Origin of the sequence: Aestuariivirga sp., assembly GCF_044238155.1 — a bacterium.
Lineage (GTDB): Bacteria > Pseudomonadota > Alphaproteobacteria > Rhizobiales > Aestuariivirgaceae > Aestuariivirga.
This window is the reverse complement of sequence record NZ_JBIIDX010000003.1, coordinates 1-48,534: the sequence shown is the minus strand read 5'-3', so window position 1 is coordinate 48,534 and position 48,534 is coordinate 1. Positions and strand designations below refer to the sequence as shown.

Genomic DNA, 48,534 nt, shown 5'->3' with positions numbered 1-48,534 from the left:
TTTTAAAATTGAGTCAATTTCAAAAACCTGCCATGTTGCGACAATGTCCGGCCTCCGAGAAAAGCAGAAAGCCCTGCGTCATGACCGCATATTGGAGTCGGCGGCGCGCCTGTTTCGCGAGCATGGGTATGAGGATGTGAAGATGGAAGCGATCGCCGCGGAAGCGGAGGTGGCAATCGGCACTATCTACAATTACTACCAGAACAAGGGCGATCTGCTGGTAGCCATCGTCTCACTGGAGGTCGAGGAGGTTCTGAAGGCTGGCGAGGCGGTCATCGCTGATCCGCCCAGCGGGCTGGAGGCGGCGGTGGATGCCTTGATCGGCGGTTATGTGGCCCACTCGTTGCACTACCTGTCGAAGGAAATGTGGCGCCAGGCCATGGCCATTTCCACCACGCAGCCGAACAGCCCCTTCGGCGAGACCTACGCTGCCCTGGATGTGGCTCTGGCCCGACAGACCTGCAGCCTGCTGGCCAAGCTTCAGGATCTCGGCCTGCTGAGACCGGAAGCCGACGCTGCCAGCATCGGAGAGGTCATCTTCAACAATACCAACATGAACTTCGTGATCTTCGTCAAATCCGAGCAGATGAGCATGGACCAGCTCCGGGGCCTCCTTCACCGGCAGCATTCGGCCATCCTGCTTGGTTGGATACCCTCTACCCGGCCTTAGGCCCGCTCTGGCCCCCGGCAACGCCGGAAGCTGGCGTATTTCCACAATCAGCCTCTTTCTGCTATCAGAAGGTAACGATCGGAGGAGAAAGTACCGATGAACAAACCTGTGAACATGACAGGCGCAACTGCCTGGGAACCGTCACCCAACAATCTCGAGCCGTTCTGGATGGGCTTCACGCCCAACCGCGCCTTCAAGAAGCGGCCGCGGATGATCGCCCGTGCCAGGGACATGCATTACTACGACATGACTGGTCGGCCCATTCTGGATGGTTCGGCGGGTCTCTGGTGCTCCAATGCCGGCCATTGCCGGGAGCCGATCGTCAGTGCAATCCAGAAGGCTGCGGCTGAACTCGATTTCGCTCCCACCTTCCAGTTTGGCCATCCCAAGGTGTTCGAACTGGCGTCTCGGCTCGCCACCATGGCGCCGGGCGACCTGAACTACGCATTCTTCTGCAATTCTGGCTCGGAAGCCGCGGACACGGCGCTGAAGATTGCGCTGGCCTATCACCGCGCCAATGGCCAAGCCAGCCGTACCAGGCTCATCGGCCGCGAGCGCGGCTACCATGGCGTCAATTTTGGCGGTATTTCGGTGGGTGGCATGGTCGCCAACCGCAAGTGGTTCGGGGCGATGCTGGCTGGCGTAGACCACCTGCCGCACACCTACAACCGCAAGGAACAGGCCTTCACCAAAGGTGAACCGGAGTGGGGCGCGCATCTCGCCGAAGAGTTGGAACGTCTCGTCGCGTTGCACGACGCCTCAACGATCGCCGCCGTGATCGTTGAGCCGATGGCAGGGTCCACCGGCGTTCTGCCACCGCCCAAGGGCTATCTCAAAAAGCTGCGCGAGATTTGCGACAAGCATGGAATACTGTTGATATTTGATGAGGTTATCACAGGGTTTGGCCGCCTTGGCCATGCCTTTGCTGCCGAGCGTTTCGGCGTGGTGCCCGACATCCTCACCTTTGCGAAGGGCGTAACGTCCGGTACCGTTCCGATGGGCGGCTGCATGGTGCGCCAGGGCATCTACGACAAGTTCATGAACGGGCCCGATCATGTCATCGAGCTCTTCCATGGCTACACTTACACCGGCCACCCCATGGCGGCAGCGGCAGGCGTTGCCACCATGGACGTCTACCGTGACGAGCAGCTGTTCGAAAACGCCAGGAAGCTCGAAAACACCTGGGCGGATGCGGCTTTCACACTCAAGGGCCACCCGCTGGTGGAGGATATCCGGACGCTCGGTCTGGTTGCCGCGATTGACCTGAAGCCGCTGGAGGGTTCGCCGGGGCTCCGGGCCTATAAGGCGATGGAAAACGGGTTCCACGATGTGGGCATGATGGTCCGCATCACAGGCGACACGATTGCCCTGTCACCCCCACTGATGATCAATGCCAACCAGATCGACGAGATCTTCTCTGACAAGATGCCCAAGATCCTGGCCTCGGTAGCCTGATCCGGGCCCGGAAATTGACCTTGCAGGGGCCGGGGGCGACGTTCCCCGGCCTTTTCTGTTCGCAGCCATCAATCTGCGCTTCCAGCCCCGGCCAAATCGTGCGATTCCCGAATCGGGCGCTGGCATGCAATAAATTGCACCGAATAGCGCCCGGCTGGCGCAGGTGACGGGGGCAGAACGCGCATGTCTCGACACATGGTCCCGGTGACTCTGGGGCTCTCAGTTTTTCCGCTTTCGGCGATTGGCATCGCAGCCTTTGTGCTGACCGCGCCCTCGACGGGCGCCTGGCTGATGTCCGGCGCCATTTTTCTTCTGGCATGTGGAATGGTCCTGGCTGGTGGGTCTTTCATTGTCGTCCTGGGTCAGCAGCAGGATTCTCTGGCAGCCCAGCAGTCGGCCCTTCGGGACGTAACCGCCAGCAGCCTGGAGGCCATGAAGCGTCTGTCTGTCCTCGAACAGCGCGATGCTTTTGATCCCCCGGCGAGCCCAAGGGGAGAAGATACTGCTGCTGGAGGTGGAACGCCGCGCCGTCAGCCCGGGGAACCGCCCCGTTCGCCGCGCCCAGTCGTATCATCCTATGCGCAGAAGCAATTCACGGCCGAGAAGGCCGTGGCGCCGAAGAGGTCCGTTTCCAGTCCCATTGTCGAAGCCCCCGCAGGACGCGATGAACTGACCCTCTGGCTGGAGCCGATCGTCGATCTCAAGGATGGCGTGACGCAACACTATCGCGCCCTCATCGGCCTCACCGACAGCCGCGGAAAGACCGTGACGCATGACGAGGTCACGCAAAAGGCGGACCATAGCGGCCTTCGCCCCTCGATTGATGCCCGCCTGGTCAGAATGGCCATGCCGGTGTTGAGCCGATTGCGCAACCGAAATCCCGGTTTGCGCATAATTCTTCCGCTTGGCCGGCAGACCCTCAGCGCGCGCGAGGAGGCAGGAAGGCTGTTGTCTCTGCTGCGACATGAGCCCGATCTGGCGAACGGACTTGTGTTCGAGTTCGCGCAGCAGGACCTTGGGCGGCTTGATGCTACGGGTATAGACAATCTTGCGCGGCTGGCACGTGCTGGTGCGGCGCTGGCCTTGCGTGAAGTCTATGTGGGTGGGCTTGACCTGGCAGCCTTGCGGCAGCTTGGCGTGTGTTATCTGTCATTCCCGCCCTATGCCGCAGACGCGGGCTCGGGCCCAAGCGCTTCCTGGACGAAACTTGTCACGACGGCGAGATCGTTACAGATCAATCTTGTGATTGATGGTATTGAAAACCGCCAGCAGGCCGTTGCCGCAGGCAAATATGCCCAGTTCGGGAAGGGCCCATACTTCGCGCCCCCTCGCAAGGTGCGCGCTGATGCTGGTCAAGGGCCGATCTCCCAGCGCAACGCCAGTGCTGCCTGAGCCTGCCCACGGCATGAGGCAATTTTCTGCATCCTACCCGGTCTGGTTTTGTGACATCTGGGGTGTGTTGCACAACGGCTTGACGCCATTTGCCAAGACGGTCGAGGCTTTGATGCGGCACCGCGCGGAGGGCGGATCGGTCATTCTCGTCACCAACTCGCCGCGAAGCCATTTGGGTGTTGCCCGGCAGCTTGCTGAGATCGGCGTCAATCCTGAGGCATATGATTGCATCGTTACCTCAGGTGATGTCACTCAGGTGCTGATGCGGGTTCATGGGGGCGGCGGAGTGTTTCATCTTGGCCCTGAGCGTGATCTGTCAATCTATGCTGGTACGGGTGTAGAGCGCGTGCCAATGGAACAGGCCGAAGCCGTTCTGTGTACCGGCCTGTTTGACGACGTCAACGACGATCTCGACAGCTACGCCCCACTGCTGGATGACATGCAAAAACGCGAGCTTGCGATGATCTGCGCCAATCCTGACAAGATTGTGAGGAAGGGCGACCGGATCCTCTTTTGTGCTGGCAAACTCGCAGAACTCTACGCTGCGCGTGGCGGTGAGGTGCTGATGGCAGGCAAGCCATTTTCACCGATCTATGATCTGGCGTTCTCAGAGGCCAAGCGCCTCATGGGTCGTGAACTGGCGCCGCGGGACGTGCTGGCGATTGGCGATGGGCCGGAGACCGATATTCGAGGTGCAGCCGATTATGGCCTCGATTCAGTTCTTGTTGCAGAAGGTGTGACAGATGCAGCTCTGGGACTGGATTTGGCGGAAGCCCAGGTTCTGAAGAAAGTGCCCAACGCGCGCATTGTGGCAACCGTCCGCGATCTGTCGTGGACGTGAGAAGGAACTGATATGCAGATAATTACGGGCCTTTCGCCCGTCCATCCGGACTGCAAGGGTGCTGTTGCCGCCATTGGCAATTTCGACGGGGTGCACCGTGGTCACCAGACGCTTCTGGCCCAAGCCAAGGAACAAGCGTTGCGGCTCGGGCGGCCTTGGGGTGTCATCACCTTCGAGCCTCATCCGCGCAGTTTTTTCCAGCCAACGCAACCAGTCTTCCGGCTGACGCCGGAGCCACTGAAGGCGCGGCTTCTTGCTGCTCTGGGTGCCTCGTTCCTGGTGGTGCTGCCGTTCGGAGAGGCGCTCGCCGAGCTTTCGGCAGAGGATTTCGTGTCCAGTCACCTGGTCGAACGGCTCGGCGTGGCTCATCTCGTCATGGGTTACGATTTTCATTTTGGCAAAGGCCGCAAGGGAAGTCCTGACACCATGGCTAGGCTCGGAGGGCAGATGGGCTTCGGCGTGAGCATTGTGGATCAGGTAACGGATGAGGGCAGTCCGCATGCGCCTTTTTCCTCGAGTTCGATCCGTGAGGCTTTGCGCCACGGCCGTGTTGCAGCTGCAGCCCGTGAGCTCGGCTATCACTGGACGGTGCTGGGCACGGTGGTGAAGGGGGATCAGCGGGGCCGCACCATCGGCTTTCCCACGCTCAATATCGTGTTGGACAAGGGGGCTGATCCATTCCGCGGCATTTATGCCGTGCGCGTTCGGGATGCCGCAATGAAGTCTGCGGCCGTCTGGACGGGCGCCGGATACTTCGGAGATCGTCCGACCTTTGACACCGGGCGTACCTTTCTCGAAGTCTATCTGATCGGCTTTGAAGGCAATCTGTATGGCCGGGCTTTGCTTGTGGAATTCATCGATCTCATCCGGCCCGACAAGCGATTTTCATCAATCGATGAACTTGTCAGCCAGATGAATGCTGATTGTGAGGAGGCGCTCGGGCGTCTCCGCCGGCTTGCCGAAGATGATCCGGTCGCTGCCTTTCCCCTGGGTAGGCTGCAAGCTGAGGGGCAAATCTAACTTTTCGCCCGAGCGCAGCTCGGTCCGGAACATTGGTCGTTTTGAAACCGAAGCCCACTTACCGCCATGATAGACTAGTTCTGGACCGCCCTGGCCAGTCGGCGTTGATGTCCATCCACCCAGATGATCGCCAGTCCGGCGAGCGCCACCAGCGCCATGCCGGCGATTGCCAGAGAATTTGGAATCTCGCCGAACACGAAGAGACCGGCCAGAACGGCCCAGATCGTCAGGGAATACATGAATGGGGCCACGGTACGTGCCTCTCCGAGCTGATAGGCCATATAGAGCAGCAGGTGTCCGGCCATGCTCAACGCACCCGCCAGCACCATGAGCATCAGAGCCCATCGCTCCGGCATCACTGCATCCTCAAATGCCAGGGTTCCCACAGCGCCGGTGGCAGTGAGGCAGAGGAGCACCGTCAGGGTCGCGATGAGTGGCGAGACATCACGGGGAACATTCGGGGTAAGCAGGTCGCGGAGAGCTGCGGCAATTGCCGTGAGAAAGCCGAGGCTCGCCATTAGCGAAACAGCGCCACTTCCTGGCTGCGCAACCATGAGTGCTCCTGTGATGCCAAGGAAGATAAGAACAATACGCACGGCCCCGAGCCTCTCGCCGCGAAACACCCAAGCCCCCAGAAGAACCAGCAGAGGGCATGTTTGGGCAATCGCCGTCAGGTCAGCAATGGCCACATAGGCAAGCGCCAATGTGAAGCTGACATTTGCGACGGACTCCAAAAGGCCGCGTGCCACTAGCCACTTGTTGAAGGTGCGTGGCAGCTGCCCTGCCTGACCCATGGCCAGGATGAGTCCAAGGCAGATCACCACCGCCACCAGGCCCCTAATCAGCATCAACTGAAACAAGGGAGCATTTGCCAGAGCCAGCTTTACGCAACTGTCGGACGTCACCAGTGTGCCCATTGCCATGACCATCGCAAGAACGGCACGAAGGTTGTTCGATGCTAACATATTGATTGGCTCGCCCGGTCAGTGTGGTCTTCGCATAGCACTGCGGTTCAGCCGCGCAAGCCGGAACACAGCGGGGCAGGCATGCGCCAGAGTTACCGCCCGGTGCGGGACGGATCGAGAATACGATGGAGGTGAACGATGAAGTAACGCATTTCAGCGTTGTCGATCGTTTCTCGCGCCTTGGTCAGCCACGCTTGGTAGGCAGTGGCATAATTGGGATAGAAACCCACTACCTCGAGCTTGGCAAGATCGCGAAAGGTGACCGAGTCGACATCATCAAGTTCACCGCCAAAAACAAGGTGAAGAAGCTGATCGTCTGGAGTGTTGGCGGTCATGGTCCTGATGTCCTCAGGGCAGTGATCAGCGCAGCATGGCGCCTTGCGCCGGCGGCAACGAGACCTTGCTGCCATGGCTCAGCCTGATTGTACACGTAACGTCGGCCGTCGGTGCTGGAGACGGTGCCTCCTGCCTCGATCACCAGCAGTTCTCCAGCTGCCAGGTCCCAGTCATTGCGCGGTCCCAATGATACGGCGCCGTCGAGGCGGCCTGCAGCCACCGCGGCGAGGCGCAGCTGGAGTGGCAGCGCGCCACTGCTGTCACCCGAAACCCCCGCAGGAGAAAGCTGGGCTAGCGCCTTCCGGCTTCCAGCGATCCGCGCCCCCTCGAGTGTTGGTGGGTCGGCCATGGCCAGCGGGGCGCCATTCAGTGTTGAGCCTTCACCCGCTCTTGCCAGGAAAACATCGCCGGTGATTGGCTGGAACACGGATGCCAGCACCGGGCGGCCGGCAACAACAAGGGCCGCGGCCACACACCATTCGGTACGGCCTTCGCTGAAAGCTCGCGTGCCATCAATGGGATCAACGATCCATAGCCGATGACACCCGAGCCGATCCGGGCCGTCCGGCGTCTCTTCGGAAAGCACGCCATCACCGGGCCGGGCGGACCTCAGCCGCGACTGAATGAGTTGATCGATCGCCAGATCGCCTTCTGTCACTGGCGTACCGTCTGGTTTCGTCCAGCGCTGCAGGTCGGGCTTCCGCGCGAGGGCGAGGCCCAGTTCGCCTGCTGCCCTCACGGTTTCCAGAAGAAGGGCTGCATCATGATCGAGGTTATCAGACCCCCGCAATCGTCAACCCCTCGACCAGGCAGTTGGGAGCATTCACCGAGGATCGGAACTCAAGGTTGTTTGCTGGTTGAAGTGTCCTGAACATTGCCTTCAGGTTGCCCGCAATCGTGATTTCACTCACCGGATAGGCCAGTGCTCCGTTCTCGATCCAAAAGCCGGACGCGCCGCGGCTGTAGTCACCCGTGACACTGTTGATTGAGGATCCGAGCAACTCGGTAACATAGAGGCCTTGTGTCACGCCACCAATTTGGTCCTCTGGCGCCAGGTCCCCGGGTGGAAGATAGACGTTTGACGAAGAGGGCCCGCTGCGGGAGCCTTGGCCGGTCGGTGCCAGGCCAAGTTGACGAGCCGCGCGCAGATCAAGAACCCAACCCGTCAAGATCCCGGCGTTGATGAGATTCCGGCGATGGCAGGCCAGTCCCTCGCCATCGAAGGGTCGAGAGCCCAGCCCACGCCGGATGAAGGGATCTTCGACGATGTTGATCCCGGGCGCAAACAGGAGTTGGCCAAGATCATCTTTCAGGAAGCTGGTGCCACGGGCAATCGCTGCGCCGTTGATGGCGCCGAGCAGATGGCCGACAAGGCTGGATGCCACGCGACGATCGTAGATGACGGGAACGGACTGGGACCTGACCTTGCGTGGATTGAGTCGCTTTACGGCACGCTCGCCGGCACGCTGTCCGATCACCTCTGGGGAAAGCAGGTCAGCGAAATGGATGCTTGAGGAATAGTCGTAGTCCCGCTGCATGCTGGTGCCATCGCCGGCGATGACAGATGCGGAAAGTCCGACCCCGGTCCGGCGATAACCGCGCGCAAAGCCGTTAGAGATTGCAATGCCCCATGAGACCTCCGAGCGTGAAGCACCTGCGCCTCCTGACTTGGTTACGCCGCTTACGCCAAGTCCGGCGGCTTCCGCCCGATAGGCCAGGGTCTCCAGTGTTGAAGTCTCGGGTAGATCAGGCGCAGCCAGGTCGAGATCTGGAACCTCCGTGGCAAGCTGGTCTGGATCGGCAATTCCGGCATAGGGGTCCGGCGGGGCGAGGCGCGCCATCTCGAGGGCCGTCGCGGCAAGACGCCGGATCGCCTCACCTGTCAGGACGCTACCTGAGATACTGGCGGAAGACTTGCCCGCATAGACCTTGAGGCTGATGTCCTTTGTCTCGGACTGCTCAACCTTTTCGATCTTCCCGTTGAGCACGGAAACATCGGTCGAGCGGCCATCGGCCGCGACGGCGTGCGCGGCATCGGCCCCCAGCTTCAAGGCTTCGGCCATGGCCGTGCTTGCGATGGAAAGGAGGTCTTCGGTCATGAGACAAGCGAATCCAGAAACAGGCCCAGGGTGATGATCAGGCCAAATATGCGGTTGGAACGGAAAAGTTCAAGGCAGCGGGTTGAATTCGCCGCGTCAAAGCGTGCCAGCTGCCAGCCGGCATGAAGGGCGGCTCCAGCCACTCCAAGATGCGCAAGCAGACTGCCGCCCGCGTACCAGATGGAAGCATCGATCAGCACAAGCGCTGCGGCAAAGAACAGTGCAATCCAGTATGTGCTGGCGTCACCGAACCTGATCGCCGTGGACTTGAGCCCGATCAACTCGTCGTCATCCTTGTCCTGGTGAGCATAGATCGTGTCATAGGCCAGGGTCCAGGCGACGCCGCCTGCGTAGAGCAAGAGCGGAGCAATGGATAGCCCGCCATGCACCGCCGTCCAGCCGACCAGCGCACCCCAGTTGAAGGCCAGGCCCAGCACAGCCTGAGGCCAATAGGTAATGCGCTTCATGAACGGGTAGACAGCCACGATCAGCAGTGAAGCCGTTCCCGTGATAACCGTGAACCAGTTGAACTGGAGCAAGATGGCGAGCCCCGCGATACACAGAATCAGCAGGAATGCAAAGGCAGCCGTCAGGCTGACCTGCCCCGCGGGAATGGGCCTCATCTGCGTCCGGGCCACTCGGCCGTCAAAATGCCTGTCGGCAATGTCGTTGAATGTACAGCCCGCCCCCCGCATGATGACGGCTCCGGCAAGGAACAGGGCTGCAAACCACGGGCTTGGAGGCCCGCCGCCATCTGCAATCTGCCCAAGGCACAGGCCCCACCAACATGGTATAAGCAGCAGCCACCAGCCAACGGGCCGCTCCAATCGCATGAGCCGCGCATAAGGGCGCACAGCAAGAGGCAGGTGCCGGTCAGCCCAGTGGTTCGGTTCCGCGTCCGCAACATGCCGGTCGGCGGGGGTTGAGGGGCTTCTGGCGTCGATCATGAGCGCGGTGTACATCAGGAGCGCCATGAAGACCACCCCTCGCCTTCATATTGAGGATCAGCTTGCCGCCGGGCTGGCGATCACGCTTTCGCGTGAGCAGGCTCATTATCTCACGTCCGTTCTGCGCCTCGCGGCAGGCGATCCGGTCAGGGCTTTCAATGGCCGTGACGGCGAATGGCTCTGTTACCTTGCTGACGTGACGCGCAAGGGCGCATCTCTGCAATGCGAGCGGCAGTCCGCAGCAGCGGTGCCGCCACCCGATATTGACTACTGCTTCGCTCCCCTCAAACATGCCCGGCTGGACTATGTCGTGCAGAAGGCAACCGAACTGGGGGTGCGACGCCTGCGGCCAGTAATCACGCAACGGACAATTGTGGAGCGGGTCAATCTCGACCGTATGCGCGCCAATGTCAGCGAAGCAGCCGAGCAATGCAATCTCGTTTTTGTGCCTGAGGTTGCAGAGCCCGAAAAGCTTGCCGAACTCGTTGCCCGGCGGGATGCCAACCGCGCCCTTGTCTACTGTGATGAGACGATGACCCCAGCCAGCCCTCTTTCGGCGCTTGCGGATTTGAAGCTTCCTGTCGCCGTTCTCGTTGGTCCGGAGGGTGGTTTCACCGACGCGGAGCGTGACTTGCTGAGGTCAACGCCCGGTGCGAGGCCCCTATCGCTCGGTCCGCGCGTCATGCGGGCAGATACGGCCGCTGTCGCTGCGCTGACGCTGCTGCAGGCGGCTCTGGGTGACTGGCACTGAGCGTTGCTGTTCCATCTGGCCAGTTTATGGTCTAGATCATTTCACCCGAGTTTGACAGGAAACAGACCGTGAGCGGACCCACCCCCGACACGCCCAAGGCCCGACTGCCCATCGAAACCAGAGCACAACTCATTGAGGAGTTGGCCTCAGGCTGCAAGCCGAAGGCGGCATGGCGGATTGGCACAGAGCATGAGAAATTTCCTTTTCTGACGGACACGCTGGAGCCTGTCCCCTATCATGGGTCGCGCTCCATCAAGGCGCTGCTTGAGGGCCTGAGGGACCGTTTTGGGTGGACTGGCGTCTACGAGGGTGACAACATCATTGCACTCTCCGACCCCAATGGCCTGGGCAATGTTTCGCTGGAACCTGGTGGCCAGTTTGAGCTGTCGGGGGCACCGCTTGCCAGCGTTCATGAGACCTGTGAGGAAGTTCATGAACATCTCTCGCAGGTACGCGAGGTCGGCGACAGGCTGGGCATCGGCTTTCTTGGCTTAGGCGCCTCGCCACTCTGGAGCCGTGCCGAAACGCCGGTCATGCCCAAGGGACGTTACGGCATCATGGCACCCTACATGGACAGGGTGGGAAGATATGGCCGTGACATGATGTTCCGCACCTGCACGGTGCAGGTGAACCTGGATTTTTCGTCTGAATTGGACATGGTCCAGAAGCTGCGCGTCTCGCTTGCCTTGCAGCCTGTTGCGACTGCGCTGTTCGCAAATTCGCCCTTCCTGGATGGAAAGCCGAATGGCTACCTGTCGTTTCGTTCGGAAGTCTGGCGCGATACAGACAATGCACGTGCCGGCATGCTGCCTTTCGTCTTCGAGCATGGCATGAGCTTTGAACGCTATGTCGACTATGCGCTGGACGTACCCATGTATTTCATCATGAGGGATGGAAAATACATCAATACAGCCGGAGAAAGCTTCCGTTCATTTCTGCAGGGCCGCCTGCCGCAACTCCCTGGTGAAAAGCCTGTCATCAAGGACTGGGCCGATCATCTGACTACCATTTTTCCGGAGGTGCGCCTCAAGAAATACCTTGAAATGCGCGGCGCTGACTCAGGTCCCTGGCGTCGATTGTGCGCGCTGCCTGCACTCTGGGTTGGGCTTCTCTATCATCAACCGTCCCTTGATGCTGCCTGGGATCTCGTGAAAAGCTGGACCGCGGAAGAACGCCAGGCCCTGCGTGACGACGTCCCGCGGCAGGCACTGAATGCAAGGATTGGCTCGCGGACCGTGCGGGAGATCTCTGCCGAGGTGCTGCGCCTGTCGCGTGCCGGGCTTGATGCCCGCGGACTCTCCGGATGCAAGGGGCGAATGGAATCAGCTTTCCTCGACACGCTTGATGAAACAGTCGCGACCGGCAAGACAGCCGGAGAAAACCTTCTCGCGCTCTATCATGGCAGCTGGCAAGGCGATGTACGCCGCGTGTTCAGGGACTTTGCCTATTGAGGCCGCTCTGCAGCGCTTTGTTTGACGATTCGATAAGCTACAATAACTGCCGCAACACCAAAAAGGACTGAGCCTATCGCTGTTCCAGCGAGAATGCCCTCAGGGCCGCCCAGCCATGCGCCGGCCAGGGCAAATGGGATCGTTCCGAATGTAGCCTTTCCCCAGTTGAAGGCTGTGGAGAGCTTGGGACGGCCAAGATTGTTGAAGGCCGCATTCGCAACAAATTGCGCGCCTGCAAAAGCCCAGCTCACGCCGATGAAGGTACAGAAGAACACGACGATGTCGACGCTGCGCCCTGATGCATTGAACCCCTCGGCTATCTCGTGGCGGAACAGCAGCAGCAGGGAGGATGCGCCAAGTGTATAGATAGCGGAGAACAATAATCCGTCCGTCAGCGTTTGGCGCACGCGGTCATGCTTTCTTGCGCCATAGTTCTGACCGATAACCGGTCCGACCGAGCCTGCCAGTGCGAAGATCACGCCATAGGCCACGGGTATCAGCCTGCCGACGATTGCAAAGCCAGCCACCGCTTCATCGCCGAACGCAGAGATTTCATGAGTCATGTAGGCGTTGGCGAAGGGTGTGGCGACCTGAGTGAGTATAGCTGGATAGGCTATGCCCCAGAGTGCCGGAAAATCCCGGCGCAGGCCCGAAAGCCGCAGCGGATTGAGGAAGCGATGGACTCTTGCAACGCTATAAAGTCCGATTGAAAAAGAGACGAGATAGCCCAGCACTGTCGCGATTGCCGCGCCTTGAATGCCAAGCCCCAAGCCAAAAATGAAGAGAGGATCCGCACAGGCTGTGACGATTGCCGTGGACAGGGTAATGTACATGGCGCGTCGAGCATCACCGAGTCCGCGCAAGATGAAGGAACAGCACAGCGCGCCGCCAATCAGGACATAGCCCGGCGTCATGGTCCAGATGAAGACTTGTGCGAGGCGTTTGGCTTCTCCCGTTGCTCCCAGCAGCGAGAGCAGCCCGCCCGAACCAAGAGCGATGGCCAGAGTGATGAGTCCAGAAACGATGAGCGAGAAGAGCAGGGCGCTTGTGGCATACTCACGGGCTCTTGCGACATCGCCTGCACCGAGGTTGCGGGCCACCAGCGCCGCAGCGGCAATGCCGGTACCAATTGCCACTGAGAGGTTCACAAACACGACGGTGCCAGCATAACCGATGGCCGCGGTCACGGCTGTTTGCTTGAGCAACGATAGAAAGAAAAGATCGATCAGGTCGACCAGAAACAATGCCATGAGCCCCACCGCGCCGGTGAGGGTCATCACGGCCACGTGACGCATCGTGGAGCCGGTGATGAACGGCGCTGCCCGTACAGCTGGGGTGTTGGTTGTCATGGAGAAAAGCCCAGCGCCTGAAGTTCAGGCAGTAAACGCTCATAGCTCCGAAAATGATGTGCGAGCATCCCTGCAATCCTGGCGCCCTCGACATTCGAACGCTTGTCGTCGATGAACAGGCACGCCTGCGGTTCAACTCCCATTCGCGTCATCAGGCTGGTGTAGACTTTCGGATCGGGTTTCTTGCTGCCAAACTCGAACGAGTGATAGTGCTCGCTGAAAATCGCGTTGATCTCCGGTGCGATTTCAGCGAGAGCCGCCTTCGTCATCGGGCCATTGTTGCTGAAAATCGCAATTCGTGCCTGTCGGCCGATACGTTCTGCCAGAGCCAGCATGTGGGGCCAGGGCTGCATGGCCTCTCGACGCGCTGCCACCCATTCGGCGCGGGTAAGCGGGTGGTCCAGGCGGCGCCCGAACTCCTGCAGATATGAGCCGGGGTCGCTGTATCCACCGGTATCCGCCTCGTCTTCAAAGCCTGAATCCCAGATTGCAGCGCGAATGTCGCGTGGCACAAGGCCGGTGATGCGCGACAGTACCCTCAGCCGTTGCCCGAGATCGTAGCGGCAAAGCACGTCGTCCATGTCGAAAATGACAGAGAGTGGCTTCATGGTCTCCTAGGAGGCTGTGCCGCCGACGGTCAGCCTGTCGATTCGGAGAGAGGGCTGTCCAACGCCAACCGGTACTCCTTGACCGTCCTTGCCGCAGGTGCCGATTCCTGGGTCGAGACCCATGTCGTTCCCGACCATCGAAATTCGCGTCAGGGCGTCGGCGCCGGCGCCAATCAGCGTTGCACCTTTTACGGGCATCGTGATTCTGCCGTCTTCGATCAGGTAGGCTTCTGTACAGGAGAACACGAATTTTCCAGAGGTGATGTCGACCTGGCCCCCGCCAAAGGATTTGGCGAACAGGCCACGCCTGATCGAACGCTGAATCTCCTCGGGGTGCTTGTCGCCCGACAGCATGTAGGTGTTGGTCATGCGCGGCATGGGTGCGTGCGCATAGGACTGACGGCGGCCGTTTCCAGTCGGAGAGGTTCCCATCAACCGGGCGTTCATGCGATCCTGCATCAGACCGACGAGCACGCCATCCTCGATCAGCGTGGTATACCGAGATGGTGTCCCTTCATCGTCGATGGTGATCGAGCCGCGCCGATCTGGCAGTGTACCGTCATCGACGATGGTAACCCCCGGTGCAGCCACACGGCTGCCCATCATCCCTGTGAACACACTTGTCTTCTTGCGGTGGAAATCGCCCTCAAGACCGTGGCCGACCGCCTCATGCAGGAGAATTCCCGGCCACCCGGGTCCAAGCAACACATCCATTTCACCTGCCGGAGCCGGCCTTGCCTCAAGAGCGACGAGACTCTGGCGCAGCGCCTCGCGGGCCGCCTCCGTCCACATTTCGTCGGTAAAGTAGGTTGAGGGCTCGCCCCGGCCTCCCAAGCCATGGCTTCCCTGGCCCTGTTCTCTGCCATCGGCGGAAACGATTGAGATGTTGAACCGCACCAGAGGACGCACGTCACTGTAAGTTTCGCCGTCTGCTCTCAGAATTTCGATCGACTGCCAGTCCGCTGCCATGGACACGGAGACCTGACGAACCCGTGGATCGAGTCCACGGGCGAATGCATCGATCTTCCGAAGCAGCGAGATCTTGTCCGAGAAGCCAATTGAATTGGAAGGGTTGATCTCGGAATAGAGCCGTCGGTTGGTACGTTCCGGCGAAACGGCGTGGACGGGCTGGTCACCCTTGGCGACAGTGCGGCAGACCTCGGCCGCACGCCTCAATGCGGCAAGTGACAGGTCGCTGGCGTGGGCATAGGCAGCTGTTTCACCGCGCACGGCGCGCAGGCCGAATCCTTGGGTCTCGTCAAAGCTGGCCGATTTCAGCTTGCCATCGTCCCAGACCAGCGACTCGGTCTGGCGTTTCTCGACATACAACTCACCATCATCGGCCGCCTTGAGCGTGTCAGCGACGATGGCCTCTGCCTGGTTACGGGAGAACTCTGCCGACTCGAGGGGCGACGTAGGGGTTGAAGGGGGCACGGCACACGACCTTTCGGCTCTGATACGGATCAGAGCTAAGATAGGTCACCCCACGGGCATCCGCCAGCGCCATCGAATAATAAGGACGTCCCGCCCTGCCTTTATCCGAGTGGAGGCAGTGGCGGGCGCGACGCGCGGTCAGTTCTGCTCAAGGGCAGACAGTGAGGCGGAGAAGCCGTCAAGCGAGAGCTTCATGGGCAGTCCGATGCCGGGTGCCTCATAGATGATGAAATTGGCCTCGTTGCCCTTCTTCATCTTGGTCAGGGTTTCCGGTGAGGCTTCCGCAAACGCCATGCAGACCTGAGGCATGCACCGGGTAAACGGCACGCGACCGACGGCATTGCCATCAATCTCAAGTGCCACGCCAGTTGGTAGGAAGACGCCGATGGGCGCAATGACCCGCATGTTGATGGTGGTCTTGTCGCCAGCCGTGGCCTTCACCAAGACCAGAGTGAGGGTGGCCTTCGGGTTCTTCTCATTTTGAGTTGACTGGACCATGCCGCACTGGCGCGTGGGCTGCTGGCCCTCGGGACCAACAATTGTCTCGCACTGTACTTTCCACTTTCCATTTTCGGCGATGACATCAACCTTCGGGGCCGGCGGCTGGCCGGGCTGAGCGGCCGGTGCCGCTGGCTGGCCCTGCTGCTTCTTGGCGCGCGGTCCAAACTGGTTTTGAGTTGGCTCCGGCTGGGTTGCCTCCTGTGCGGCAGCCATTCCGCTTAGGCCGACGGCAAGAACCCAAATTGCCAAGGCGACGCTTTGGATCGGTTTCATGTTGATTCGCACTGATTTCGACCTTTTGGTTCCCGATTCGGCCGGTTTAGCGCCGGCCTTTCCGTTAGACAACCCAGTTGGCGCATTCGGCCAACGGGATATCTGCTGTTTGTTGGTCAAATCAGGCTGAAATCCGACTGGTCCGTGCCGGCCTCAGAGCACGACGTTTTGCCGCGCCTGCCCACGTTGCGGTGGACCGCCGAATGTGGTTCACACAACATTTGGGAAGGTCTCTATCGTGAGGAGAGGCGTTTGCCACTTTGTGTTTCAGCGCAAGGGTTTGAAGGAGAAAGTGATGATGACATTCCGGACCATGCTGACAGCGTGCCTTGGTCTTGCAGCGGGCTTCGGGGCCGTTCCTGCGGCCCATGCCATCGAGGGCTACGCTAAGCCGTGGCAGATGGGGCTCCAGCCCGCCGCCTCGCCGTCCATGGAAGTCATCCATTGGTTCCACAACGGGCTTCTGCTGCCGATCATCACGGCCATCGCCCTGTTTGTCCTCGCGTTAATCGTTGTGGTTGTGGTGAAGTTCAATGCGAAGGCAAACCCGGTTCCTTCCCGCACTACCCACAACACATTCGTCGAAATCCTCTGGACTGTCGTTCCTATCATCATTCTGGTGGTGATCGCCATTCCGTCCTTCCGCCTCTTGTACCTCCAGCGCGATATTCCGGTCGCCGATATGACAATCAAGGCGATCGGCAACCCTGGATGGAACTGGACCTATGAATATCCAGATCTTGGGTTGAGCGATGACGGCTCGGCCAAGGTCTCCTTCACTGCATCACTCGACGATCGGGCAAGGGATATCGAGACGGCGCGGCAAGCCGATGTTCCCTATCTCCTCAAGACCGACAACCCGGTTGTTGTGCCAGTGGGCAAGGTGGTCAAGCTGATCGTCACCTCTGATCCTGACGGTATCATTCACGCCTGGACCATTCCTCAATTCGGCATGAAGATCGACGCCATTCCGGGCCGGCTGAATGAAGATTGGTTCAAGGCAGACAGGGAAGGCGTATTCTACGGCCAGTGTTCTGAGCTGTGCGGCAAGGACCACGCCTTCATGCCGATCGAAGTGCATGTCGTATCGCAGGACAAGTTCGACGCCTGGGCCAAGACCGCTCAGACGGCTGGTCTGGAAGAGGCCTACAGAGTTCTGGCCAACGCTGAAGCCGCAGACGGCCAGCTGGCGCAGCAGTAATTGGGAACGGGGCATACAGCAATGGCACACGCAACAACGGCGCATGATGATCACGGCCATCCCACAGGCTGGAGGCGCTACGTCTACTCCACCAACCACAAGGACATCGGCACGATGTACCTGTGGTTTGCGATCTTCTCGGGCGTGATCGGCGGTATTCTGTCCATCGTCATGCGCATGGAGTTGCAGGAGCCGGGCATCCAGTACTTTGCCGGCCTTGCATCCATGGTTTATGGCACTCCCGCTGACGCCGCTGTCGACGCGGGCAAGCACATGTACAACGTGTTTGTTACCGGCCACGGTCTGCTGATGATCTTTTTCATGGTCATGCCTGCAATGATCGGCGGCTTTGGCAACTGGTTCGTGCCACTCATGATCGGAGCGCCTGACATGGCCTTCCCGCGCATGAACAACATTTCCTTCTGGTTGCTGCCTCCGGCGCTTGCCCTGCTGTTGATCTCGATGTTTGTGGAAGGTCCAGCCGGGGCCTACGGCGTGGGTGGTGGCTGGACGATTTATCCGCCCCTGTCGACAACCGGTCAGCCTGGTCCGGCGATGGATTTCGCCATTCTTTCCCTTCACATCGCCGGTGCGTCTTCCATACTTGGCGCGATCAACTTCATCACGACCATCTTCAACATGCGTGCGCCGGGCATGACGCTCCACAAGATGCCCCTGTTCGTGTGGTCGGTTCTCGTCACGGTATTCTTGCTTCTGTTGTCGCTCCCCGTTCTTGCGGGCGCCATCACCATGCTTCTGACGGACCGTAACTTCGGAACTGCATTCTTCGTCCCGTCAGCGGGCGGCGACCCGGTGCTGTTCCAGCATCTTTTCTGGTTCTTCGGCCATCCGGAAGTCTACATCCTGATCCTTCCCGGTTTCGGCATCATCTCGCAGATCGTGGCGACTTTCTCCAAGAAGCCAGTCTTCGGTTATCTCGGAATGGCCTACGCTATGGTGGCGATCGGCGTGGTCGGCTTCATCGTCTGGGCTCACCATATGTACACGGTGGGGCTTGACGCTGACACGCAGGCCTATTTCGTTGCGGCGACCATGATCATCGCAGTTCCTACGGGTGTGAAGATCTTTTCCTGGATTGCGACGATGTGGGGCGGCTCGATTGATTTCCGGGCTCCCATGATCTGGGCCCTCGGCTTCATCTTTCTGTTCACCGTCGGTGGCGTCACCGGCGTCGTGCTTGCCAATGCAGGCGTTGATCGTTCCCTTCACGATACCTACTATGTCGTGGCACACTTCCACTATGTCTTGTCGCTTGGTGCGGTGTTCGCGATTTTCGCTGGCTGGTATTACTGGTTCCCGAAGATGTTCGGCTATACCTACTCCGAGGGGATCGCCAAATTGCATTTCTGGGTCACGTTCCTGGGTGTGAACATGGTGTTCTTCCCACAGCACTTCCTGGGCCTGGCCGGCATGCCGCGGCGCTACATCGATTATCCGGAGGTGTTTGCCGGCTGGAACTACATCTCCTCGATTGGATCCTACGTGTCTCTCGTTGGCATGATCATCTTCCTCTACGGAGTGGTCCATGCCTTCTCCCGCAAGCAGCAAGCCGCCGACAATCCTTGGGGTGCAGGAGCGACGACGTTGGAGTGGACCCTGTCGTCTCCGCCTCCGTTCCACCAGTTCAGCACTTTGCCGGTGATCCGCTGATCGGCTGGCCATGAGCGACGTCAACGCCCATATCGTGAATACCCAGGCCGCCCAGCAGGGTGGCATGGGTACGGTAGGGGATTTTTTTGCGCTGCTGAAGCCGCGCGTTATGTCGCTGGTGATCTTCACTGCGCTCGTCGGACTCATCGCTGCACCAGGCTCGATTCATCCTTGGCTGGCTTTCGTGGCCTTGCTGGCGATCGCGGTTGGCGCAGGCGCGGCCGGTGCGCTGAACATGTGGTATGATGCCGACATCGATGCGGTGATGCGCCGGACGTCGAAACGTCCTGTCCCGGCCGGCTCCGTCACGCCAGGTGAGGCGCTCGGGTTCGGCATGACCCTCGCAGTGGGGTCCGTGCTTGCTCTGGGGCTGCTCGTGAATGTGGTTGCGGCAGCGTTGCTGGCCTTCACCATTTTCTTCTACATCGCGATCTACACGATGTGGCTGAAACGGCTGACCCCGCAGAACATTGTGATTGGTGGTGCGGCTGGCGCGTTTCCACCCATGGTCGGCTGGGCTTCTGTCACCGGATCGGTGGATTTGGGAGCGATTGCGCTGTTCCTCGTCATATTTGTCTGGACGCCACCTCATTTCTGGGCCCTGGCCTTGTGGAAGAAGATCAACGCTGACTATGCAGAAGCTGGCGTGCCGATGTTGCCGGTCGTGGCTGGTGCAGACGAAACGCGACGCCAGATCCTGATTTATTCCCTGGTTCTGGTTCCGGTGACATTCCTTCCCGCGCTTACTGGAACGGTCGGGTTGCTCTATGTCATTGTCAATGCAGTACTTGGCGTCCTGTTTGTCTGGTATGCCTGGCGGGTCTACCGTTTGCGCGAGGGTCAGGCAGCAGAGGCAGCATGCAAGGCTCTCTTTGGCTACTCCACATCATGGCTGTTCATCGTATTTGCGCTGATCCTCGCTGAGCACGTGCTTGGTCTTTCGGCTTTCGCACCGGTAGTTGGATGAACGACATCATGACCCAAGCCCCGTTTGGACCGGAAGACATGGCGCGGCGACGCAGGCGTGCCATTGCAATGGCCTTGATCCTTGCCGGAATGGTTGCGTTGTTTTTTGTGACCACTCTGGTGCGCCTCGGCAGCGCAGTTGCAGAGCGCACGCTATGAGTGGGGCATCAACCACTCGAGGCAATCTGCGCGTTGCCATGTTGGCAGCCAGCGTTGTTGTTGGCATGGTCGGCCTCACCTATGCCTCCGTGCCGCTTTATCGTCTGTTTTGCCAGGTGACCGGATTCGGGGGCACGACGCAGCGGTCCGAGGCTGCGCCGGGGGTAGCCCTCGACCAAACCGTGCGTGTGCGTTTCGACGCCAATACGTCGAGTGGGCTTGATTGGTCGTTCCACCCCGTCGAGGAGGCGATGACCGTCAAACTTGGCGAGCAGATGCTGGGCTTCTACCGGGCGACCAACCGCTCTGACCGTCCGCTCAGTGGCACAGCAGTTTTCAATGTGACGCCCGTTCAGGCTGGAGCCTATTTCAACAAGATCCAGTGCTTCTGTTTTACGGAGCAACTGCTCGAGCCTGGCCAAACAATTGATATGCCAGTGTCGTTCTTCGTTGATCCAGCCATGCTGGATGACGCGGATGCGGCAGGCATTAGTGAAATCACCTTGTCCTACACCTTCTATCCGGTGGACAAGCCCAAGGCTGTTTCCGAGGCGCCAAAGGTGGCTCCCGACAGCATCACGAACTGAGGAGTAGGGGAAATGGCTGACGCCCACGCTAAGAACCATGACTACCATCTTGTAGATCCCAGCCCGTGGCCCTTCGTTGGATCAGTGGCAGCCTTTGTGCTGGCGGTGGGTGCGGTCATGTGGATGCATGGCAGCAATCCCGCGGTCATGATCATCGGGCTGGTTGGCGTGCTCTACACGATGTTCATGTGGTGGCGCGACGTCATTCGCGAGGGTCAGAAGGGCGATCACACAGAGGTCGTGGCGCTCCATCTGCGCTACGGCATGCTGATGTTCATTGCTTCGGAGGTGATGTTCTTCGTTGCATGGTTCTGGGCCTTCTTCGATGCCAGTTTGTTCACCGGAGAAGCCATACAGGCCTCGCGCGTGGCAGCAACCGGCGGCGTATGGCCACCAAAGGACGTGATCGTTTTCGATCCCTGGCACCTGCCGCTCATCAATACCCTGATCCTACTAACCTCTGGAACCACGGTAACTTGGGCTCACCATGCCCTTCTGAACAATGATCGCCAGGGCCTGAAGAACGGTCTGCTTGCCACCGTTCTGCTCGGGTTGCTGTTCACAGCCGTGCAGGCCTACGAGTATGCTCACGCTGCATTTGCCTTCAGCCGCGACCATGGTGGCAACATCTATGGCTCAACCTTTTTCATGGCAACTGGCTTCCATGGTTTCCACGTGATCATCGGCACGATCTTCCTGATCGTGTGCCTGATACGCGCCACAAAGGGACAGTTCACGCCGCAGAAGCACTTCGGTTTCGAGGCGGCGGCGTGGTACTGGCACTTCGTTGACGTTGTGTGGCTGTTCCTGTTTGCTGCGATCTATATCTGGGGCTCCCACGGCGCGGTCATCCCCCAGCACTGACCGGCACATGAGTGCCAGTCCAGGGGCCGCACCGGTCGACCGGCGCGGCCCTTTCTATCTGCGAGGGTGCCATGAGTGACGTGTATTACCCGGATATCTCGCCCCTCAGGACGGGCATCGCCGGGAAATGTCCGCGCTGCGGACGAGGCGATCTCTTTCAGGGCTATCTGGCTATGGCAAATTGCTGCCGCAGTTGCGGCTTGTCCTATGATTTCGCCGATGGTGGTGATGGGGCATCATGGTTCGTCATGCTGTTTGTCTGCGTTGCCGGCGTCGGCTCAATCCTTGGTGTCGAGGCAGCCTATTCCCCTTCCTATTGGGTGCATGGCCTGATTGCGGTTCCCACCCTTGTCTTTCTGCCCTTGCTACTGCTCCGCCCGGTCAAGGGCGTGCTCATCAATCAGCAATGGAAGACCGACGCGCGTGAAGGCCAGCGCCAATCATGACATCGCCCGGACCACCGCCACGCATCTGGCCCGTGATCATTGCCACCTTCGTGGGCACAGCAATTTTGCTCGGGCTGGGTGCATGGCAGGTGAAGCGTCTTGCCTGGAAGGAGGCGCTGATTGCACAACTGTCGGAAAGGGCGGCAAATCCGCCGGTGGACCTGACCAGCGCAGCAGCCCTCGTGGCACGGGGTCAAGACGCCGAGTTTCTGAGGATCAGGTTTTCCGGTCGCTATCTCCACCCCTCTGCGATGAAGATGATTGCGACCTATGAGGGTGGACAAGGCTGGACCATCATAACGCCGGTTGTAAGCGACGATGGCTGGGCGGTGCTGGTCGACAGAGGCCGGGTTCCGGCTGGCAGCCTGCCGGACATTACAACACCGGGCGGGGTGGTTGAGATCACTGGCGTTTTGAGAATTCATGATGGCGTTAAGGGCTATTTCGACCCGGATAACGACCCCGCGGGCAATCTCTGGCATTGGTGGGACGTTCAGGCAATGCTCAAAGCCGGGCAGTTTCCGCCTGGCCTGAAGCCATTTCCCGCAGTGGTGCAGGATTTGCCGCAACAGACCGCAGCCGACTATCCCCGACCCGACCAGCCGAAAGCCAAGCTCGCCAACAACCACTTGGGATACGCCATAACGTGGTTTGGCCTTGCGGCAACGCTTGTGTTCGTCTCCGGCTTTTATGTTCGTGACCTGAGGCGCAGGCGGAAACCGCAGCTTGATGGCGCTGACCACGGGGGCTAAAGGAGCCCCATAGGCGGAGAGGGCACGGCCGTGCGCTATGTTTCGACCCGGGGCGAGGCTCCGGAACTGGGCTTTGAGGAGGTTCTGCTCACCGGGCTTGCCCGCGATGGCGGCCTGTATGTGCCTCGCCAATGGCCTGAACTCGGCTCTCGTGACATCGTGAATTTGCGTGGCCGGAGCTATGAAGAGGTTGCCTTTCGGGTCATGCATCCGTTCATCGGTGATGCCATTCCCGAGCCGGATCTGCGGGAAATGATCACCGGCGCCTATGCCAGTTTCGGACATCCTGCCGTGGCGCCGCTGAAGCAGCTCGACGACAATCAGTGGCTGCTCGAACTCTTCCACGGGCCCACGCTGGCCTTCAAGGACGTGGCGATGCAACTGCTCGCCCGCCTGATGGACTGGGCGCTGGCGAAGCGATCCGCGCGTGCTACCATTGTAGGTGCGACCAGCGGTGATACGGGGGGCGCAGCCATTGAGGCATTCCGCAACTCCCGTCACGCCTGCGTATTCATGATGCATCCGCATGGCCGGGTGAGCGAGGTACAACGCCGCCAGATGACAACCGTCGATTCCGGCGCGATCCACAACATTGCCATTGAAGGCAATTTTGATGACTGCCAGGCGATCGTCAAAGCTCTCTTCAACGACCTTGCATTTCGCGACAGGGTTCGGCTTGCCGGGGTTAATTCCATCAACTGGGCGCGCATCATGGCGCAGACCGTCTATTACGTGACGTCCGCTCTGTCTTTGGGTGCGCCTGGCAGGTCGGCGAGCTTTTCAGTGCCCACCGGAAACTTTGGTGACATATTCGCAGGACTGGTTGCAAAGCGCCTTGGTCTTCCCATCGGGAGGCTGATCATCGCAACCAACGTCAATGACATTCTAGACCGGACGCTGAAAACCGGCCGCTATGAGATGCGCGGGGTCACGGCCTCGAGCAGCCCTTCAATGGACATTCAGGTTTCCAGCAATTTCGAACGCCTGTTGTTTGAAGTGTATGGCCGCGACCCCTATGCCGTTCGACACCTCATGGCCAGCCTGGCCCAGTCTGGATCATTCACCATTGGCGCCAGGGAGCTTGACCAGATTCGACACGAGTTTGCGTCTGGTGCGGCAGGCGAGCGCGAGACTGCCCAGACAATAAGGAACACGCTGGCTGAAACAGGCGAATTGCTCGATCCGCATACTGCCGTTGGATATTCCGTCGCCCGCCAGTTCGAGGCGCCTGAGACTGCCATGGTGACCCTTGCAACCGCGCACCCTGCCAAATTTCCAGACTCGGTCAAGGCGGCTTGCGGCTTACATCCCGCATTGCCTGCTCGGTTGAGTGGTCTCATGACGGCTCCAGAACGCTTCACGGTTCTGCCAAATGACGTGGTCAGCGTGCGCGACTTCATCCTTGCGCACAATCAAACCTGAGGGCGGGAGTTTCCATGAGCGTCGAGATCACTCGCCTGCCGAACGGCATTCATGTGGTAACCCACGCTATGTCACATCTGGAAACAACGGCGCTGGGGATCTGGGTGAAGGCCGGTGCGCGGGATGAGGAAGCCGGTGAAAACGGCATTGCCCACTTTCTCGAGCATATGGCCTTCAAGGGGACATCAAGGCGTTCTGCTCGTGCCATAGCCGAGGAAATCGAATCCGCCGGAGGTGAGATCAACGCGGCAACGGGCATGGAGACGACGACCTACTATGCGCGCGTGCTGAAAAATGACTGGGCAATGGCGCTCGATATTCTTGCTGACATTTTCACGGCGCCTATTCTTGATCCAGAAGAACTCGAACGTGAGCGTGATGTGATCTTGCAGGAAATTTCTGCCGCGCATGATCAGCCGGACGATCTGGTCTTCGACCTGGCGCAGTCTGCGAGTTTCGGAGACCATCCGCTTGGTCGCTCGATCCTCGGAACTCATGATCTGATTGGCGGAATTGCGCGAGAGCAGATTCTTGACTGGCGCAACCGGCATTACTGGGGGTCTCGTATCGTGGTGGCGGCTGCTGGCCATGTCGAGCATGATGCGTTCGTGGCGGAGGCGCAGCGCCTCCTGGGCGGGATCGCAGAAGGCAGTTCGCCACAGCGTGCAACGCCGGTCTTCCTGCCAACGGCCTGCACTTCAGAGAAACCGCTTGACCAGGCTCACATCGTTCTGAACTTCGAGGCGCCTGGCTACCGCCACCCTGACATCTATGTTCTGCAGGTGCTTTCGAACATTCTTGGGGGCGGCATGTCGTCCCGTCTGTTCCAGGAAGTCCGGGAAAAGCGCGGCTTGTGTTACAGCGTCTTCTCGTTTGGTTCTGCCTTCGAGGATACAGGGCAGCTCGGTGTCTATGCGGCTACCTCGCCCGAACATGCGAATGAACTGATCAGCCTGACCACCGAGGTCATGATGGCCGTTGGCGAGCATGTTTCTGAGGCTGAGGTGAACCGTGCCAAGGCCCAGCTCAAGGCCAGCCTTGTGATGAATCTGGAGAGTGCATCTTCGCGTGCGGACCAGATTGCCCGGCAGTTCCTTGCCTTTGGTGAAGTGCCGGACATCGCGTCCCTTATGGCGCGGATCGAGGCCGTCACGCCAGTCCAGGTCCGTGGACTTGCAGGTCATTTGTTCCGGCATCACAAGCCGGCCTTCAGTGCGGTAGGCCATATCGGCGGCATGGCCGGCTATGAAGCCATCGCCCGGCCGTTCAGGTGAGCATGTCATGGCCTTCTTGCGTTCACCCTTTGCGTCCGACCCCCCTCCCAGCCTGCGTGATGATCGTGTCCTAATTCGAACACCGGATATGGGGGATTACGAGCAGTGGGCGGCGCTGCGTGCAGAGAGCCGTGACTTCCTGGCGCCGTGGGAGCCGGTTTGGCCTGTCAATGACCTGACGCGCACGGCCTATCGCAGCCGTATCCGTCAGTACTGGCGGGACATCGATGATGATGCTGCCTACCCCTATTTCATTTTTGATCGACACAGCGAGGTGCTTGTTGGTGCCTTGACGCTTGCCAATGTACGCCGCGGGGTTGCTCAGGCCGGTACCCTCGGCTACTGGATCGGCTGTCCTTTCGCTCGCCAAGGTTACATGACTGCGGCTGTGAGGCTGCTTCTGCAATTGAGTTTCGGGCATCTTGGTCTGCACAGGGTGGAGGCAGCTTGCCTGCCCCACAACACAGCCTCCATTGCTCTGCTGGGCAACTGCGGCTTCCAGCGCGAAGGGCTGGCCCGCGGTTACCTGAAGATTGCTGGAACTTGGCAGGACCATCTCCTGTTCGCCCGTCTGGCGGGCTAGTGCCGTAGGGCAGACCAAGCGCATGTTCCTTGCAATCAGGACGAGAGCACGCTTATTTACGTCCATGAGAAGGGATGGAGGAAGACCTGTCGGTGGCCGAGTGCGCCGGATTTGGGCGGCAGTAGTGCTGCTGGCGGTGTCCTGCTGCCTCGCCGGGCCGGTCTGGGCAATTGACCAGGTGGATATTGCCGGGCCAGTGGACCAATTGGATCTCGGCAGTTTTCTTGCGGGCCTTCAGACAGACAAGCGCGACATCTCGATCGAACGTCCTGATGCCGCTGCGGGGGTTCGCCCCCAGATGCCTCTCACCGCGAAAGGCCCGGGCCCACTCTATAATTGGGTAGCAACAGGCTTCAGCAATGGTGCGTCCGAGCCGCGCAGCGTGATCCTGGCAATCCCGCAACAGGGGATCACCGCCTCCGGATTCTATCCCCTCCGTCTGGCAGGACAGCGGGTCTATGGCGTCACGCTGGCTGGTGACGGCGAGATTGAGCCACTCTCCACTCCGGGTGAGAATGCATTCGTTCTTACCATGCCGCCCGGTGGAACCGCATCGGTCGCTTTCGAGGTGACGCCTGGACCTCTGCCGGTCACGCTTTGGCAGCGTGATGCCTACGAGGCTCACAAGGACTATCTGTCGTTCCTGCGTGGCGCTCTGCTGGGCATTTCCGTGCTGATTGCAGTGGCAATGTTTCTGCTGCATGGCTTTCGTGCCCGCGCGCTATTTCCTGTCGCCGGTGGATTTGCCTTTGCTTGCGTCGGCTTTCTGTTGTTCGAGGCGGGGCACCTGTCGCCAGTTGTTTCACTCCTGTCCGTGCCGGTGTTCACCACGCAGGTCCTCAGATCTCTGATCGAAGGCACGATGGCAGCCTTTCTGATCCTGCTGATCGCCATGTTGTCAGACGTCCATCGAGTATCCCGGCTCGGAGGGAATCTGCTGTTGCTGGCCGGAGGGCTGGCCTTTGCCATTCCCATCTATGGATTTGCCGAGCCATTCCTCGCGACTGCCGCAGCTCGCGCGGTATTCTCTGCGGTTGCCCTGCTTGGTTTCGGGCTTTCATTGTTCGTGTGGTTGAAGGGTGAAGCCAAACTGGATACTGCCGTCGTTGGTTCCGGCGCCATCTTGCTGTGGACCTTGATGGCAGCTCTTGCTGCAATGTCGTCCGATCCCGCTTCAAGCATTGGTGCTGTGGTCACAATCGGCCTGTGTTTGGTCTTGGTGGTGCTGGGGTTTGGGCTTGCCCACCACGCCTTCAGCCAGGGCTATCTGTCTCGGCACTTCTTCCGTGAAACCGGTCGCCATACGCTGGCTCTCGCCGGTGCGCGGGCCTATGTCTGGGACTGGCAGCCCGAGGAGGGCGAACTTTATGTCAGCCCCGAGATCGGTCGTGCGCTCTCCCAGCCCTTGCATCTTCAGGAGGGTATCGCCGGGGAAACATTTCTCGAAATCATGCACCCGTCAGACCGCTCTGCCTATATGGCAGCCGTAGAACAGGGGGCTAGCCTCGGACGGGCTCCCATCGAACGCAAGTTCCGTCTGCGTCATGGTGACGGAAGCTATCGCTGGTTTGAACTCCGGGCTCGCGCAATCCCCGGGCAGGGCGGGCGTGCCGCTCGCTGCATCGGTACGCTCGCCGACGTGACCAGTGCCAAACTGATCGAGGACAGGCTTCTCGAGGACGCAGTCTATGACATGGTCACCGGGCTTCCCAACCGGGCGCTTTTTACCGACCGTCTGCAACGGGCAATCGAGGCCGGAGAAGGGGGGTCTTCCAGCCTGTTCGTCATGCTTCTCGACCTTGATCGTTTCAAGATGGTCAATGAAGCCATGGGTCATGATGCCGGTGACGCACTGCTCTCGGTCGTCGGCCGCAGGCTCAAGGCCCAAACCGATCAGGCAGATACCGTCGCACGCATGCCAGGTGACCAGTTTGCGATCCTGTTCCACCAGGTTCCTGGCCGCCAGGATGTCGAGGCCTATTCCGAAGTGCTTCTCAAGAGCGTGGGGTTGCCGATTGTCATTGATGACCAGGAATTCTTCCTGACGGCGTCCATTGGGATAGCGCAGGTAGGGCCCGAAACACGAGATGCAGCTCAATCGCTGCGGGAGGCGTCCGTCGCGCTCTACGAGGCGCGGCGGCGTGGAACGCAGGCCATCGAGTTGTTCAATCCGCAGATGGTTGATGACCGGGCTGAACTGGTCCTGCTTGAGGCAGAGCTGCGCCGTGCGATTGAGCGCAACGAAATCGAGATTCACTTCCAGCCAATTGCGCGCCTGTCCGACATGCAATTGGCAGGATTTGAAGCCCTGGTTCGCTGGCGTCATCCGAGCCTGGGCCTTCTGGCGCCTGAAAGTTTCCTTGGCCTGGCTGAAGAGACCGGCATGATCCGTGACATCGGCCGGGTAGTGCTGAATGAGGCCGGCCGCCAGCTTGGCATCTGGCAACGTGCTCACCGCAGCAGCGAAACAATCTTTGTCGCAGTCAATATTTCGTCTTCACAGCTCATTGAGCCTGGCCTTCTTGATGACATCAGACAGATCATCAATCGAGAAAGTCTTGTGCGTGGAAGCTTGAAGATCGAAGTCACCGAGTCGCTCGTCATGCAGTATCCGGAGCGTGCGTCCCAGCTTCTGGAGCGCTTCCGCGAGAGCGGCATTGGCTTGTCCTGCGATGACTTTGGCACCGGCTATTCCTCGCTCGCCAGCCTCTGCAGACTTGCGTTCGACACACTGAAGGTTGACCGCAGCTTTATCGTGCCGGACGCGGAGGATGAGCGTGCATCCGTCATTCTGCAGTCCATCATCGACATGGCTCATGCGCTGGGTCTCACCATTGTCGCCGAGGGAATTGAAAGTCAGGAACAGGTCGACCGCCTGGGACAGCTCGGTTGTGATTTTGGCCAAGGCTTTTTCATCGGGAAACCATTGTCTGCAAAGCAGATCAGTGATGCATTTGGAGCGTTACCCTACGCGCGGTCCTCCGGCCGCACCGCCATCACCTGGTTGTGGGAGCGAGCTCAGAAGGACCCAGCGCCTGAGCCTCGTCTTGTGAAGGTAACCTCCAGCGAACCTGAAAGCATAACTGACCCGGAGCAGGGGCCTGCCCAATCATCAGAGAAGCCCAGGCTGGTGCCAACGCTTGAAATCGTGTCTGCTCTTCATGAACAGCCGATCGATGTGTCTTCTGAAGAGGACATATCCCCGCCGCCACCGATGCGGCGGCAGCGCAAGCGAAAGCGCCAGGTGAGGCTTCTGCAACACGAGTGGGATACGTCAGGCGCGCCCTGACTCAGTCGACAACATGGCTGGATCAATTTTCAGCTTTCGAAGCGCGGCGACATAGCGCGCCGCAAAATCGAGCCGGAAAATGATCTCATCGTCTGCTTCGCAGGTCAGCCAGCCGTTGCGCTGAATTTCATCTTCGATCTGGCCGGGAGCCCAGCCGGAATAGCCGAGTGCCAGCAGGGCGCGCGTTGGGCCCTTACCGACGGCCAGGTCTCGCAAGATGTCAACCGTTGCCGTGATCGCTATCGAGTCTGAAACAGGCAGGCTTGCCTCTTCTGAAAGATAATCGCTGCTATGCAGTACGAAGCCTCGTTCCGGTTCAACCGGTCCTCCATACAGAACTGGCATCGCCAGGATGTCTGGCGCATGGTCAGGTGGTGTGTGGGGGAGAAGGTCCAGCTGTGCCAATAGATCCCCGAAACGCATGAGCGGGGCTGTCTTGTTGACGATAAGGCCCATCGCGCCCTGCTCGGAATGGGCACACATGTAGATCACACTTCTGTCAAAGCGTGGATCGCTCATGCCCGGCATGGCGATCAGAAGCTGTCCGCTGAGGAAGTGGGTGCCGGTCATGACCGTATTCCTGTCTGAGGTGCGAGATTAGAGCAAGTCCCGTCCTGGAGGAAACAATCCCTTTGGCGAATGGCTTGGCTGCCCCAACTTCCGTCCCCATTGAAACTGCGCATGTGGCCCCTGGCGATCACCCCTGTCCGAGATCGGCTGGCTGGTCCCCTCGTCATTGACCCTATGGCGTGACAGCCCGTGGAGGCCCGAAGTGGTCACAACCGGCTTTGCTTCGGATCAGGTGTTGGCGCGAGGCCTCTTTTCTTCCATATAGGCTTCATGACGTATCGATTTCTCATTGCTGCCGCGGGCCTCTGGCTGATGTCCGTTGCTGCGGCAGGTGATGCGAAGCCCTATAGGGTCTCTCTGGTGGGGGGTGGCCTCGCTGGTGGGGTCTGGCAGGCTGGTGTCCTCGTGGAGCTTGATCCCGGCTGGAAGACCTATTGGCGCATGCCCGGGGACTCTGGTGTGGCACCCCAGTTCACCTGGACCACCTCGGTTCCAGCTGAAGTCTCGGTAAGCTACCCGACACCGGCGCGCTATTCCGATGCTGGAGGCGAAACAGTGGGCTACAAGAGCCAGGTGTTGTTTCCGGTAACTGTCAAGGCAGCAGCGGCAGATGAATTGACACTCACGCTCGATCTGTTCTTCGGCGTCTGCAAGGATATCTGTATCCCGGTACAGGCTCAAGAATCCATTCGGCTGACGTCGCAGACTCAAGATCCGGCTGGCTCAGCCCGAATTGAGGCCGCTCAGCAGACAAGTCCCCGTCCGGGCGAGGCGATTTCAGTGGGCAAAGTTGTTGAAGAGTCGGGCGCGCTATGGCTTGAGTTGCACCTCTCTCAGCCAGTTGGCGATGTTTTCGTTGAATCCCTGACGTCAGCCTATTTCCGCGCACCGGAATTTTCACAAGACGGTCGTGTAGCGCGTCTATTGATCGACAATCTCAGTGATCCTGCAAAACTTCAGGGTCAGAGGCTCACCCTTACCTACACGATAGGTGGAAAGGGTTATGAACAGGTCTTGTCACTCAACTGAGGCAAGTCCATCATCGAAATCAGCAAGGAGATGAACAATGACGATCAAGCCTGGTGACAAGCTACCTGCCTGTGAGTTCACGGTTACGACCGCCGATGGCCCGCAGAAGGTGTCCTCAGATGTCATCTTTGGCGGACGCCGGGTGGTTCTTATCGGACTACCCGGGGCTTTCACCCCGACCTGCAGCATGAATCATCTGCCGGGCTTCATCACTGCGCATGATGCAATCAAGTCTCATGGCGTGGATACCATTGCCTGCACGGCGGTGAACGACATCCATGTCATGAAGGCATGGTCGAAGGCCACAGAGGCAGATGGCAAGATTCTCATGCTGGCGGATGGAAACGCCGAGTTTGCCAGGGCGGCCGGGCTGGAGCTTGACCTTGTGGCGGCTGGCATGGGCCTGCGTTGCAAGCGCTATTCCATGATTGTTGATGATGGCGTCGTAAGGGTGCTCAATATCGAGACAGAGCGTGGCGTCAATCTTTCCAGTGCAGAGACCCTGCTGAAGCAACTGGCCAGCGAAGGACGGGCCTGACTGAGTGCGCCTTGTCAGAGCGGAATGAGTCCTGGTGTACCCCATTGATTTCCTCTCCCCGCAATGGGGAGGGAAACCTACGTGTGATTCCAGACAATTTCATCGTGCTCTAGAGTCAGCGCTTGTAGGGGGCCATGCCTTGGCGGGCGAGCTCGTCGGCGCGCTCGTTATCGTCGTGGCCAGAATGCCCCTTTACCCAGTGCCATGAAACAAGGTGCCGAGACAGGGCCTGGTCCAGACGCTGCCAGAGCTCGACATTCTTGACGGGCTTCCGGTCGGCAGTCTTCCAGCCATTCTGTTTCCAGCCATGGATCCACCTGGTGATTCCATCTTTCACGTAGCTCGAATCGACGTGCATCATGACTGTGCATGGCCGTTTCAGTGTTTCAAGCGCCACGATGGCGGCCATGAGCTCCATCCGGTTGTTGGTGGTCTCCGGCTCGCCACCCGAGAGTTCCTTTCGGGTGCCATTGTATTCAAGGATTGCGCCCCAACCGCCCGGTCCCGGGTTGCCGGAGCATGCGCCATCCGTATGGATGATCACCCGATCGGCTGTCATGGAGCTGTCGATGTCTCGCGCAGCTCCCGGGGCAGCTTGAAGGCGACGTTTTCTTCCCGAAGGCTTACGGTCTCTACCGCGACATCGTAGTGATCCCGGAAGGCATCAATCATTTCATTCACGAGGCTCTCTGGCGCCGAAGCACCGGCGGTTATCCCGATGACTGACAGGCCCTCGAGAGTCGACCAGTCGAGGTCGCTGGCGCGCTGTACCAGCAGGCTGCGCGGCGTGCCATGACGCGCGCCCACTTCGACGAGGCGCTGCGAATTGGAGGAATTAGGAGCGCCCACTACCAGCAAAAGTTGTACCCGGGGTGCAATTGACTTCACGGCTTCCTGCCGATTGGTCGTTGCGTAACAGATGTCCTCCTTGTACGGACCGCGGATCGAGGGAAAGCGGCGCTGCAGTTCGGAAATGACATCCCGGGTATCGTCAACCGACAGCGTGGTCTGTGTGATATAAGCCAGCTTTTCAGGGTTGAGGACGGAGATCCGCCTGGCGTCTTCCACGGTTTCAATGAGCCGAACCGCTCCGTCAGGCAATTGGCCCATTGTGCCGATGACCTCCGGGTGCCCCTGATGGCCAATCAGGATGATTTCGAATCCTTCGGCATGGTGGCGCTGTGCCTCCATGTGCACCTTCGTCACCAGGGGGCAGGTGGCATCAAGCTGGAACATGTGCCGGGCCGCGGCCATGGCAGGGACTGATTTTGGTACCCCGTGAGCGGAGAACACAACGGGCCTGGTGGTATCCGTGACCTCGTCGAGCTCCTTGACGAAAATGGCTCCTTTGGCCTTGAGGCTGTCGACGACGAATTTGTTGTGAACGATCTCGTGGCGAACGAAGACGGGCGCACCATAAAGCGCGAGGGCCCGTTCGACGATGTCGATCGCCCGGACGACCCCAGCGCAGAAGCCCCTGGGGGCCGCCAGCAGGATGGTGAGCGGTGGTTTGATCATGGGCCAAGAGTTGCGGGCGGTCGCAGGCGTTGTCAACAGCCTCATCATCGGCCAGTTGTCAGCCCCGCTTGACTTGTATCCGGATCGGCCTAGTCTCTGGATAGTTCAGTCTAGCGTCCAGCGCGGAAGAGACTGGTTCGATCCAGCGCCGAAGGAGCAACCGCCCCGGAAACTCTCAGGCAAAAGGACCGCTTGGGCGCAAGTCGAACTCTGGAGAGTAGTGGGCTCAGCTTGAGCACACTCACCGAAGGAGCCAAGCGGAACCCTGCCAGTCGGGCAATGTCCGTGAAATCTCTCAGGTCTCGTACAGAGGGGGCAGATTCGGCTGTTGCCGGATCTGGCTTGACCTTGTCCGGAGACGCTGAATGAGTGAGACACCCACCAAGAAAACCTCGCTTTATGACGAGCACCTGAAACTTGGTGCCCGGCTCGTGCCTTTTGCCGGCTACGAGATGCCGGTTCAATATCCGACCGGCATCATTGCGGAGCATGGCTGGACGCGCAGCAACGCGGGATTGTTCGATGTGTCGCATATGGGGCAATGCCTGATTTCGGCAAGCGATTTCGAGACCGTTGCAACGGCCATGGAAAGGCTTGTTCCTGCAGATGTTATTGGCCTAACGCCTCGTCAGCAAAGGTATTCGCAACTCCTCTCGGAAGAGGGCGGCACCCTCGATGATCTGATGGTCACACGACATGACCGGGACGGCACGCTTTACGTTGTCGTAAACGCTGGCCGGAAAGAACATGATTACGGCTGGATCAGCGCCAGACTTCCATCAGGAGTTGAATTTCGTCGCCTCGACGGCCTATCGCTCTTGGCACTTCAGGGTCCGAGAGCCGAAGATGTGGTGGCCCAATTCGCCCCAGCCCTGCGGCAACTTCCGTTCATGAACTACGCTGATGCAGAGATCGCCGGCATCAGGGTCCAGGTATCCCGATCGGGTTACACGGGCGAGGACGGCTTTGAAATTTCGCTCGATAGCGCCGACGCTCCGCGGCTGTGGAGTGTTCTTCTCAGCGACCCCTTGGTGAAGCCGATCGGCCTTGGAGCGCGGGATTCGCTCCGTCTTGAGGCAGGCTTGTGCCTTTACGGTCATGAACTCGATGAAACAATTTCACCAGTGGAGGCCGATCTTCTCTGGTCAATTTCGAAGCGTCGCAGAGCTGAAGGTGGTTTTGTCGGTGCGGCCCGCATCCAGAAGGATATTGCCGGTGGCGTATCCCGCAAACGTGTGGGCATCCGGCCTGAGGGCCGCGCTCCGGCGCGCGATGGCACAGTCATCATCGATGCAGACGGCAAGGAGATCGGCCGGATCACATCTGGCGGGTTTGGGCCCACCGTGGGTGGCCCGATTGCCATGGGCTACGTTACTCCAACCTTTGCCAGCCCCGGAACCAAGGTCAACCTCATGGTTCGCGGAACGCCGCTGCCCGCCGAGATCGTCAAGCTACCTTTCATTCCCAACCGTTTCAAACGCTAGGAGACTGCCATGACCGTGAAATTCAGCAAGGACCACGAATGGGTAAAAGTCGAAAATGGCATCGCCACGATCGGCATCACCAATCACGCCCAGGAGCAACTCGGCGATGTTGTGTTCATCGAGCTGCCAGCCGTCGGCAAGACAGTCGCGCAACATGGGCAGGCTGCTGTGGTCGAAAGCGTCAAGGCTGCCAGTGAGGTCTACGCCCCAATTTCTGGCGAGGTTGTCGAAGTCAACAAGGACCTGGAGGGCGATCCGGCGTTGGTCAACCGGGCGGCCGAGAGCGAAGCCTGGTTCATGAAGGTCAAGATCTCCAATCCCGCCGAACTCGAAGGCCTGATGGACAAGACGGCCTATGACAAGTTGATTGCAGGTTGAATCATGCCCATGACAAATCGTCCCAGCTTCGCCGAACTTGAACCCGGTGCCAACTTCATCGCGCGTCACATTGGCCCGGACCCTGCCGATACTGCCGAGATGCTGAGAAGCCTCGGATCGTCCTCGCTTGAAGATTTCATCAATCATGTGGTGCCTGAACCCATCCGCACCAAACGGCCGCTCGAACTCAAGAAGCCCATGCCAGAGCGCACGGCGCTGTCCTATCTCCGCAAGATGGCTGATCGCAACGATGTTTTCGTGTCGATGATCGGCATGGGTTACTATGGTACTGTGACGCCAAAGGTCATTCTGCGGAATATTCTCGAAAACCCTGGCTGGTACACGGCCTATACGCCCTATCAGGCCGAGGTCAGTCAGGGCCGTCTTGAGGCATTGCTGAACTTTCAGCAGATGGTCGTCGATATGACTGGCCTTGATATCGCAAACGCTTCCTTGCTGGATGAAGGCACTGCCGCTGCAGAAGCCATGGCAATGGCTCGGCGCGTCGCAAAATCGAGTGCCCAAGCATTCTTCGTTGATCGAGACACTCACCCACAGACCATTGGCGTTATCACAACCCGTGCGAAAGCCTTCGGTTACGAGATTATTGTCGGCGACCCGGCAAAGGACTTGAAACCCGAATCGGTTTTTGCCGCGCTGCTTTCCTATCCAGGGTCATCTGGCGAGGTGCGTGACTGGCGGGCCGTCATTGCCAAGCTTCATGGTAGCGGTGCGCTGGCAATCATGGCAACCGACTTGCTGGCGCTTGCATTGCTCACCCCTCCGGGAGAACTAGGCGCCGACATCGCCATTGGCTCGGCACAGCGCTTCGGTGTTCCCATGGGTTACGGCGGGCCGCATGCAGCCTTCTTTGCCACCAAGGACGATTTCAAGCGTGCAATGCCGGGCCGGGTCATTGGTGTTTCGGTCGATTCCGAGGGCCATCGCGCGCTTCGCATGGCTCTGCAGACCCGTGAGCAGCACATCCGGCGCGAAAAGGCGACGAGCAATATCTGTACGGCGCAGGTGCTGCTTGCCGTGGTTGCCTCGATGTTTGCTGTCTATAACGGCCCTACGGGTATCCGCAAGATGGCAGAGCGCACGCACCGCATGGCGGAGATCTTTGCCGCCGCCGTTACGGCGTTTGGATATGAGGTGACGACGAAATCCTTCTTCGACACCCTGACACTGCACGTGCCTGGCCGCGCTCACGCCCTGTGGGCACGGGCCAAGGAGCAGCGAATCAACCTGCGCTTTGTTGATGCGGACCATCTCGGTCTTTCTTTTGACCAGTCAGTTCGTCGCCAGGAGCTTGAGCGACTGCTCACAGTTTTCAAGACAGATGCGATGGAGAGAGTCTCGATTGACGTCATCGATCGTGGTGTGAAGGATGTGATCCCGGAACCGCTGCGGCGCACTTCCAGCTTCCTGACGCATCCCGTGTTTTCCATGTATCACTCCGAAACGGAGATGCTGCGTTACCTGCGGCACCTTCAGGTCAAGGATATTGCTCTTGATCAGGCTATGATACCTCTGGGCTCCTGTACGATGAAGCTTAACGCCACGACGGAAATGATACCCGTCACCTGGCGGAGCTTTTCGATGCTGCATCCCTTTGCTCCGCTCGAGCAGGCGCAGGGCTATATGCAGCTGTTCGAGGAGCTCGAGGAGATGCTGGCGGAAATCACCGGTTTTGACGCTGTATCGCTTCAGCCAAATGCTGGCAGCCAGGGTGAGTATGCCGGGCTTCTTGCCATTCGAGGTTACCATCAGTCACGTGGGGAGGCGCATCGTGATGTTTGTCTCATTCCTGTGTCGGCACATGGCACCAACCCGGCTTCGGCCGTCATGGCTGGCATGAAAGTTGTGGTTGTTGCCTGCGATGCGCACGGAAATGTGGATGTTGATGATCTGCGCGCGCGAGCATCTGAGCATGCAGCTAATCTGGCGGCCCTGATGATAACCTATCCTTCGACGCACGGCGTGTTCGAAGTAGCAGTCAAGGATATTTGCGCCATCGTGCATGCGCATGGTGGCCAGGTCTATCTCGATGGCGCAAATCTCAATGCTCAGGTTGGACTTGTGCGCCCGGCCGAACTGGGCGCCGACGTTTGTCACATGAACCTGCACAAGACTTTTTGCATCCCGCATGGCGGCGGTGGACCGGGGATGGGACCGATTGGCGTAAAGGCGCATCTGGCCCCTTTCCTGCCAGGGCACAGTGTTGTGACTGGCGTCAATCCGGCCGCTGGCCGCGACCAGTCGCAGGGCGCCGTTTCAGCCGCACCCTGGGGTTCGGCATCGGTCCTGCCGATCTCCTGGACCTACATTGCCATGATGGGTGGTGAAGGTCTGCGCAAGGCGACGATCATGGCGATACTCAACGCCAATTACATGGCAAGGCGCCTCGATCCGCATTTCCCCGTGCTCTACAAGGGGCCGGGTGGCTTTGTTGCGCATGAATGCATCATCGATCTGCGTTGGCTCAAGGAGCGCACGGGGCTGAGTGTCGAGGATGTGGCCAAGCGCCTGGTTGACTATGGTTTTCATGCACCGACCATGTCGTTTCCTGTGGCTGATACACTGATGATCGAGCCCACCGAATCAGAGTCCAAGCGTGAACTTGATCGTTTCTGTGATGCGATGATCGAGATCCGGCGCGAGATCGCCGAGGTTGAGGAGGGAAGGGCAGACCGCCTCGACAATGTGCTGAAGAATGCTCCTCACACCCATCGCCTGTTGCTGGGCGACTGGAAACATCCCTACACCAAGGAAAAAGCGTATTTTCCATTGAAGGGCTATTCCAACGACAAGTATTGGCCTCCGGTAGGCCGCGTGGACAATGTGTTTGGGGATCGTAACCTGGTGTGCACCTGCCCCCCAATGGCGAATTACATGGAGGCGGCAGAGTAAATTCAGCCTAACGGCCATCATGCCCGGGCCAAGTGTCTTGCCCGGGCATGCTCTTCGCCCAAAAAGCAAATGGCCGGTTCTGGACCGGCCATGATGCGAAAAGCAACTGCGTTGGGTGGTAAACTAGTTCAGCCGGTTCTTCACCGCAGTAATTGACGACTCGATGAGGGCAGCCGCCCTTTCGCCCTTTGTGGTTTCAGCCATCAGCTTTTGTGATGCTGCCACTGCAAGCTCGGTTGCCAGGCTGCGGACTTCCTTAATGGCTGCGGCTTCCGCTTGGGCGATCTTCTGCTCGGCCTGCTTGGAGCGGCGCTCAAGCGTTTCAGACAGTTTGCGACGCGCTTCCCCAGCATATTCCTCAGCATCGGCCTTAGCGGCTGCCACGATTGCCGCAGCCTCTTTTTCGGCATCCAGCCGCTTTTGCTTATACTCGGCCAGCAATGCCTCGGCCTCCTTGCGCAATGCCGCGGCGTGCTCCAGTTCCTTTCGGATGCGCACAGCCCGTGCATCAAGACCTGCCCCCATCGCCTTGAAGCCGCCAGCATATGCAACGACACCAAGGAAGATCACCAGGGCTACCAGAGCGAAGAATGTGGCATCGAAATGCATGAACGACTCCCTCAGCCCTTCAGCCCGCTGATGGCTTTTGCTACATCTGCCTTGCTCACCTGAGTACCAGTGAGTTCAGCCACGATTTCGGCTGCTGTTTCCGCAGCCACGTCGCCCACATCCTTCATGGCCAGAGTTTTTGAGGCAGCGATTCGCGCTTCGGCATCGGCAATCCTCGCAGCCAGTGTCTTGTCGAGGGCGGCACGCTCTGATTCCACCTCGCCACCAATACGTGCCCTCGTTTCGGAGGCAATGGCCTGAGCACCGGCACGCGCATCGGCAAGGGCTTTCTCGTAAGACTGGATGGCCAATTCCGTTTCGTTTTTCAGGGCCGATGCTTTTGCGAGATCGCCTGCAATTGCGCTGTGTCTGCGTTCCAGAACCTGCGCCATTCGCGGCAATGCCAGCCTGCTCATCAGGACATAAAGCAGACCAAAGAACACCACGAGCCAAAAGATCTGCGAAGGATAGGTGGTCGCATCCATTGGCGGAAAGGCGCCGGCATGGCCCCCATCATGTCCGGTGCTCTCTGTCGTCTGACCCGTTTCGCCAGTCACGGCAGGGACCTCGGCTGACGGGGTCTCCGTGGTGGCTTCAGCGACGACGAAGGTCGATTGCGACATGTCTTGAGCCTCTATTTCCAGAACCAAGGCGGGCCTGAGGCCCGCTTGGCGCTGGGGAAGTTGCCGGAAGGCGGACTTGGATCAGGTGAACAACAGAAGAAGGGCGACGACGAGCGAGAAGATGCCAAGACCCTCTGCCAGCGCCGCGCCAATCAGCGCGTTGGTGAACTGGGCAGGCGCGGCGGCAGGGTTGCGCAGCGCGCCGGCAAGATAGTTGCCGAAGATATGGCCCACGCCGATGCCGGCGCCGCCCATGCCGATACAGGCGATACCGGCGCCGATCATCTTTGCTGCTTCTGTTTCCATGTCAGTCTCCTCGCGTTTTGGGAAGTGTTGGGTTGAAGGCTGTGTGTCAGTGATGGGTGTGCAGCGCGTCGTTCAAGTAGACGCAGGTGAGAATGGCAAAGACGAAGGCCTGCAGGAACGCCACCAGGAATTCGAGCGCGGTCAGCGCCACGGCCATCCCCAGCGGGGCCACGGACCCAATGATGCCGCCGAGGCCCAGCGCGCCGAGGCTCACCACGAAACCCGAGAAAACCTTGAGCACGATGTGGCCGGCCAGCATGTTGCCGAACAACCGCAGCCCCAGGCTCACCGGGCGCGACAGGAAGGAGATGACCTCGATCAGCGAGATGAACGGCAGGATCACCATCGGCACGCCGCTCGGCACGAACAGCTTGAACCAGCCCAGCCCGTGCTTGGCGATGCCGACCACGACGACCAGCGCGACAACGAAGACGGCGAGCGATGCTGTGACGATCACATGACTGGTGACCGTGAAGAAATACGGGAACATGCCCAGCATATTGGCGGCGAGCACAAAGGAGAACAGCGAGAACACCAGCGGGAAAAACGGTTTCCCCTCCGGCCCCAGCACGTTTTTCACCATATTGTGCACGAATTCGTACCAGACCTCGCCAAGCGTCTGCAGGCGGCCCGGCACGAGAGCGCCCCTGCCTGCAGCGGCCAGCAGAATGGTGGTCACGGTCGCGACCGCAATGCCCATGAACAGAGCGGAGTTCGTGAATGAAATCTCGAACCCGCCGAGGTGAAACGGACCGGCAAGATCCTTGATCTGAAACTGGTGGATCGGATCGTTGGCCACGATCAGTCCTCTTCTTCATCGTCTTGAGCCGCTTTTGGCGGCGGGTTTGGGTCGAGCCGTTCCTTGGCCGGTGGCGCCCTGTTGGCCGAACGGGCCATGTTCAGGATGCCGGCTCCGAATCCAAGGAGCAGGAAGATAATCAGGCCGAAAGGCGAGGTGCCAAGCAGCCAGTCGATGCCATATCCGATGAGGCCACCGACCAGTGTTCCGGCAACAAACTCGCTCGCAAGCCGGTAACCCTTGGCATAGCCAGCGGCGCCCACCAAGCCTGCATGCGGTCTAGCGTTTTCCGCCTGTTCGGACCGTTCGGCCGCGATCCGACCGGACAAGTCCTTGAGACGGGCGGAAAGCTCGCCCAGCTCGGGTCGGGAAACTCGCTCCGGCGACCGATCGTCGCCTTGATTGGTCATATGCCAGACCTCCAGGCAAACGGCGGGCGGATTTTGAGAGGATCCCCTTCCAAAGCGCGCGCACCATAGTTGTGGGTCAGCAGGCTGTCAAGCGGCGGATACCTATTCCAACCTATTGAAAACAATACTGATAATTCCCGCTCATCACGCTGCGTCGATTCGCGCGCCGTTGGCTGTCACTTAAGCACGCCAAGGCTGTCAAGATAGCTTCGAAGTAGCTCTGGCGTGATGAATTGATGGGCCTGCATGCCGATCGCCTTGGCCCCTGCCACATTGTGCGGGTTGTCATCGATGAAGAGGCAACTGGCCGCGTCCAGGCCGTTGCGGTCCAGCAGGAGCCGATAGATCGCAGGGTCGGGCTTGACCAGACCTTCCTCTCCAGACACGACGATGTCGCGGAACTGCTTCAGGAAATCGAACTTATCCCGTGTTTCCCGGAACTTGTCCTGGTGCCAGTTGGTGATTGCGTAGAGGGGTGTGTGCTGGCTGGCGAGCGTTTGGAGAATTTCCACGCTTCCGGAGATTGGACCGAGAATGGTTTCCGACCAACGCGTATCATAGGCCGTGATCGCAGTTGCGTGCTGAGGATGACGCGCCGTGGCCTCGGCGATGGCTTCCGCAAAGCTCCGGCCGCGATCCTGCTCAAGGTTCCACTCCGGTGTGCAGACGTGAGTGATGAACCAGTCGACCTCCTCTTCATTGGCGAAAATCTTGCGGTAAAGCGCCCGCGGATCCCAAGCGATCAGCACATTGCCGATGTCAAAGACAACGTTGAGCCCGCCTGTCATGCAGACTTGGCGACTGCCATGGTTTCAGCTTCGGCAAGGTTGACGGAAACTAGCTGTGATACGCCCCGTTCAGCCATGGTGACGCCAAACAGACGATGCATCCTTGCCATCGACAGCGCGTGATGGGTGATGATCAGGAAGCGCGTTTCGGTACGCTCCAGCATCGCGTCCAGAAGGTTGCAGAAACGCTCAACATTGTGGTCATCCAGTGGCGCATCGACCTCGTCGAGCACGCAGATCGGGGACGGATTGGTGAGAAACACAGCGAAGATCAGCGACATCGCCGTCAGGGTCTGCTCGCCCCCGGACAGCAGCGACAAGGTGGTGGGCTTCTTGCCTGGCGGATTCGCAATGATTTCGAGGCCTGCTTCAAGCGGATCATCAGACTCGATCAGATGAAGCTCGGCCTTGCCGCCACCAAACAGCGTGGTGAACAACTCACTGAATTTCTGGTTCACGCTTTCAAAGGCATCAAGCAGCCTCTGGCGGCCTTCGCGATTCAGGCTTGCAATGCCGCCGCGCAGCTTGTTGATCGCCTGGATCAGATCATCGCGTTCCTTGACGATCCCCTCAAGTTGCGCGGCAACCTCGGCTGCTTCTTCGTCTGCACGCAGATTGACGCCCCCAAGCCTTTCGCGGTCCTCGCGCAGGGAGTGCAGCTTGCGCTCAATGTCCTGGGCGGCCGGGATCTCCTCGCTCTCAAGACCGGCGGTGGCCAAGGCCTCTTCGGGATTGCAGTGCAGCGCTTCTGCGATGCGCTGCACGGCGGCATCAACGCGCGCCGTGCTCGCCTCCAGCCGGGCGCCCATGCGGGCGTGATCTTCGCGCGCGGCAGCAAGCAGTTCCTGCACGGCACGCAAGTCCTGATCGGCCTCGCGCACGTTGTTTTCGGCCGCTTGCAGGGTATCTGAGGCGTCTCGCTTGCCCTGCTCGGCCTCAGCCAGCGTGTTCATCAGCTTGACCCGGCGCTCCGCCAGTTGTTGTGGAAGCGCGGAAAGTTCTGCGATCGTTGTGCGGGCCTCGTCGCCACGTTGTTTGAGTTGATTGATTTGGTCATGGGCACGCGTGGCCCGCGCAGTCCACTGTGCCACTTCGCGCTCAATGGTCTCCAGTCGTGAGGCGCGGGCACTTGCCTCGCGCTCCAGTCCGTCGTGCGTGGCGCGCGCTTCTGCATATGCAGCCCGCTGCTGATTTACGATGTCACGCAGACTGCTGAGAGCTGCCTGCTGCGCATCGAGAGCGGGAAGCCCGGCCGCTTCCGCGCTTGCCTCGGCCAGACGTGCCCGGCTTTCTTCCAGCGCATCCGAAATCCGGCGTTGCGCCTCGTCGAGTGCGCTCGTCTGGGCCAGGCGTTCCGCCACCTGTCGTTCGTGAGTGGCAAGCGCACGGCGGGCAAAATCAACCGCGGAGAGTGCTGCCCGATGACCTTCGCGCTTCTCACGTTCGAGCCGGACGGCAGCCTCTACGGCAGCGCGGGCGTCGTCAAACAGCGTTCGCGCCACATCGGCCGCAGCGGTAGCCTCGGCCATTTCGGTCTCAAGCAGGGCAAGCCGGTTGCGTTCGGCGAGGCGTTTGGCTGCGGCGGAAGGGGCGTCTGCGGCCGCAGTGAAGCCATCCCATCGCCAGCAATCCCCCTCGCGGGAGACGAGCCGTTGTCCAGGCTTCAGTTGTGGCTGCAGGGCCTGTCCCAGTTCGCGCGACACAACGCCAATGTGACCAAGGCGGCGCTGCAGGGCAGGCGGGCCTGAGACGAAATTGCTGAGGGCCTCGGCTCCGGCAGGCAGCGGTGCGGTTTCAGCAAGAGGCGGCAGACCGCGCCAATGCACTGGCGCGCCTTCATCGGCAGATGCATCCATGTCGTCGCCGAGCGCGGCGCCGAGTGCCACTTCATAGCCCTGGGCGACATTGATCTGATCGACAAGCGGTGGCCAGAGATCGCCACCTCCTGCCTTGAGTAATTTTGTCAGCGTGCGTACTTCCGTCTGAAGCCGGTCAGCCTTTCGCCTTGCGTCGTCATGAGCCGCCCGGCTTTCGGCCTCGGTGCTCCGAGCCAACCTGACGGTTGCTTCTGCAGAGCCCGCAGCCTGTTCGAAGTCCGCGGCCTCTGCGATCGCGTGGTCAACGGCGGAAGCAAGGTTCTGGGCATCACCATCCACGCTGAAGCGCGCCAGCAGAGCCTCGCGCTTGCCTTGGGTCTCCGACAGCTCGTTCTCCAGCTTGCCGACGCGCGCGGCATGCTCATCAATGGACCGCAGAATAGTGTTGCGGCGAGCCGTCAGCTCGGAGAGCAGGGCGCCGGCCTCGTCCGCTGCCTCCTGCGCGCGTGACAAGGCCTCGGCAGCCTCCTGCAGTGAAACTGCAGCCGAGGCACGCACCTCGGCGCCCAAATCCTGCTGAGTCCTCAAGGCAACTTCTTCGGCACCCAGTTCTTCCAGAACGCGGCTGGTATCGCCCAGGAGGTCCTGTTCCCTCACCAGATCGGCGTCGATCTGGGCCACCCTGCGTTCCAGCTCTTCACGGCGTTCGGCGGCACGGCGCTCTTCTTCGTCGAGCACGTTGCGTTCGTGAACCACCCTCTGCAGTACGGCGGCGCGTACGGCCTCCTGCTCGCGAAGGGCGGGCAGTTTTTCACCCAGATCGTCGCGCAGCCGCAGCTTTTCCGATGCGGCCCGCGTGTGCTCGGCAAGAATGCGTGTGGCCTCATCAAGAGCAGCCGAATCCTGAGAACACGATTCTGCGGCTTCCTTCCAATTCACGTAATGGCCCATCGCCTCAAGCTTGCGGATTTCGGCGGACAGGCCTTTGTATCTTTGCGCCTGGCGCGCCTGGCGCTTGAGGCTGTTCAGCTGGGTCTCAAGCTGAGCGGTTACATCATCGAGCCGCGTGAGGTTCTGTTCTGCGGCACGGAGCTTCAGCTCGGCCTCATGCCGGCGCGTGTGGAGGCCCGTGATGCCTGCTGCCTCCTCGAGGATCAGTCGGCGCGCCTGAGGCTTTGCGCTGATGATCTCGGCAATCTGGCCCTGCCGCACCAAAGCGGGCGAGCGAGCGCCGGTGGACACATCAGCAAATAAAAGCTGCACGTCGCGGGCGCGCACGTCGCGGCCATTGATTCGATAGGCCGAACCCGAGTCGCGCTCGATGCGGCGAGATATCTCGAGAGTTTCCTGGTCGTTATAAGGCTGGGGGGCGCTGCCATCGTCATTGACCAGCGTGACCAGCACCTCCGCCATGTTGCGGGCAGGCCGCTGCGTTGTGCCGGAGAAAATCACATCGTCCATGCCCGTGGCGCGCATTGACTTGTATGAGCTTTCGCCCATCACCCAGCGCAGGGCTTCAAGAAGGTTCGATTTGCCGCAACCATTGGGCCCGACGATGCCGGTAAGGCCTGGCTCAATCAGCAGGTCTGTGGGCTCCACAAAGGATTTGAATCCTGTAAGCCTCAACCGCGAAAACTTCATTCTGGACCCCAGCCTTCAACTTGCCGCTTCGGCGGCACAACTACAGCAGCTTGTCGATTTCGGACTTCAGAGAGTCATAAGTCTGTTCCCCGACAAGCTTCTTGCCGTTGAGGAAAAACGTCGGCGTTCCCTGAACCCCAAATTTCGCGCCGCCATCCCGGATTTCCATGATGCCCTTGGCGAGTTTCTCATCCCTCAAGGTGTCATTGAACTTTTGCTCGCTGAAACCAGCCTGCTTGGCGATGTTCAGAAGACCCTCCGCCGGATTCTGCACCCAAGTGTCGAGTGTGTCGAAAAACACGCCGATCAATGGAAAATAAGACTCTTTCGGTGCGGAGCGTGCAATCATGAAAGCGGCGAGTGCGGCATCATTCAGCGGAAATTCGCGGAAAATGAAACGGATCTTGCCGGTATCCACATAGTCTGCCTTGATCTTGGGCCAGACGTCCTTGTGGAAAGCCGCACAATGCGGGCAAGTTGCCGAAGCATACTCAACCAGCGTCACCGTGGCGTTCTCGCCTCCCCCAAGGGACATGTCCCCCAGCGACGGCGGTTTAAGGAGTTCGGCAGGGTCGACGTCTGCCAAGGCAGGGGCAACTGCTGCAAGTGCCGCAATTGCGGCGCCCAGTTCAAGTACGCGACGGCGGGAAATCATGTTCATGGTGACTACCTACTAGATGTTGGGGGTCCGAACCATACGTTATTTGCCTTGTGGAGAACTCCGCCGGGTGGTGGCAACCCCCCGCCCCAGACGCTCAAGGGCAGTTCGAAGCGGATCATCCTCTACGCTTTCAACTTGTTGTTTAAAAACATATTTTTCTGGAAGAGGCGGTTTGGTGCGGACGCGTCCTATGGGCTGCGACCCCTGCACCACCTTGATCGCGGCGATGGCGCCATAGCCGAAGTAACTGTTGATTCTCGCAATGATGCGGGATGCTTCATATTGTAGGCCAAGGGCCTGACCGGGTGCTGCCCGGATCACCAGCGTGCCACCCTGTTTGCGTTGCTGATCGGAGGCGCCTCTTGGCCACTTGATTCGTTCGGGTGCTGATACCCCAGCCAGTTCGCTGCCCACGATGGCCTCCCAGTTGGCCACCGCGTCGGCGGCGGCAAAGCCGTAGCGCGCGAAGGCTACCCGCGTGATCTCCTTAAAATGCTTGGACAGGGTTTCCATTGCCGGTGCCGAAAGCTGTTCTATATCGGAAGGCTATAACAGGAGTTTCAGACTTGCGCAGCAGCATGGCCAGAAAAGGGCCGGGGTTTCAGGCCGCTCGCCGCTTGTTGGCCTGGTATGACGCGAACGCCCGTGTCCTGCCCTGGCGAGCGGCAAACGGTGTTAAGCCAGATCCCTACCGTGTGTGGCTGTCTGAAATCATGCTGCAGCAGACAACGGTGCCCGCGGTGAGGTCCTATTTCGAGAAGTTCACGGCACTGTGGCCATCCGTCGAAGCGCTTGCCGCTGCGCCCCTTGACGATGTGCTGCGAGCCTGGGCGGGCCTTGGTTATTATGCGCGGGCACGAAACCTCCACGCCTGTGCCCGGCAAGTCATGCTGCGCCATGGCGGCCGCTTTCCCCAAACCGCAGATGACTTGCGCGCCCTGCCAGGTGTCGGGCCCTACACGGCTGCGGCCATTGCTGCAATTGCCTTCGGACAGCGCCATGCCGCGGTTGATGGAAACGTTGAGAGAGTCATCAGTCGTCTCCACGCGATTGAAACACCGTTGCCAGCTGCAAAGCCTCTCATCCGGGAGTTTGCCCAGGCGCTTGTGCCGAAGGCGCGAGCTGGCGATTTTGCGCAAGCCATGATGGATCTGGGTGCCACGATCTGTACGCCGCGTGCGCCCGCCTGCGGCCAATGTCCATTCAACAAGGTATGTGAGGGTCGACGCAAAGGCTTGGCCTCATCCTTGCCGCGCAAGCTCGACAAGAAGAAACGCCCCGTGCGGCATGGTACGGCGTTCTGGATTCAGCGTGATGATGGCGCAGTCCTGTTGCGGCGCCGGCCGGAAAAGGGACTTCTCGGGGGCATGATGGAAATTCCGTCAACTGCGTGGGGGCCCCGGTCCGCTGATCCGGAGGGCCAAGCGCCTCTGCAAGCTGCCTGGCGAGCCATTTCTGGCGAAGTGACCCACACCTTCACTCATTTTGACCTGGTGCTGGTGGTCTGGCTGGCGACCCGCATCACGACCGGCGAATTGCTCGATGATGGTGATTATCGCTGGGTGGCTCCCGCCAGCCTTTCCGAAGAAGCCTTGCCCACCGTTATGCGCAAGGTAGTGGCGCATGTCCTCGGCCCCGTGGCAAGATCGCAGACGGCGCAGCAATGACCTTCAATATTTTGAAACTGAGCTAGAGCAAGCACCGACCTTATCGAAGCGCGCCACCGGAGGTAGCCTCGGGTTTCGGTGGCGGCGGGCGTCCAGTTTGCAGCACTTCTCACGAGGACCCCCAGTCCTCGTTTCGGACCTCTCCTGCCCGCTCACGCCGCCGCGACCGAACGGCGCTGTTTCAATCAGGTCGGTTCTTGCTCTAGGCGGCCGTGGCCATTTCGGCGCGCAGTTGCTGGCGAAGCATGTCGATGGGAACGAGATTGGCACCCTTCTTCACGTGCCAGAAGGTCCAGCCATTGCAGGCCTCAGAGCCCTGAACATGCGCGCCGATCTTGTGGATGGAGCCCGATGCATCCTTGCAGGCAATGGAGCCGTCTGCGCGTACACGCGCTGCAATACGACTCGACGGGTCGAACAGCATCTCTCCTGCCTTCACGAGGCCGCGCTCGATCAGCGAACCGAATGGTACCCGAGGTTCGGCTCGTTTTCCGGTTGTGACCTTCAGCGCTTCAACCGGGAGAGCCTGTGTTGCATCAATGCGTGACAGGGCTGCCTCTGCATAGGCATCCTCCCGCTCGATCCCGATGAAGTTCCGGCCCAGCTGCTTCGCGGCAACCCCGGTTGTTCCGGTGCCGAAGAATGGATCCAGCACCACGTCACCCGGATTGCTGCTCGAGAGGAGAACACGGTGGAGGAGTGCCTCAGGCTTTTGTGTCGGGTGAAGTTTTTCGCCTGACCTGGTCTTCAGCCGCTCCGACCCCGTGCAAAGAGGCAAGGTCCAGTCTGAGCGCATCTGTACCTCGTCGTTGAAGATCTTCATCGCCTCGTAGTGGAAGGTGTACTTGGTATTGGCGTCGCGCGCCGCCCAGATCAGGGTTTCGTGGGCGTTTGTGAAACGTCGCCCGCGGAAGTTCGGCATCGGATTGGTCTTGCGCCAAATGACGTCATTGAGAATCCAGAACCCCAGGTCCTGCAAGATCGAGCCAACCCGGAAAATATTGTGATACGACCCGATGACCCAGAGCGCGCCAGTTGGCTTCAGGATGCGGCGGCATTCGGCCAGCCAGCCGCGCGAGAAGCGGTCATAGGCCTCGAAGCTTTCGAACTGGTCCCAGTGGTCGTCCACAGCATCGACCTTGCTCTGGTCGGGCCTCGTCAGACTTCCCGTGAGTTGCAGGTTGTAAGGCGGGTCTGCAAATACCAGATCCACCGAGGCTGCGGGAATCTTCTTCAGTTCCGTCAGGCAATCGCCGACCAGAATCCGATTATGCAGGGGCCGGATATCCGGCCGAGTCTCGAATCCCATCCCACTTCCCCTCTGCGCAAACGCAACACACTCAAGACCGCGCATGATGAATCCTGCCGAGTCAGGCGTGAATCGGTTTCGGTCGGGATGGTTAACGCGGGAGCAGGGCGGCGACCGGAGCAAAACTCCTGCGGTGAAGGGGCGAGGGGCCATGACGCATCAGTGCGG

At 59.7% G+C, this 48,534-nt stretch carries 47 protein-coding genes and 1 riboswitch; of the genes, 25 read left to right on the top strand and 22 right to left on the bottom strand.

All coding sequences use genetic code 11. The annotated features are described in order from the left end of the window. The 5 genes from ACILRN_RS00815 to ACILRN_RS00795 all read left to right on the top strand — a co-directional run. The coding region (locus ACILRN_RS00815) for a TetR/AcrR family transcriptional regulator (RefSeq protein ID WP_395684690.1) at positions 1 to 670 on the top strand (670 nt) is incomplete at its 5' end. Between the two features lie 96 nt (positions 671 to 766). Continuing rightward, positions 767 to 2,125, top strand: a complete 1,359-nt coding sequence (locus tag ACILRN_RS00810) for an aspartate aminotransferase family protein (protein WP_395684689.1) — start codon at positions 767 to 769, stop codon at positions 2,123 to 2,125. 183 nt (positions 2,126 to 2,308) lie between these two features. After that, complete coding sequence (locus ACILRN_RS00805; protein ID WP_395684688.1) at positions 2,309 to 3,517, top strand: EAL domain-containing protein; 1,209 nt, start codon at positions 2,309 to 2,311, stop codon at positions 3,515 to 3,517. Further along, entirely contained in the window at positions 3,471 to 4,358 is an 888-nt protein-coding gene (locus ACILRN_RS00800) for a TIGR01459 family HAD-type hydrolase (protein ID WP_395684687.1), read from the top strand. The genes ACILRN_RS00805 and ACILRN_RS00800 overlap by 47 nt, the downstream gene beginning before the upstream one ends. A gap of 12 nt (positions 4,359 to 4,370) precedes the next feature. Continuing rightward, positions 4,371 to 5,378, top strand: a complete 1,008-nt coding sequence (locus ACILRN_RS00795) for a bifunctional riboflavin kinase/FAD synthetase (protein WP_395684686.1) — start codon at positions 4,371 to 4,373, stop codon at positions 5,376 to 5,378. 74 nt (positions 5,379 to 5,452) lie between these two features. Here the strand turns inward: ACILRN_RS00795 and ACILRN_RS00790 are convergent, their stop codons facing one another. The 5 genes from ACILRN_RS00790 to ubiA all read right to left on the bottom strand — a co-directional run bounded on the left by ACILRN_RS00790 (position 5,453) and on the right by ubiA (position 9,752). Beyond that, positions 5,453 to 6,307 (bottom strand): DMT family transporter, encoded by an 855-nt coding sequence (locus ACILRN_RS00790; protein WP_395684692.1) that lies wholly within the window; start codon positions 6,305 to 6,307, stop codon positions 5,453 to 5,455. A gap of 128 nt (positions 6,308 to 6,435) precedes the next feature. Beyond that, entirely contained in the window at positions 6,436 to 6,678 is a 243-nt protein-coding gene (locus ACILRN_RS00785; protein WP_395684685.1) for a DUF4170 domain-containing protein, read from the bottom strand. Beyond that, on the bottom strand, positions 6,675 to 7,469 hold the full coding sequence (locus ACILRN_RS00780; protein ID WP_395684684.1) for a 3'(2'),5'-bisphosphate nucleotidase CysQ: 795 nt from the start codon (positions 7,467 to 7,469) through the stop codon (positions 6,675 to 6,677). Before ACILRN_RS00780 ends, ACILRN_RS00785 begins: the two co-directional genes overlap by 4 nt. Then, positions 7,456 to 8,778 (bottom strand): TldD/PmbA family protein, encoded by a 1,323-nt coding sequence (locus tag ACILRN_RS00775; RefSeq protein WP_395684683.1) that lies wholly within the window; start codon positions 8,776 to 8,778, stop codon positions 7,456 to 7,458. The genes ACILRN_RS00780 and ACILRN_RS00775 overlap by 14 nt, the downstream gene beginning before the upstream one ends. Beyond that, a complete protein-coding gene (gene ubiA / locus ACILRN_RS00770) occupies positions 8,775 to 9,752 on the bottom strand; it encodes a 4-hydroxybenzoate octaprenyltransferase (protein WP_395684682.1) in 978 nt (325 codons plus the stop codon). The genes ACILRN_RS00775 and ubiA overlap by 4 nt, the downstream gene beginning before the upstream one ends. Here ubiA and ACILRN_RS00765 point away from each other — a divergent pair. Further along, a complete protein-coding gene (locus ACILRN_RS00765; RefSeq protein ID WP_395684681.1) occupies positions 9,751 to 10,476 on the top strand; it encodes a 16S rRNA (uracil(1498)-N(3))-methyltransferase in 726 nt (241 codons plus the stop codon). The genes ubiA and ACILRN_RS00765 overlap by 2 nt on opposite strands. A 68-nt stretch (positions 10,477 to 10,544) precedes the next feature. Further along, on the top strand, positions 10,545 to 11,927 hold the full coding sequence (locus ACILRN_RS00760; RefSeq protein ID WP_395684680.1) for a glutamate--cysteine ligase: 1,383 nt from the start codon (positions 10,545 to 10,547) through the stop codon (positions 11,925 to 11,927). On the opposite strand, the gene ACILRN_RS00755 is transcribed toward ACILRN_RS00760, so the two are convergent. The 4 genes from ACILRN_RS00755 to ACILRN_RS00740 form a co-directional block, all read right to left on the bottom strand. Continuing rightward, positions 11,921 to 13,276: an MATE family efflux transporter gene (locus tag ACILRN_RS00755; protein WP_395684679.1), complete on the bottom strand. Its 1,356-nt coding sequence runs from the start codon at positions 13,274 to 13,276 to the stop codon at positions 11,921 to 11,923. The two genes, ACILRN_RS00760 and ACILRN_RS00755, sit on opposite strands and share 7 nt — an antisense overlap. Further along, a complete protein-coding gene (locus ACILRN_RS00750; protein WP_395684678.1) occupies positions 13,273 to 13,884 on the bottom strand; it encodes an HAD family hydrolase in 612 nt (203 codons plus the stop codon). The genes ACILRN_RS00755 and ACILRN_RS00750 overlap by 4 nt, the downstream gene beginning before the upstream one ends. A 6-nt stretch (positions 13,885 to 13,890) precedes the next feature. Next, on the bottom strand, positions 13,891 to 15,318 hold the full coding sequence (gene tldD / locus ACILRN_RS00745; RefSeq protein ID WP_395684677.1) for a metalloprotease TldD: 1,428 nt from the start codon (positions 15,316 to 15,318) through the stop codon (positions 13,891 to 13,893). Positions 15,319 to 15,456: 138 nt separating this feature from the next. Further along, the gene (locus tag ACILRN_RS00740) at positions 15,457 to 16,092 is read right to left on the bottom strand and encodes an invasion associated locus B family protein (RefSeq protein WP_395684676.1); all 636 of its coding nucleotides are present in this window, start codon (positions 16,090 to 16,092) and stop codon (positions 15,457 to 15,459) included. Positions 16,093 to 16,387: 295 nt separating this feature from the next. On the opposite strand from ACILRN_RS00740, the gene coxB reads away from it, so the two are divergent. From coxB to ACILRN_RS00680, 12 genes are all read left to right on the top strand, one after another. Then, complete coding sequence (gene coxB, locus ACILRN_RS00735) at positions 16,388 to 17,293, top strand: cytochrome c oxidase subunit II (protein WP_395684675.1); 906 nt, start codon at positions 16,388 to 16,390, stop codon at positions 17,291 to 17,293. A 21-nt stretch (positions 17,294 to 17,314) separates the two neighbouring features. Beyond that, on the top strand, positions 17,315 to 18,964 hold the full coding sequence (gene ctaD, locus ACILRN_RS00730) for a cytochrome c oxidase subunit I (protein ID WP_395684674.1): 1,650 nt from the start codon (positions 17,315 to 17,317) through the stop codon (positions 18,962 to 18,964). Between the two features lie 10 nt (positions 18,965 to 18,974). After that, positions 18,975 to 19,931, top strand: coding sequence for a heme o synthase (locus ACILRN_RS00725; RefSeq protein WP_395684673.1), 957 nt, complete (start codon positions 18,975 to 18,977; stop codon positions 19,929 to 19,931). A gap of 8 nt (positions 19,932 to 19,939) precedes the next feature. After that, positions 19,940 to 20,089, top strand: a complete 150-nt coding sequence (locus ACILRN_RS00720) for a hypothetical protein (protein ID WP_395684672.1) — start codon at positions 19,940 to 19,942, stop codon at positions 20,087 to 20,089. Next, positions 20,086 to 20,676: a cytochrome c oxidase assembly protein gene (locus ACILRN_RS00715; protein ID WP_395684671.1), complete on the top strand. Its 591-nt coding sequence runs from the start codon at positions 20,086 to 20,088 to the stop codon at positions 20,674 to 20,676. The genes ACILRN_RS00720 and ACILRN_RS00715 overlap by 4 nt, the downstream gene beginning before the upstream one ends. Before the next feature lie 12 nt (positions 20,677 to 20,688). Beyond that, entirely contained in the window at positions 20,689 to 21,540 is an 852-nt protein-coding gene (locus ACILRN_RS00710; protein WP_395684670.1) for a cytochrome c oxidase subunit 3, read from the top strand. A gap of 71 nt (positions 21,541 to 21,611) precedes the next feature. After that, a complete protein-coding gene (locus tag ACILRN_RS00705; protein WP_395684669.1) occupies positions 21,612 to 21,986 on the top strand; it encodes a DUF983 domain-containing protein in 375 nt (124 codons plus the stop codon). After that, positions 21,983 to 22,738 carry an SURF1 family protein gene (locus ACILRN_RS00700; protein ID WP_395684668.1) on the top strand — a complete coding sequence of 252 codons (756 nt, stop codon included), beginning with the start codon at positions 21,983 to 21,985 and terminating at the stop codon, positions 22,736 to 22,738. The genes ACILRN_RS00705 and ACILRN_RS00700 overlap by 4 nt, the downstream gene beginning before the upstream one ends. 30 nt (positions 22,739 to 22,768) lie before the next feature. Continuing rightward, a complete protein-coding gene (thrC, locus tag ACILRN_RS00695) occupies positions 22,769 to 24,160 on the top strand; it encodes a threonine synthase (protein WP_395684667.1) in 1,392 nt (463 codons plus the stop codon). 14 nt (positions 24,161 to 24,174) lie between these two features. Beyond that, positions 24,175 to 25,434: a M16 family metallopeptidase gene (locus ACILRN_RS00690; protein ID WP_395684666.1), complete on the top strand. Its 1,260-nt coding sequence runs from the start codon at positions 24,175 to 24,177 to the stop codon at positions 25,432 to 25,434. Between the two features lie 7 nt (positions 25,435 to 25,441). Next, on the top strand, positions 25,442 to 26,017 hold the full coding sequence (locus ACILRN_RS00685) for a GNAT family N-acetyltransferase (protein ID WP_395684665.1): 576 nt from the start codon (positions 25,442 to 25,444) through the stop codon (positions 26,015 to 26,017). Positions 26,018 to 26,117: 100 nt separating this feature from the next. Beyond that, positions 26,118 to 29,306: a putative bifunctional diguanylate cyclase/phosphodiesterase gene (locus tag ACILRN_RS00680; RefSeq protein ID WP_395684664.1), complete on the top strand. Its 3,189-nt coding sequence runs from the start codon at positions 26,118 to 26,120 to the stop codon at positions 29,304 to 29,306. Here the strand turns inward: ACILRN_RS00680 and ACILRN_RS00675 are convergent. Continuing rightward, on the bottom strand, positions 29,292 to 29,876 hold the full coding sequence (locus ACILRN_RS00675; RefSeq protein ID WP_395684663.1) for a YqgE/AlgH family protein: 585 nt from the start codon (positions 29,874 to 29,876) through the stop codon (positions 29,292 to 29,294). The two genes, ACILRN_RS00680 and ACILRN_RS00675, sit on opposite strands and share 15 nt — an antisense overlap. A 270-nt stretch (positions 29,877 to 30,146) precedes the next feature. Between ACILRN_RS00675 and ACILRN_RS00670 the strand changes: the two genes are divergently transcribed. Continuing rightward, complete coding sequence (locus tag ACILRN_RS00670) at positions 30,147 to 30,905, top strand: protein-disulfide reductase DsbD domain-containing protein (protein WP_395684662.1); 759 nt, start codon at positions 30,147 to 30,149, stop codon at positions 30,903 to 30,905. Positions 30,906 to 30,942: 37 nt separating this feature from the next. After that, a complete protein-coding gene (locus tag ACILRN_RS00665) occupies positions 30,943 to 31,443 on the top strand; it encodes a peroxiredoxin (RefSeq protein WP_395684661.1) in 501 nt (166 codons plus the stop codon). Positions 31,444 to 31,558: 115 nt separating this feature from the next. Here the strand turns inward: ACILRN_RS00665 and rnhA are convergent, their stop codons facing one another. Continuing rightward, positions 31,559 to 32,002, bottom strand: coding sequence for a ribonuclease HI (gene rnhA / locus ACILRN_RS00660; protein ID WP_395684660.1), 444 nt, complete (start codon positions 32,000 to 32,002; stop codon positions 31,559 to 31,561). Continuing rightward, positions 31,999 to 32,961, bottom strand: coding sequence for a 4-hydroxy-3-methylbut-2-enyl diphosphate reductase (gene ispH / locus ACILRN_RS00655; protein WP_395684659.1), 963 nt, complete (start codon positions 32,959 to 32,961; stop codon positions 31,999 to 32,001). The genes rnhA and ispH overlap by 4 nt, the downstream gene beginning before the upstream one ends. A gap of 113 nt (positions 32,962 to 33,074) precedes the next feature. Then, positions 33,075 to 33,162, top strand: a riboswitch (glycine riboswitch). A gap of 164 nt (positions 33,163 to 33,326) precedes the next feature. On the opposite strand from ispH, the gene gcvT reads away from it, so the two are divergent. Genes gcvT through gcvP form a run of 3 tightly spaced genes read left to right on the top strand, consistent with a single transcriptional unit; the run spans position 33,327 to position 37,736 of the window. Continuing rightward, positions 33,327 to 34,445 (top strand): glycine cleavage system aminomethyltransferase GcvT, encoded by a 1,119-nt coding sequence (gene gcvT, locus ACILRN_RS00650; RefSeq protein WP_395684658.1) that lies wholly within the window; start codon positions 33,327 to 33,329, stop codon positions 34,443 to 34,445. Positions 34,446 to 34,454: 9 nt separating this feature from the next. Continuing rightward, entirely contained in the window at positions 34,455 to 34,823 is a 369-nt protein-coding gene (gcvH, locus tag ACILRN_RS00645) for a glycine cleavage system protein GcvH (protein WP_395684657.1), read from the top strand. A 3-nt stretch (positions 34,824 to 34,826) separates the two neighbouring features. Beyond that, on the top strand, positions 34,827 to 37,736 hold the full coding sequence (gene gcvP / locus ACILRN_RS00640) for an aminomethyl-transferring glycine dehydrogenase (protein ID WP_395684656.1): 2,910 nt from the start codon (positions 34,827 to 34,829) through the stop codon (positions 37,734 to 37,736). A 123-nt stretch (positions 37,737 to 37,859) separates the two neighbouring features. Here gcvP and ACILRN_RS00635 read toward each other — a convergent pair whose 3' ends face one another. The 9 genes from ACILRN_RS00635 to ACILRN_RS00595 form a co-directional block, all read right to left on the bottom strand. Next, positions 37,860 to 38,345, bottom strand: a complete 486-nt coding sequence (locus tag ACILRN_RS00635; RefSeq protein ID WP_395684655.1) for an ATP F0F1 synthase subunit B — start codon at positions 38,343 to 38,345, stop codon at positions 37,860 to 37,862. Positions 38,346 to 38,356: 11 nt separating this feature from the next. Beyond that, positions 38,357 to 38,968, bottom strand: a complete 612-nt coding sequence (locus tag ACILRN_RS00630; protein ID WP_395684654.1) for a F0F1 ATP synthase subunit B — start codon at positions 38,966 to 38,968, stop codon at positions 38,357 to 38,359. A gap of 81 nt (positions 38,969 to 39,049) precedes the next feature. Continuing rightward, complete coding sequence (locus ACILRN_RS00625) at positions 39,050 to 39,274, bottom strand: F0F1 ATP synthase subunit C (RefSeq protein ID WP_395684653.1); 225 nt, start codon at positions 39,272 to 39,274, stop codon at positions 39,050 to 39,052. Between the two features lie 46 nt (positions 39,275 to 39,320). After that, a complete protein-coding gene (locus ACILRN_RS00620; protein WP_395684652.1) occupies positions 39,321 to 40,073 on the bottom strand; it encodes a F0F1 ATP synthase subunit A in 753 nt (250 codons plus the stop codon). A 2-nt stretch (positions 40,074 to 40,075) separates the two neighbouring features. Beyond that, positions 40,076 to 40,483, bottom strand: coding sequence for an AtpZ/AtpI family protein (locus ACILRN_RS00615; protein ID WP_395684651.1), 408 nt, complete (start codon positions 40,481 to 40,483; stop codon positions 40,076 to 40,078). Between the two features lie 176 nt (positions 40,484 to 40,659). Beyond that, positions 40,660 to 41,271, bottom strand: coding sequence for an HAD family hydrolase (locus ACILRN_RS00610; protein WP_395684650.1), 612 nt, complete (start codon positions 41,269 to 41,271; stop codon positions 40,660 to 40,662). After that, positions 41,268 to 44,729, bottom strand: a complete 3,462-nt coding sequence (gene smc / locus ACILRN_RS00605; RefSeq protein WP_395684649.1) for a chromosome segregation protein SMC — start codon at positions 44,727 to 44,729, stop codon at positions 41,268 to 41,270. Before smc ends, ACILRN_RS00610 begins: the two co-directional genes overlap by 4 nt. A 40-nt stretch (positions 44,730 to 44,769) precedes the next feature. Then, positions 44,770 to 45,390: a DsbA family protein gene (locus ACILRN_RS00600; protein WP_395684648.1), complete on the bottom strand. Its 621-nt coding sequence runs from the start codon at positions 45,388 to 45,390 to the stop codon at positions 44,770 to 44,772. A 39-nt stretch (positions 45,391 to 45,429) separates the two neighbouring features. Beyond that, positions 45,430 to 45,903: a DUF721 domain-containing protein gene (locus ACILRN_RS00595; RefSeq protein WP_395684647.1), complete on the bottom strand. Its 474-nt coding sequence runs from the start codon at positions 45,901 to 45,903 to the stop codon at positions 45,430 to 45,432. A 65-nt stretch (positions 45,904 to 45,968) separates the two neighbouring features. Between ACILRN_RS00595 and mutY the strand changes: the two genes are divergently transcribed. Next, positions 45,969 to 47,057: an A/G-specific adenine glycosylase gene (gene mutY, locus ACILRN_RS00590; protein WP_395684691.1), complete on the top strand. Its 1,089-nt coding sequence runs from the start codon at positions 45,969 to 45,971 to the stop codon at positions 47,055 to 47,057. 202 nt (positions 47,058 to 47,259) lie between these two features. Here mutY and ACILRN_RS00585 read toward each other — a convergent pair whose 3' ends face one another. Continuing rightward, a complete protein-coding gene (locus ACILRN_RS00585; protein WP_395684646.1) occupies positions 47,260 to 48,366 on the bottom strand; it encodes a site-specific DNA-methyltransferase in 1,107 nt (368 codons plus the stop codon). Positions 48,367 to 48,534: the final 168 nt, after the last annotated feature.

What these genes read in the sequence shown, in the direction of transcription:
- ACILRN_RS00635 (WP_395684655.1), bottom strand. Translation starts at nt 38,345, where the DNA reads ATGCATTTCGATGCCACATTCTTCGCTCTGGTAGCCCTGGTGATCTTC.
- ACILRN_RS00610 (WP_395684650.1), bottom strand. Translation starts at nt 41,271, where the DNA reads ATGACAGGCGGGCTCAACGTTGTCTTTGACATCGGCAATGTGCTGATC.
- mutY (WP_395684691.1), top strand. Translation starts at nt 45,969, where the DNA reads ATGGCCAGAAAAGGGCCGGGGTTTCAGGCCGCTCGCCGCTTGTTGGCC.
- ACILRN_RS00615 (WP_395684651.1), bottom strand. Translation starts at nt 40,483, where the DNA reads ATGACCAATCAAGGCGACGATCGGTCGCCGGAGCGAGTTTCCCGACCC.
- ACILRN_RS00765 (WP_395684681.1), top strand. Translation starts at nt 9,751, where the DNA reads ATGAAGACCACCCCTCGCCTTCATATTGAGGATCAGCTTGCCGCCGGG.
- gcvH (WP_395684657.1), top strand. Translation starts at nt 34,455, where the DNA reads ATGACCGTGAAATTCAGCAAGGACCACGAATGGGTAAAAGTCGAAAAT.
- ACILRN_RS00750 (WP_395684678.1), bottom strand. Translation starts at nt 13,884, where the DNA reads ATGAAGCCACTCTCTGTCATTTTCGACATGGACGACGTGCTTTGCCGC.
- ACILRN_RS00700 (WP_395684668.1), top strand. Translation starts at nt 21,983, where the DNA reads ATGACATCGCCCGGACCACCGCCACGCATCTGGCCCGTGATCATTGCC.
- ACILRN_RS00630 (WP_395684654.1), bottom strand. Translation starts at nt 38,968, where the DNA reads ATGTCGCAATCGACCTTCGTCGTCGCTGAAGCCACCACGGAGACCCCG.
- ACILRN_RS00800 (WP_395684687.1), top strand. Translation starts at nt 3,471, where the DNA reads ATGCTGGTCAAGGGCCGATCTCCCAGCGCAACGCCAGTGCTGCCTGAG.
- ACILRN_RS00595 (WP_395684647.1), bottom strand. Translation starts at nt 45,903, where the DNA reads ATGGAAACCCTGTCCAAGCATTTTAAGGAGATCACGCGGGTAGCCTTC.
- ACILRN_RS00710 (WP_395684670.1), top strand. Translation starts at nt 20,689, where the DNA reads ATGGCTGACGCCCACGCTAAGAACCATGACTACCATCTTGTAGATCCC.
- ACILRN_RS00740 (WP_395684676.1), bottom strand. Translation starts at nt 16,092, where the DNA reads ATGAAACCGATCCAAAGCGTCGCCTTGGCAATTTGGGTTCTTGCCGTC.
- ACILRN_RS00685 (WP_395684665.1), top strand. Translation starts at nt 25,442, where the DNA reads ATGGCCTTCTTGCGTTCACCCTTTGCGTCCGACCCCCCTCCCAGCCTG.
- ACILRN_RS00670 (WP_395684662.1), top strand. Translation starts at nt 30,147, where the DNA reads ATGACGTATCGATTTCTCATTGCTGCCGCGGGCCTCTGGCTGATGTCC.
- gcvT (WP_395684658.1), top strand. Translation starts at nt 33,327, where the DNA reads ATGAGTGAGACACCCACCAAGAAAACCTCGCTTTATGACGAGCACCTG.
- ACILRN_RS00675 (WP_395684663.1), bottom strand. Translation starts at nt 29,876, where the DNA reads ATGACCGGCACCCACTTCCTCAGCGGACAGCTTCTGATCGCCATGCCG.
- ACILRN_RS00795 (WP_395684686.1), top strand. Translation starts at nt 4,371, where the DNA reads ATGCAGATAATTACGGGCCTTTCGCCCGTCCATCCGGACTGCAAGGGT.
- coxB (WP_395684675.1), top strand. Translation starts at nt 16,388, where the DNA reads ATGATGACATTCCGGACCATGCTGACAGCGTGCCTTGGTCTTGCAGCG.
- rnhA (WP_395684660.1), bottom strand. Translation starts at nt 32,002, where the DNA reads ATGACAGCCGATCGGGTGATCATCCATACGGATGGCGCATGCTCCGGC.
- ACILRN_RS00585 (WP_395684646.1), bottom strand. Translation starts at nt 48,366, where the DNA reads ATGGGATTCGAGACTCGGCCGGATATCCGGCCCCTGCATAATCGGATT.
- ACILRN_RS00625 (WP_395684653.1), bottom strand. Translation starts at nt 39,274, where the DNA reads ATGGAAACAGAAGCAGCAAAGATGATCGGCGCCGGTATCGCCTGTATC.
- ACILRN_RS00790 (WP_395684692.1), bottom strand. Translation starts at nt 6,307, where the DNA reads ATGGTCATGGCAATGGGCACACTGGTGACGTCCGACAGTTGCGTAAAG.
- ubiA (WP_395684682.1), bottom strand. Translation starts at nt 9,752, where the DNA reads ATGGCGCTCCTGATGTACACCGCGCTCATGATCGACGCCAGAAGCCCC.
- smc (WP_395684649.1), bottom strand. Translation starts at nt 44,729, where the DNA reads ATGAAGTTTTCGCGGTTGAGGCTTACAGGATTCAAATCCTTTGTGGAG.
- gcvP (WP_395684656.1), top strand. Translation starts at nt 34,827, where the DNA reads ATGCCCATGACAAATCGTCCCAGCTTCGCCGAACTTGAACCCGGTGCC.
- ctaD (WP_395684674.1), top strand. Translation starts at nt 17,315, where the DNA reads ATGGCACACGCAACAACGGCGCATGATGATCACGGCCATCCCACAGGC.
- ACILRN_RS00665 (WP_395684661.1), top strand. Translation starts at nt 30,943, where the DNA reads ATGACGATCAAGCCTGGTGACAAGCTACCTGCCTGTGAGTTCACGGTT.
- ACILRN_RS00720 (WP_395684672.1), top strand. Translation starts at nt 19,940, where the DNA reads ATGACCCAAGCCCCGTTTGGACCGGAAGACATGGCGCGGCGACGCAGG.
- ACILRN_RS00805 (WP_395684688.1), top strand. Translation starts at nt 2,309, where the DNA reads ATGTCTCGACACATGGTCCCGGTGACTCTGGGGCTCTCAGTTTTTCCG.
- ACILRN_RS00600 (WP_395684648.1), bottom strand. Translation starts at nt 45,390, where the DNA reads ATGAACATGATTTCCCGCCGTCGCGTACTTGAACTGGGCGCCGCAATT.
- ispH (WP_395684659.1), bottom strand. Translation starts at nt 32,961, where the DNA reads ATGATCAAACCACCGCTCACCATCCTGCTGGCGGCCCCCAGGGGCTTC.
- ACILRN_RS00690 (WP_395684666.1), top strand. Translation starts at nt 24,175, where the DNA reads ATGAGCGTCGAGATCACTCGCCTGCCGAACGGCATTCATGTGGTAACC.
- ACILRN_RS00775 (WP_395684683.1), bottom strand. Translation starts at nt 8,778, where the DNA reads ATGACCGAAGACCTCCTTTCCATCGCAAGCACGGCCATGGCCGAAGCC.
- ACILRN_RS00725 (WP_395684673.1), top strand. Translation starts at nt 18,975, where the DNA reads ATGAGCGACGTCAACGCCCATATCGTGAATACCCAGGCCGCCCAGCAG.
- ACILRN_RS00755 (WP_395684679.1), bottom strand. Translation starts at nt 13,276, where the DNA reads ATGACAACCAACACCCCAGCTGTACGGGCAGCGCCGTTCATCACCGGC.
- ACILRN_RS00810 (WP_395684689.1), top strand. Translation starts at nt 767, where the DNA reads ATGAACAAACCTGTGAACATGACAGGCGCAACTGCCTGGGAACCGTCA.
- ACILRN_RS00785 (WP_395684685.1), bottom strand. Translation starts at nt 6,678, where the DNA reads ATGACCGCCAACACTCCAGACGATCAGCTTCTTCACCTTGTTTTTGGC.
- ACILRN_RS00705 (WP_395684669.1), top strand. Translation starts at nt 21,612, where the DNA reads ATGAGTGACGTGTATTACCCGGATATCTCGCCCCTCAGGACGGGCATC.
- ACILRN_RS00715 (WP_395684671.1), top strand. Translation starts at nt 20,086, where the DNA reads ATGAGTGGGGCATCAACCACTCGAGGCAATCTGCGCGTTGCCATGTTG.